Origin of the sequence: Pseudomonas sp. C9, assembly GCF_002000165.1 — a bacterium.
Lineage (GTDB): Bacteria > Pseudomonadota > Gammaproteobacteria > Pseudomonadales > Pseudomonadaceae > Aquipseudomonas.
On sequence record NZ_MPAK01000001.1, the window covers coordinates 1 to 57,671 of the forward strand.

Here is a 57,671-nt window from a genome sequence, read left to right on the forward strand (position 1 = left end):
ACGGTGGTCATCTTCGGTTCGCAGTAGGTGCCAGGACGCACACCGGCTACGCCGCAGGCCTTGCCGACCATTTTCTGCGCCAGGGTGTAACCCTTGGTGCTTTCAGCCGGGGCTTCCGGCAGTTTGAACAGGTCGAACGCTGGCAGACCCAGTTCGGCGCGAGCCTTGTCGGTCAGGCCACGGCCGATGATCAGCGGAATACGGCCGCCAGCACGAACTTCGTCCAACAGCACCGGGGTCTTCATTTCGAAGGTGGTCAGGACTTCGTCGGTRCCGTGYTTGCAGACTTTGCCCGCATGCGGGTACAGGTCGATCACGTCGCCCATGTGCATGTTCGACACGTCGAATTCGATTGGCAGKGCGCCGGCGTCTTCCATGGTGTTGTAGAAGATCGGAGCGATTTTGYTGCCGAAGCAGAARCCRCCRSCACGCTTGTTCGGCACGTAAGGWACGTCGTCGCCGAAGAACCACAGTACGGAGTTGGTCGCCGATTTACGCGAGGAACCGGTACCGACCACGTCACCGACGTAGGCGATCGGGAAGCCTTGACCGCGCATTTCTTCGATCTGCTTCATCGGGCCGGTAACGCCTTGGGCGTCAGGGACGATGCCGTCGCGGGCCATTTTCAGCATGGCCAGGGCGTGCAGCGGGATGTCTGGACGGGACCAGGCATCTGGAGCAGGGGACAGGTCGTCGGTGTTGGTTTCGCCGGTGACCTTGAACACGCGCAGGCTGATCTTGTCGGCCAGGGTCGGGCGGTTCTTGAACCACTCGCCGTCAGCCCAGGACTGCAGCACGCCTTTAGCGTGAACGTTACCGTTCTTGGCGCGCTCAGCGACGTCGTGGAAGGCATCGAACATCAGCAGGGTGTGCTTGAGTTCTTTGGCCGCGACGGGCGCCAGTTCGGCGTCGTCCAGCAGGTTGACCAGGGTCACGATGTTGTAGCCGCCCTGCATGGTGCCGAGCAGTTCAACAGCGCGCTTCTTGTCGATCAGGGGTGAACCACTCGCCGTCAGCCCAGGACTGCAGCACGCCTTTAGCGTGAACGTTACCGTTCTTGGCGCGCTCAGCGACGTCGTGGAAGGCATCGAACATCAGCAGGGTGTGCTTGAGTTCTTTGGCCGCGACGGGCGCCAGTTCGGCGTCGTCCAGCAGGTTGACCAGGGTCACGATGTTGTAGCCGCCCTGCATGGTGCCGAGCAGTTCAACAGCGCGCTTCTTGTCGATCAGGGGAGATTTGGCTTCGCCTTTGGCGAGGGCGGACAGGAAGCCGGCCTTGACATAGGCCGCTTCGTCCACGCCAGGTGGAACGCGATGGGTGATCAGGTCAACGAGGAAAGCTTCTTCGCCAGCCGGAGGATTCTTCAGCAGCTCGATAAGGCCTGCAGTTTGCTCGGCGTTGAGCGCCAAGGGTGGAAGCCCTTGCTCGGCACGTGCTTGTAATTGTTGTACGTAGGTCTCAAGCACTGGGTTTCTCCTGTCATACCGCGTGTTGTTGAGTGAGCGAACAGCGTGCGCCCGCAAAAATAAAGGCAGGTGCAGTTTTTCGGTTGTCGAGGGTGACCACCCGAAACTATCCAATCAACTGCGCCTGCAAAAGGTGTTCTGTCCCGGAATCGGGAAGGCACAGATCTGCATCTGCGCCAATCGGAGGTTTTCGGCAACGGTGGATATTGTCGACACTATCTCGTGATTGAGCCGGAATATAATGATTATCCGCGGGTCAATCAACTACATTGTCGACACATTTGAATCACCTCCCAAGTCGTCACCATAAGGGCAGCGGGCTCAATCGTTCACTTATGACTATTCGCACATCGATTCGACTGATGACAGCCAGCGCTCTGCGCCGCGGTTTCAGGTGGGAGGCTGAGACTTCACGCAGTCGCCTGCGAGGGATACATGCCTTTGGCATTCACGCGACTGCAAATCAGTCAAAAGGAACGAAAAACCGTAAGTCGATATTGATTGGGTTTGTCCCACGCCATTGGACTGCAGGACTTCGAAAAGGCGCTGTCATGAATAGCCAAGAGACTGTCGCAAAATGAAAAGCGCTCCCGGGCCGGGGGCTTTTTAATGGGCGCTGAAAAGTCGATTGAGCCGATTGGGTCGGTGACACGGCAAATGTAACGAGGCGGGCACTCTGCTAGCCGGTGCAACGCGATGATTTTTCCAGTCCTGTTTGTAGGAACTGCCAAGCCATGGAGGGCCGATATCTGGATTAGGGCCGTACAACTTACCGCCGCTTGAACCGATGGATGCGACTGCACCGCCTGCGTCACGAATGCCTGGTACGCCAGGCAGGAGAATAACAATATGAAATTCGTGAAAAGTCTGCTGGCTACGCCACTCATGATGGCGCTGACCATCGATGCACAAGCCTATGTATCCACTCAGGATGCCGCCCGACTGGGCACCAGCCTGACGTTGGTAGGCGCCGAAAAGGCTGGCAATGCCGACGGTTCCATTCCGGCCTACAACGGAGGCCTGACCACCGCCCCGGCCAGCTTCAAAACGGGTGACAGCATGCGCCCGAACCCCTTCGCCGATGAGACACCACTGCTGGTGATCGATGGCAAGAACGTTGATCAGTACAAAAGCATGCTGACGGCTACCACGGTCGCATTGGCCAAGCGCTATCCAAACTTTCGCATCGATGTGTATCCGACCCACCGCACGGCTTCGCTGCCAGAGGCCGTGCTGGAAAACAGCCGCAAGAACGCCACCGGCGCCAAATCCCTCAACGGTGGGATTGCCTTTGAAAACGTATTGCCCGGTGTGCCGTTCCCGATCCCGCAATCGGGCGCCGAGGCGATGTGGAATTTCCTGCTGCGCTACCAGGGCGTCAACATCCATTCCAAGTACGACTCCTGGAGCGTCGACTCGGCAGGTGTGGCAAGCCTGGCGGTCTCCGGCGAGGCATTCGTGTCCTTCCCGATTTACGAGAACATGTCGAAGCCGATCAACAACTCCGACATCTACTACCAGCTGAAACTGGCCTATACCGGACCCGCGCGACGAGCCGGTGAGTCGGTCATGCTCAAGAACGCCACCAACCCGTTGCAACGTCCTGGTCGTGCCTGGCAGTACCTGCCGGCCCAGCGCCGGGTCAAACAGATATCGATCCTGGCCTACGACACACCGAACCCTGGCACCGCCCGCGCGCTCGAGTTGTACGACTGGACGCTGGTGGGCAAGCAAGAAATGATCGTGCCCTACAACACCTACAAACTGACTTATGCCCGGGATGCCAAATCGCTGACCACCCCCAATTACATTTCCCCGGACTTCGTCCGCTGGGAAAAACACCGGGTCTACGTCGTGGAGGGCAACCTCAAGCCCGGTGCAAAGCACATCTACCAAAAACGCCGCTTCTACCTGGATGAAGACACCTGGGCCGCCGTGGCCTCCGATCAGTACAACACCAGTGGCCAGCTCTACCGTGGCTCCTTCGCTTTCCTCAGCCAGAGCTACGACGAGCAAGTCCCGGATGCCACCCCGTTCATGACTTACGACCTGTCGCTTGGCACCTACAACATCAATGGCGTGGTCGGCCCCCATGGCGGTATCCACTACATCGAACCGCTGTCGACGGCGCAGTGGGTGCCGGAGTCCATGGCGGGTGCTGGTATTCGCTAAGCCCCCAGTGATGCAGTACCCGATGTCTTGAGCTAGACGCTGGCGAGGGGTCAAGCTCCCTCGCCACAGGTCATCACCGCTTTTTCGTCGGCATATAAAACGCCAGTCCTTTGCCAAGTCGAAAAAACAGACGGATCTACTGATGTTTCTGGACAGCCGAAGCCGGCGGGACATCCCGTTTTGCCGGTGCGGGTACGCACGAGTTCAATAGCTATATAGCGTGAGCGAGATTCCAATCGCATCTTCGACGTGCTCTGACGAGTAGAATGCCAACGCTACTCAGCACTAATGGGATTTGTGGTGGTCAATAAACCCCGCACGAACGTCAGCGGTCGTACTGCTCGGTGCCGACCAGTTCCGCATCGGTATTTTGACCAAGGACAGTGAAAGCATGCTCATCGCCACATAATCAGCAACCGCCACTACGGGGTTCCGTGAATCGGGACTGGCCGTACGTTTACCCCTCAATCCAATTCGAAGATCTAACGCATGTACCTACGCAAAATTGCAGTTGGGCTGTCGGCCCTTGTTTTGCTTTCCACCGGGGCAGAAGCCCGCAGCCTGCTGGATCTCCTCAAGCCGCCCACCCAGCATCAGGACCCAGTATCCCGCTCGGGTTCGATCAGTCAGAACGCGGCACTGGACCTTTATTCAAACAAACAAAAACAGGCATCGTTCGATGGCTGTGCAGATCTGTTCCCGGCAGCCAAACCAATCAACCTGGCTTCCGTGCCTGCAACAATGAACCCCTTGGCCCTGTGTTCCGACAACTTTGCGGTGCTGTACTCGCAAACCAGCAAGACGCCGCTGGTGGTGGTGGAGCGTCTTAATGCAGCCCAGCTTCAGGATGCAAAAGGGGAGGAGCGCACTAACCAGTTCTATCCAGATCCTCGCATTCCCAAGAGTGGACGGGCAGAGTTGAGTGACTACCGTAGCCAACACCCGGCTGTGGACCGTGGCCATCAATCCCCGGCCGCCGATGCACCGAACCCCAATGCAATGGCTCAATCCTTTGCGCTGTCGAACATGGTGCCGCAAGACCCAACCAACAACCGGAAGATCTGGAGCAAGGTTGAGTCTGATGTCAGGAAGTTTGCCAAGCGAGCCGATGGCAATGTTTTTGTCTTTACCGGCCCGCTCTTTGACCCAGGCCATAGCACCATTGGCGACAACAAGGTCTGGGTACCGACGCGCCTGTTCAAGCTGGTTTACGACGCATCGTCCAAACGGGCCTGGGCCTACATACTCCCCAACGCCGAAACCCGTATTGAGAGGCCGATGGACTATGACGCTTTCGTAAAAAGTACGGGGCTAAAATTACTGGGCAATCTACCCGTCACAGGCTCCGTGGGCCGCACTTGAGGGTTCACATTTAACGGGCGGTGGGGGCGCTTGCTCCCTCGTCACGAGTCACTGCTTTTTTACGCGGGCATACAAACGCCAGTCTTTTGAACTGGAGTGGCGTTCAAAAATTTCGACACGCCTCGCTAGAACCGGGCTTTACTGGAATCAGTTGTGCAGATTGCCGTGTGTTGCTGGCTTCCGAGGTCAAAACTACAGCCGTCGAGGTTGAGGACGAGCCCTTGTCCATATTTCGGTTCCTCCCCATCAGGTTTTTCCCGCTGCTGCTCGCCGGCTGCACCACTACGCACATGCCCCACGACTTCAGCGAGACGATACCCGCCAGCGACTCGGCTTTTGGGCGCTCGATCCTGGCTCAGGCCGCCTCGCATCAGGGACTTTCGGGTTTTCGCTTGCTGCCCAACAGCAGTGAGGCGTTCCGGGCCCGCGCCGAGTTGATCCGCAACGCACAAAAGAGCGTCGATCTGCAGTATTACATCGTGCATAACGGTCTGAGCACCCGGGCCCTGGTGCGTGAAATACTGGCGGCCGCCGATCGTGGCGTGCGTATACGCATATTGCTCGATGACACGGCCAGCGACGGTCAGGAAGAAGTCATCGCTACCCTGGCCGTGCACCCGAACATCTATATCCGTGTCTTCAACCCTTTGCATCTGGGGCGCAGCACTTTTGTGACCCGAACCATGGGCCGTCTGCTTAATCTTTCGCAGCAGCACCGGCGCATGCACAACAAGCTGTGGCTAGCTGACAACAGCGCCGGCATCGTTGGCGGACGCAACCTGGGGGATGAATATTTCGACGCCAAGCCCGATCTCAACTTCACCGACATGGACCTGCTTTGCATCGGTCCGGTCGCCCAGCAGTTGGGGCACAGCTTCGATCAATACTGGAATAGCAGCCTGAGCCATCCCATCAGTGACTTCCAGCTCAACAAGCCAACGCCCGAAGACTTGCTCGAGAGCCGCCAACGCCTGGAACAATCGCTCGACAGCACACGGATCGAAAACAAGGCCCTGTACGAGCACCTCATGACCTACCGGACGCACCCGCAACTCGATCATTGGCGCAAGGAGCTGATCTGGGCCCATGGCAAAGCGATGTGGGACGCCCCGAGCAAGGTGCTGGCCGATGACGAACCGGCCCGCGCGCTAATGATGGCCACGCAACTTCGACCTGATCTGGATAGCATCGACAAGGAGCTGATCTTGATCTCGGCCTATTTCGTTCCCCAGGAGTCGGGCATGCGCTACCTCCTTGGTCGTGCCGAGGCCGGGGCTGATGTACGCCTGTTGACCAACTCACTGGAAGCCACTGATGTGCCAGCCGTGCACGGCGGCTATGCGCCTTACCGCAAAACCCTGCTCGAACACGGCGTGAAGCTCTATGAGTTGCGACGACAGGCGGATGACCCCGGTCGCGGTTCTTCGTTTGGCTTCAGTGGTGGCTCGGACTCCAGCTTGCACACCAAGGCCATGATCCTGGACAAACAGAAGGTGTTTGTCGGGTCCTTCAATTTCGACCCGCGTTCTGTGCTTTGGAACACAGAAGTCGGGGTGCTGGTCGACAGCCCTGAATTGGCCGGCTACGTACGCGAACTGGCGTTTGAAGGCATGTCGCCCGCCGTGAGTTACCAGGCTCGTCTGGAAAACGGCGAAGTCGTCTGGGTCACTGAGGACAACGGCCGCCTGCATACCTTGCATAAGGAGCCTGGCGGCGCGTGGCGCAGTTTCAAAGCGTGGCTCAGCGACAAGATCGGTATTGAGAAAATGCTCTAGTCCGAAGCCGGCCCCGATCAGGCAGTGCGCTGCTGCGCCAACAAACGATTGCCCTGACCTGAACGACGGTTTCACCGGCTATTCCGACAGCGGAACAACCAGAGTCAGCCAGGTATTCCAGCCCTCTGGACGATTCTTCGCGTCAAACTCGTAGTAACCCTTGAGGTTGGCGTACCAGAGATCTTTACCGACTTTGAAGAAGTGTCCGGCCTGAGGACCAATGGCACTGACCCGGGATTTGAAATCGCCCAGTGTCGCGCCGCTGCCGCTGTCCCCCGTGACTTGATGGTAAACGTAGCCGACAAGTCCCAGTTGGGTCTGATCGGTGATGAAGTGCGAGGCACTCAGGTCCAGGTGCGCGTCGATGCCGTTTTGATAGTTGGTGTCGGTGTTTTCCCAGTTGTAGGTCATGCCCGCCACGGCGGAAAACTCGTTCTTTTTGTCGAAGTAGGTGTAGCCACCACCGGCATCCAGCGCCGAGTGTCCCAGGCCAATATTGACCAGGCGATCGGGGTCATAAGCACCCACGGGAATGTTGCCCATGCTATAGGCCATGAAATTGTGAACGCCATGGTTCCATTTCATCGTGCCCAGCACATACACGTCGCTCCCCCCCTTGAGGGTGTCTTGGGTTCCACCGGAAAAGCCGCGCCCGCGCGGCCCGACTTGCGTAACGTCGACACTGGCCTCGTCGCGGCCAACCGCGGCCACCACCGAAATCGCAGCCTGGGCCCCGAGTAACGGTTCGGCAAAGGTATACGTGGGGCTGGCGAACAGCAGATCCGCCTTGGCGTCCAGACCAAAGGTGGTCCGCCCACCTCTTGGTATGGCATTGTTTTTGTCGTCACTGGCACTGACGTGATAGTAGATCAGCGGCAGACTCCAACCCGGTTTGGTGGGTGCCGCGGCCAGCGCGCCGAACTGGCCAGGTAACCAAAAGCTGATACCGCCGTCATCTGCCTGAGCAAGCATGGCCGGCAAAAACACCGCCAATCCCAGTACAGCTTTATTTCTTGCAATCATCGAAACCCTCAATTCTCGGCCTACCCAATAGTCGCGTGCGCGTAACAGCTTAGTAGCTGTTTCAAGAATGAGCAGGATTGTGGTCAGGGATGGCGCTGGAAAGTCGAGGAGGCGGGGGCAATGGCGAAAGCTCTGATGCCACCGCCCCGATTGTGCCTGTCGTGATTACTGGCTGGAGCGAATGGCCCCGCCGTCAATCAACAGATTCTGCCCGGTGAGGTATCCGGCATGGCTGCTGCAAACGAAGGCGCAAAGTGCACCGAATTCCTCGGGTGAGCCGAAGCGTTTCGCCGGAATTTCGCTGCGGCATTCGTCAAGGAATACCTCACTGTCTTGTCCCGACTCTTGGGCGACAGCGACCAGGTTGCCACGCAGTCGATCGGTGTCGAATGAGCCCGGTTGCAGGTTGTTGATCGTCACATTGCGGCTGGCGATGTTGTCCTGTCGGGCAAGCCCGGCGACAAATCCCGTCAGCCCGCTGCGTGCGCCATTGGACAAACCCAGGCTTTCGATAGGTGACTTCACCGCACTCGACGTAATGTTGATGATTCGGCCAAATCCGCGAGCGGCCATACCGTCTACCGTGGCCTTGATCAACTCGATTGGGGTGAGCATGTTGGTATCCAGCGCCTTGACCCAGGCGTCGCGATTCCATTCGCGGAAATCCCCGGGAGGAGGGCCACCCGCGTTGTTGATCAAAATATCGAAATGTTCGTGGGCCCCGAGGGCGGCCGCCCGACCCTCAGGCGTTGAAATGTCTCCGGCTACGGCGATGACCGTCACTTGAGGATTGATCGCTCTGAGCTGACGGGCTGTTTCATTCAGCGTGTCTTCGCCTCGTGCGGTGATCACCACGTTCACACCTTCGCTGACGAGTGCCTGAGCGCAGGCTTTACCCAGGCCTTTGCTGGCAGCGCATACCAGCGCCCAGCGTCCTGCTATTCCAAGATTCATGCGTGTTGTCCTGAAAGAAGGTAGCTCAAAGAAAGGGAGGGCCTATTCATGCATGATCCACGGTTGCAGACAGGTTTGGCGATTGGGCATCGATGCCCATGAAGCGTCGCACTCTCTCTCCTTCGGCATCGCGTCGTATGGTTTCAGGTGCGGCATCCAGTTGGATATTGCCGTTCTCCATGAACACGACCCGGTCAGAGATCGACATCGCAAAGTCCATTTCGTGGGTCACGATCAACATGGTCATGCCTTCTTTGGCCAGGTCGCGGATCACGTTCAACACGTCGTTGACCAGTTCCGGGTCGAGGGCCGAGGTCGGCTCGTCGAACAGCATGATCTGCGGCTCCATCGCCAGGGCCCGGGCGATCGCCACGCGCTGTTGCTGGCCGCCGGAGAGCTGGTGCGGGTACTTGTGGGCGTGGGCCAGCAGGCCGACTTTGTCCAGCAGCGCATAAGCGCGATGTTCACTCAGCTCGCCCGGTTGGCCGTGGTAACGCGGCGCCAGTGTGACGTTATCGAGAATGGTGCGGTGCGGGAACAGGTTGAAGTTCTGGAACACCATGCCGATTTGCCGCACGCCTTTGCGCAGACGAGAACTGTTGGGTTTGTCCGACGCTTCGATGAATGTTTCGCCGAACAACTGAATGTCGCCCGTATCGATGGTTTCCAGGCCGTTGACCGTGCGGATCAGTGACGTTTTGCCGGAACCGGATGGGCCGATGATCGAGACCACCTGGCCGTATTCGACATTCAGGTCGATGCCCAGCAGCACTTTGTGCGTGCCGTAGCTCTTCTGGATGTTCTTGAGTTGCAGGATTGGGGTGGCGTTGTTGCCGGCGGCTTTGCGCGCAATGTCCGGTAGCGCTTCGGCGCTGGCCTTGAACTTGGCGATGGTGGCCGCGTCGAGCGTGTGCGGCTTGCGGAAGTTCAGGTCCAGGTAGCGCTCCAGGCGCTGCAGGAAAAAGCCGAACACGGTGACGATCAGCACGTAGTAGACGCCTACCGCCGCCAGGGTTTCCATGACCAGGAAGTTAGTGGCATAGAGGCGTTGGCCGACCGTGAGAATTTCGGTCAGGGAGATGACCGAGACCAGCGACGTCAGCTTGACCACCGTGATGTATTCATTGATCAAGGTGGGCAGCGAAATACGAAATGCCTGGGGGATCACGATCAAGCGCTGCATACCGAACAGGCCGACACCCAGTGCGCGCCCGGCTTCCCTCTGGCCCTTGGCCACGGAAATCAGACCACCACGATGGATTTCCGCCATGTACGCCGCTTCGGTGACCACCAGGGCCAACAGTCCGGAGTAGAAGGGGTTGGACAGAATCGGGCCGCTGCCGGGAAATAATTGCGGCAAGTTGTAGACGAAGACCACCAGCACCAGCAACGGGATGCTGCGGAAGAACCAGATATAGACCGCTGCGGGAATACGCAGGAAGGGCGATTGGGAGAGCTTGGCCGTGGCCAGGAGAAAGCCCAGCAGCATGCCAATGAACCAGGCCAGGGCACTGAGCTGGACGACCGTGATACAGGCATTCCAGAAGTCTGGCAGGGAGAACAGCGAGAAGAAATACGACCAATCAAATTGCATAGGGCACCTCGATCTGCCGCCTCCATGCAGGGGCGGCAGATGACCAGACTACAGGGACGCGTTCTTAGTGGGCAGTCGGTTCTTCCAAGGCATATTTCTTAAGAATAGCGGCATATTCACCGCTCTTTTTGGTCTCCTCAAAGGCCTTTTGCACGGCCTGGAACGTTTCGTCATTACCTTTCTTGACGAAGATACCCAGGGTTTGCTGATAGATCGGGTGGTCGGTGGTGATCACCACGCGGCCATTGGTCTTTTCCGCGATCAATTTTGCGGCGCCGGCGATTTCAACCTGGGCCTGAATATTCTTGGACAACAGGGCCTGGGTCACTTCGGGGGCCGAAGGGTACTCGCTGACGGTGATGGCGCCTTTGTTGTTCGGCACGCAGTACTCATCGGACAGCTTCCTGAATTCCTTGACCCAGGTAGTGCCTTGTTCCAGACCCAGTTTCAAGCCGCACAGGTCTTCAGGTTTCTTTGCATTGATCTCGCTGCCCTGGGGCACCATGACCGAGGCCCCGGTGTTGGCATAGGCGATGGTCTGGGCCTGAGTCTGGCGCTCCGGTGTGATGTACATGCCGGAAATGACCGCGTCGTACTTGGCGGAGTTCAAGCCCAGGATCAGGCTCGGGAACTTGGTGTCGACGAACTCCACCTTGGCGTTCATGTGTTTGGCCAGGGCTGTAGCCAGTTCGGGGTCGGAACCCACCACGTTTTTGTCCTTGTCGTAGGACTCGAAAGGAGGGTAGGTGATTTCCATGCCGACCTTGAACGTGTCAGTCGCGGCCATGCTCACCGAGGCACCGAACATACCGGCTGCCAATACGGCCATGCTCAACAGGGCTTTGTTATTTTTTTTCATTATTTACTGCTCCGGCGTAGGTAAGGGGTTAGCTGAAAACTTCAATCAGGACGGTTGAACCTGATTTTTCAAATGTCCAAAACTGGCGGGCTTGCGTGCCTTACCTGGCAGTTGAACTTCCCCATTGGCCACCCTCTGGCGCAGATATTGATACGTCTGCAGCGCCTGGCCATACATGTGTTCGCCGATCGTGATTTCTTCGTAGTCGTTACCGGCCTGGGCGAACCCGGGCAGCGGTTTGATCTGGGTGTGGTAGTCGCAGGCATAGAACAGGGGAAAGGAATAGCGCTCCTCCCTCACGCTGCGCACCCGGTGCGCGGTTGCGACGAAGGCGCCTGCTGTCATCACCTCCAACATGTCGCCGATGTTGACCACAAAGGCATCGGCCATCGGTGGTGCATCGATCCATTGGCCAAGATTGTTCATCACCTCAAGGCCTGGTTTGTCGGCCAGGAGAATGGTGAAGCACTCGTAATCAGTATGAGCGCCAAGACCCGGTGCATCATGGGCCGCACCGTCGAAGGGGTAGTGGATCAGCCGCAGCTTGGACGGCGGACGGGTGACCAGACTGTCGAAATAGTTTTCTTCCAGGCCCAGGGTCAGGGCGAAGCCACCGAACAGGCGCCGGCCCAAGGCGAAGATCGCTTCGTAGTAGGCCTGCACCGACGCCTTGAAACCGGGCAACTGCGGCCAGTCGTTAGGTCCAAGCAATGGGGTGTTGGCCAGCACCAGCGGGTCATCGGCGGGGACTTCGAAGCCGACGTCGAAGGCTTCCTTGTGGTCCGGCTTGCCTTTGGAATAGACCTCTTCGCCTTCGGGCACAAAACCTTTGTGGGTTTGCGAGGTGCCGATGTAGTGCCGCATCTTGGTGTCGATGGGCTGGGCGAAAAAGTCCTTGGCAGCCTTGCGTAGATTGGCGATCAGTTGCGGGTCGATACCGTGGTCGGTGATATAGAGGAACCCGACCTCGCTGGCAGCGCGCCCCAATTGTTCGGCCACGGCCAGGCGGTGTTCCAGTTCAACACTGAACAGACCGGCGATGCTGACCACCGGGATGCTGTTGAAGTTGGCTTTGAGGGTGTCAGTACTGGCGCTGTTATTTTTATTGTCAGGCATGACGCATCGGCTCCCTAAGGATGGTTTGAGTGGTGGAAACGCTCGAAGTGTTCGCGCTCGGTCTGGCCCATCCACACGTTCAATGACCACAGGTCGGCGACCGGGACATTGGTGAAGGGCAAATGATGCAGGTAGCCATCGGCGCCGAATTCCGGGGTCAGGGTGCTGACCTGATAACCACGGGCCTGTTGCGAGCGCCAGATGCTTTCCCAGTGCTGCTGATGGAAGGCCAGTTCTTTTGCATATTCGGGAGCCGCCGGGTGCGGAACCTGCGGGCCTTGGTCGTAACCGACCCGGGCCTGGATATGGTGAACGCGCTCGATGAAAGGGCTCAGGTCATCGGCCGGGTCATTCAATAGACGCTCGCAGGTCACGACCCAATGGCTGATGTCACTGGTGAACAACAGATCAGGCAGTTGCCGGATCAACTCCAGGGTCACCCAAGGGTTGAACAGCGAACGCGAGCGATGAGTTTCGAAACTGCAGACCTGGCCATGCTTGCGCGCCAGATCCAGCGCCTGTCCAAAGAACTCCACTTGTTGTGGCAAGGACCAGCGATCGTTGCCCGCCAGTACGTTGACGAAGCGTGGGCCGAGTTCGCCAGCCCAGGCGAGTTTCTGTTCGAGGTCATTGAGGTGTACGGCGGGCGTTGCCGACTGATCCGGCAGCACGTCGTAGGCGGTGAAGACGGTGCTGATATAGCCCAGGCGATTGGCCTTTAGAAAGGCGCCAAACTCAGCCCGCTCACGGGCGTCCAGTGGCAGTCGCGCTTCCATGCCATCAAAGCCTGCTTGCAGCAGCTCTTCAAGCGCCTGAGCCTTGCTGGCGGTGTAACCCCACAGCGTGCGAAAAATTTCCAGCTTCATCGGTGATCCTCAAAAATCCAGGGCCTACTGCAAAAGCACGTCGACGCACCAAGCTGTTGAACAATGCCAAGGCTGGTTCGCTGTGGAGCCGATGTTAGGCACAGGCTGAGCGGCGAAAGAATCTGAAAGTTCAAATCAATACTTCAGAGAATTGATAACAAATAGCCAGCTATCTATATCAATTTCCACGGGGGAATTTCTGGGCAAGCAGGTGTCTACGCTAACGATTAGCGAGGGATGCCATTGTTACGGCATCATTTTGAAGAGTCCCAAGCGACGATGGGCAGGCGAGGAAAAATCCGTGATAAATCAGGCAGATCGAATATTTTCAAACTTGGCGGCGGCGGCGGCGGGTGGTGCCGTGCTGCCCACCCTGAAAAAAGCATCTCGGGCATAGGGCACCTGGTTCAGGACTACGCTAACGCTGTGCGGGTCGTCGATCAAACGACCCACTTGCGTCCGTCCATGGAGCGCCCAATGCCGCCCATCACCACGCGCCTGGTGGCGCTGTTAGCGCTTTGCCTGACACTTGAAGTCCCAGCCCAGACCAACGGCTGTCCAGCCGGCGAGAAACCCGTGTGCCTGGACAGCTGCGTTTGCTTGCCAGACCTGGGACTGATGGCTGATGGCATTTACCAGATGGCGGCACCTGCCCTGGCGTTGTGGCTGACCCAAGCCCGCGCTGAAGCAGATATCGCCGGCACCCAGCCGATTCCACCGCACATCCGGGAGCAACTGCTGCGCTGGTACGACCCCAGTGTCCTTGATACCGCGCGCTACAAAGTCAGCGATAACAGCCAAATGAACGCAGCCACTGCCATGCTGCAAAACCCCGATGTCGGTGCCGTGACGCTGATCGACATCATCCTGTTCCGCGACGCTCAAACCGCAGAACAGGACCTCGCGCTCTGGGCTCACGAACTAAAGCACGTGCAGCAGTATCAGGAATGGGGGGTAGAAGGATTTGCCCAGCGGTATACACAAGACTTCAATGCGGTGGAGGCGCCGGCTTATGCCATACAGGCTGAGGTCAGGCGGGCATTGCGGGAAGGGGCTGATTGAAGGGCATCACCAGCGTTTGCGCTGATACGCGAACGTCAGGGTCGGGGCGAACCATGACCCCGGTCGCATAAATTTGAAATGTACGGCGTTGCTCGCCAGAATCGCGCCCCAAGCCGGCCAACGTTGTCGGACGTTCGTGGTGAAAAGGGGCTGCAGTTGAACGAACAGACATTGTCCAAGCGCCTGGAGCGCGTCGCGGCGCAGGTGCCAGTCGGTGCGCGCCTGGCCGATATCGGCTCGGATCACGGCTACCTGCCGGTGGCATTGATGCGCCGTGGCGCCATCGTAGCGGCGGTCGCCGGCGAGGTGGCATTGACGCCGTTTCGTGCGGCCGAACGCACTGTGCGCGAAAACGGCCTGGATCAGCGGATCACCGTGCGCCTGGCCAATGGCCTGGCGGCGATCGAGCCGGGTGACGGGATCACGGCGATCAGCCTCTGCGGCATGGGTGGCGAGACCATCCGCGACATCCTCGACAGCGGCAAATCACATCTGAGCGGCCAGGAACGCCTGATCCTGCAACCCAACGGCGGCGAGCAGCCACTGCGCCAATGGCTGATGGAAAATGGCTACCGTATCCTCCACGAGGAAGTGCTGCGGGAAAACCGCTTCGACTACGAAATTATCGTCGCGGAGCGGGCAGGGCCGGTGAAGTACACCGCCGAGGAACTGTACTTCGGTCCGTTACAGATGCAGGCACGCAGCCCGGCGTTCCTGCTCAAGTGGCAGCGCATGCTGCGCCTGAAGCAGCGCACGCTGACCCACTTCACCCGGGCGCGGCAGGCTGTGCCCGAGGAGAAGGTGCAGGAAATCGCCCGGCAGACTCGCTGGATCACCGAACTGTTGGCCTGAGCTGGATACATTCCACGACGTGAGCACTCATACGGCGTAGCAAACAGCTATACCAATGAGCGCAAGAAAACAGATCAACTGAATGCAAAAGAAGGTAAACCGAACGGCCACGAACCGGTCGGTTTGCACATGGGAGACGTGAACCAGAGACTGGCACACGCGAGCCACCAGCACGAGTATGGACAAGTCGTTCACTGCAGGGCCGCTGACACCCAGGGCTGAAATCACGAACACGATGGCGCCAAAGACCGGCAGGTTTTCCACGCAGTTGGCGTGTGCTCTTGTCCCGCGCCGATACCAGTCCTCGCCTTCGAGTTGATCGCTGCGAAAAGAGGCAATCGCAACTTTTGAGAACAGGATGGCGACCCAGCGATACACCCCGACGGTTGCCATCAATAGCAGCAAAGTCCAGGTCGCAAATCCAAGCAACATCCACTGGGGGATCGTCATGGCGGCCATCCTCGATCAATTGTTTTCAGCACGTCATTGCCCAGCTGCGCGGCCAGTGGTCGGTCGCGCGCTGTCGATCAATGGCTCATGATGGGGGCCAGTGCGGCCTGGATCCTGGACAGTTGCGCTGGCGTTGTCATGCGCGTCAGCAGCCGGCCAAAGTGGGGATGCTGCACGCCCGAGATGATGTATTGCCAGCGGTAGGCGCCCAGCATGCAGGCGTTGATTTGCGCTGTTTCATCGACGCTGAACGGGCGTGAAACGTTTCGAATGAAGTAGTCGGCATCGGCAACCGATTGCGCCTGCAGGATGCCGTCGACGGCCGCCACCAGCGCAATCAGATCGTTAACAGCTTGATCTCGCTCGGCTGGCGAGAGTTTCGCGTGCTCTGCCTTCCACTCCAGTTCATCGAGTACGACGTGCCGGCTCTCATCCATCCAGTGAAACTTGAAGACATCCTTGAATAGCGGGCACAACTCCTCGCGCGGGGCGATGCTTTGCGAATAGTGCGTTTGCACAAACAGCTCGATATGACAGGTCAACGCCAGCACCGACCAGGTACTGGCCGCCAGTACTGCGCGGGCCACATCGTTTGGATCGGCAACCTGACGATAGCCCGCAGGCAATTGCGCACTCATCATCGTTTCCATGCGCCGGAACAGTTCCTGGTGCTTGATCTCGTCGTTGGAAAAACGCACCAGCGCTTCAAGTGCCAGTTGATCGTCAAAGACATGGGCGCGACCTTGATCGAGCATTTTGGCGCTGATAAACCGTTCGACCAGACCAAAGATATACGCGTAGGTTCGGCCATGAACCTGACTGAGCCGGCGCGCTTCATCCTCGGTGAGAAAGGTCAGCCGGTCGATCCGTGAGAGTCCGTCGGGCAAGAATTTGCGCGAGAAGTCGAAGCTCCGGTCCTGCAGCAAATCACGATCGATCTGCCATTCCGCTTTCTTCGATGATCTGACAAGTTGAGCATAACGGGCGGCGTTGCTCGATTCCGGGTTGAGTAGGGTCGCGACGGTGTTCATTTCGATCTCCTGCTTATGGGCAGCTACGGTTGACGTCGGAACCAATGACCATGGGTGAAGCCTCTGGGGCCAGTCTCGATCGCCGGGTCCGCGTTGGTGCTAATCTAGGCCTCGCCGTTCCGGCGATGAATGACCAGTGCGCCGGATTACTTGCTCCGGACTCCGGAGAGGAGGGTTGGCGAGTGCTGGATGCGCTTTCTGATGTCTTGCGTGTGATTCGGCTGTCTGGAGGGGTGTTCCTCGAGGCGGAGTTCACTGCGCCCTGGTGCATCGGCGGAAAAATCTCGGCCGACGATTGCAAACCGTTCCTGGCGGCACCTCGACATATCATTGCGTCGCACTTTGTCGCCGCGGGGCACATGCAATTGCGGATCGACGGGGAGCCCGCCATCGATGTGCAAGCAGGCGAGCTCATTCTGCTTCCTCGTAACGACACTCATACGTTTGGCAGCGATCTGAGCATTGCGCCGATGTCTGCGGGTGAGGTCATTCAACCGCCAGAAGTCGGCGGCATTGCACGAATCAAGCACGGCGGGGGCGGAGAGGTCACGCAACTATTGTGTGGCTTCCTCGGGTCTGAAACGCCCTTCAGTCCGTTGCTTTCATCGCTGCCATCCTTATTGAAACTAGACGTACGCGCGACGGCTTCGGGCGCCTGGATTGAGAGCTCATTTCGTTTCGCTGTCAGCGAGATCGCAGCGGGGCGCGTCGGCTCGACAGCGGTTATCGCCAAGCTCTCCGAATTGTTATTCGTCGAAGCCGTCAGCCAGCATGTCGCCAGCCTCCCGGCCGAGCGGCGCGGGTGGCTGGCGGGGTTACGAGACCCCCACATCGGGCGGGCACTCGCGTTGCTCCATGCTCGTCCAACCGAGGGCTGGACGGCAGAAGCACTGGCGCTTGAAGTGGGCATGTCGCGCTCGGCATTCGCCGAGCGATTTACGGCATTGGTCGGACAACCGCCCATGCAGTACCTGACGCTCTGGCGTATGCACGTGGCGGCGCAACAGTTGCGCGAAGGCCGCGGGAATGTGGCGCAAATCGGCTTTGCCGTGGGCTACGAATCCGAAGCCGCGTTCAGTCGCGCGTTCAAACGCCAGTTCGGCACATCACCTGGCACCTGGCGCAGACAATCGGGTGCATCGACCGGTTGAATCCACAGCCCCGTCGACGAGCCGCTTCAATAGGGACTGCTATAGTCAGCCAGACCGGCTCAAATCGGCAGTCGCTGGTAAAAACAAACTACTCAGGAGTTTCGTCATGCGAATCGTAGTGGCCTCTGTATGCACACTTCTGTTATCCCTGGCGTTACCTGCGTTGTCCTTTGCCGGTTCAAATTGCGGTGATTCGGGCAGTGCAAGCGACGCGAGAAACTGCGTAAAAAACAACAACGATCAAAAAGGGAAAGGTAATTGCAACAACAATGGCAATTGCGATAAAGCCAAGGACAAGGCCAAAAACAAAGCTGATGATGATCACTCGGTCAGTTGCATGGAAATCAATAACCTTGTGCTGCGCCGCGAGTGTCTTGATAGACGTAGAAATTGATCCACGTTGAAGGAACCTTCCATGTTCAGATTTCGCTCATTGATTGCAACTGTTGCCTGTTGTGCGCTGGTCTCCGGCTCCGCTACGGCATGGGCCGATCCTGGTAACGGGAAAGGCCAGGGAAACGCAAAGGGAAATCCTCAAAACACCCAAGACCATGGCAACCAAAAAGGTCATGGAAACAAAGGCAACAATTCCGGGGGCAGCGATTGGGACAATGGTCCAAGCATTAATCGCAGCAGCATTCTCGGGATTGTTGGCGGTTATCCGGACTACTGGAGCCCTGGGCCCGCGTTGCCACCGGGCATTCAAAAAAACCTGGCGAGAGGCAAACCACTTCCTCCGGGCATCGCCAAAAAACTCGATGGCCGGCTGATCGGCAGACTGCCGCACTATGAGGGGTACGAATGGCAGCAAGCGGGTACGGACTTGATACTGGTCGCGCTGGCAACGGGGCTTATTTATGAAGTCTTGAATGGTGCTTTTGATTAAAGCTTGAGCAGTAAGCGCTGTTGGCATGACCTTGCCAGTATTCGTTTTAGCGCGCCTTCTGGCGCGCACGCCTGTTTGGCCAGTACACCGTGCATCCCGTCTGTCGCAAGACTTGAACTGCCAAGGGGATAACGCGTCATAAAGTGCGCGATATCAACCTTATGGAAGCAATCATGCTTTTAAAAAACAAGAGTCTTGTTGCTGTAATGTCATGCGCCATGATGCTTGCAGCCGCCCCGTTACTCCCTGCTGACCTGTCCATGATGAACTCCGCCTATGCGAAAGACGGTGGTGGTGGTGGTGGTGGTGGTGGTGGTGGTGGTGGTAATGGTGGTGGTCACGGCGGTGGAAATGGTAGTGGAAACGGTGGTGGCCATGGCGGCGGTGTTGGGAGCGGTCACAGCGGTTCAGATCACGCCGGCAACTCCAACAGTAATGGCCACGGCAATGGACTGAGCAGCGATCATGCCGGCAGGTCTGTTCGCGACCATGGCATAAGCGGGAACCACTATGGCAATGATCGCAATGGTGATCGCGCTCATGGTTCAACCACTTCAGGTATCGCCCACTCCAAAGATACTCGCGGTGTTGCTAAAGCCACCGCTGTTTCGAGAGCCACCCCTGGGGATCACAACGCCAAAGGATTGAGTAACGCTGCGACGTCGGGATCGAAACATTCGTTTTGAGTCAGTGGCTGGTGAGCGCTCAAGATACTGTTGACTGAACGATCGACAGGTTCAGCTCACACCTGACTTTGCACGAGCGTCCTGCAGAGAAAACACGCGACACCTTTCGACTTTCTCAAAGGTGTCGTGATTTGAACCAGAGGGCCGGTCCAGACGACCCTCTATCGGCTGTGGATTTCACCGATTGAATCCACACCCCAAAGCCGCCATACAGAAGCCGAAACTGATCTGTTTTTTACGGCGGCCTTCACAATCCACATCACACGTTCGATTGCAGCGAGCCAATAGCGGCAGCCGCGGTGGAATTTCTGCGCGCCCAATCCCAGGGCCGGAAAGTCCCCGTGCTTACAGGGCAAAGTGTTTATGTTTTGGCACGCTTCGAGGGCGTTGATGCGTTTGACGGTATCCCCCCAGGGGGGATAGGATGCCGCCATAATTCATTGAGGCCAGAGGCTCAAGTCATGAGTGAGCACGGACACAACCATTCCCACACCCACCAAAGTCATGAAGCGATTGTCAAACGCCTCAAGCGCGCGGATGGCCATCTACGCGGCATCATCACCATGATCGAAGAGGGCCGTGATTGCGTGGACATCGCTCAGCAACTGCATGCGGTAGAAAAAGCGGTGTGCCAAGCCAAGCGCACGCTCATCCAGGATCATATTGATCACTGTCTGGAAGACACCGTCTCGGCGTTGAACAATGGCGAGCGCGCACCACTGGACGCGTTCAAACAAATCACCAAGTACCTCTAGGCCAGACATGCCCAACTTCGCTGAACTGCTGCAACAGGGTGGGACTCACGCCTGGCTGTACTTCCCGAGCGCAATTTTACTTGGGGCCTTGCATGGCCTGGAACCGGGTCATTCAAAAACCATGATGGCGGCCTTCATCGTGGCCATTCGTGGCTCGGTCAAACAGGCGGTTTTGTTGGGTTTGGCCGCGACGCTGTCGCACACGGCAGTGGTGTGGCTGGTCGCCATCGGGGGCATGTATTTGGGTAAAGGCCTGGATGCTCAAACCACGGAGCCTTACTTCCAGCTGGCGTCCTCGGTATTGATCATCGTGATTGCGCTGTGGATGCTGTGGCGCACCTGGCGCGGTGAACAAATGTTCAAGTTCGAGCAAGGTGACAATCATCACCACGGCGAACATGGCCATGGCCATCATGATGAGACCCACCGCATCGACACTGGCCATGGCCGAATCGAACTGTCGATCTTTGAAGAAGACATGCCACCGCATTGGCGCCTGAAGGCATTGAGCGGTCATGCCTGGAGTGCCTCAGATGTTCGCCTGATGACGACCCGTCCGGACGGCAGCACTCAATCGTTCTCTTTCGTGGAGCGCGAGGGTTTCCTGGAGTCGGCCGCCGATATCCCGGAGCCGCATGAGTTCAGTGCTCGCTTGAGTCTTGGGCATGCGGGCCACTCCCATGATTACGATCTCGAGTATCAGGAACATAGTCACGGGCACGGGCATTCGGAACTGGAAGGTCTGGAGTTGTCGATTGATGGCTATCAGGACGCACACGAACGAGCGCACGCCAATGATATCCGCAAACGCTTCACCCACCGCGAGGTCACCACGGGGCAGATCGTCATGTTCGGTCTGACTGGCGGTCTGATTCCATGTCCTGCGGCGATTACCGTCTTGCTGCTCTGTCTTCAGGTTAAAGAGGTCGCGCTAGGGGGCATGCTGGTTCTGTGCTTCAGCATCGGCCTGGCGATCACTTTGGTGACGGTGGGCGCTGCTGCGGCCATTGGCGCTAAGCAAGCGTCCAATCGCTGGCCATGGCTGGGCGCCGTTGCTCGTCGCGCGCCATACCTGTCCAGCGTGTTGATCATCGGTGTTGGTCTATACGTGGGCTTTCATGGCTGGATCGGCCTGAATGCGTAAATAGGCCATCTCAGGCGATGCTGCCTGCATGGCTCATTAGGCGAGGATGATCTGGCGGGCTCGAAGCCCGCCAGACAGGGTCAAGCCGTTCAAACTCTCTAGCGCAGCAAATGCACTGCCAAACCGGCAAGCGCGCAGGCCATCAACACCTGAATGACACCGCGTTTGAAGCGGAACAAGGCCACCGCCGCCGCAATGGCGATCAGTGCAGACGGCCAGTCCAGGTTGCCGCTGAAGCCCTTCGGCCAAAGCACGTGATAGCCGAAGAAACACGCCAGATTGAGGATTACTCCAACCACCGCCGCGGTAATGGCGGTGAGCGGTGCCGTGAACTTGAGTTCGTTGTGAGTCGACTCAACCAGCGGGCCGCCCGCGAGGATGAACAAGAACGAAGGCAGGAAGGTGAACCATGTCACCAGGGACGCCGCGACAGCGCCAGCCAGAAACACCTGATCAGCTCCGAAGACTTGCGAGACATAGGCGCCGACAAACCCCACGAAAGCCACCACCATGATCAGTGGTCCAGGCGTGGTTTCCCCCAGCGCCAGGCCGTCGATCATCTGAGTCGGGGTTAGCCAGCCATAGTGACCGACCGCACCTTGGTAGACATAAGGGAGCACCGCGTAGGCGCCACCAAAGGTCAGCAAGGCGGCTTTGGTAAAGAACCAGCTCATCTGGGTCAAGGTGCCTCCCCAACCAAAGAGAGCGGTCAAAATCCCCATCGGCAACGCCCATAACGCCGCGCCGATGAGTGCGAGGGAGGCGAGTCTCAACCCGCTGAATCGGGCATGCTCAGGGGGCGGCGTGTCGTCATCGATCAAGGCCGGGCCAAAGGACTTTTTGGTGGCGCTGTGGCCCCCGACCCTGAATTTCTCGGGTGCCAGGCGTCCGCCGACATAACCGACCAATGCCGCGCCCAGTACGATCAACGGGAATGGAACATTGAAGGCGAAGATCGCCGTAAATGAGGCCGCAGCAATCACCCACAGCCAATTGTTCTTCAGCGCCCGAGTGCCGATCCTGTGTGCCGCCTGCACGACAATCGCTGTCACCGCAGGCTTGATTCCATAGAAGAGTCCGGCGACCACGGGTACTTCACCGAAGGCGATGTACATCCACGACAGGGCGATCAGAATGAACAGCGAGGGCAGCACAAACAGTGCACCCGCAATGACGCCGCCCCATGTTCGATGCATCAACCAGCCGATATAAGTCGCTAGCTGCTGAGCTTCCGGCCCCGGGAGCAACATGCAGTAGTTGAGGGCATGCAGAAATCTGCGCTCGGATATCCAGCGCCGTCGTTCTACCAGCTCCTGGTGCATGATCGAAATTTGTCCCGCAGGCCCGCCGAAGCTTATGAACCCCAGCTTCAGCCAGAACCAGAACGCCTCACGCAGACTGATCGCTTGCGGCCTGGACAGCTCCTCGTCAACGGCCAACGCGCGAGCCTTGCTCATAAATGTGTTCCTCTTGTTTTTTGAAAGACTCGCAACGGATCTCGCGCCATTCCGGGCGACCTCGCACATCAGTGTAGAAACGTTGTTCTGGACAACCTGTAGCAAATAACTCGCTGTCCGTCCCATAGTTGGCATTAAAGCGAATAAAACTATTGAAAAAAACTTCTATTAGCTTTAAACGAGAAGCTCACCGGCACATTGCCAGTAATCAGCATGTGAGTTTCGCCAGTTTTTGGCTCAGGGAGCACTGATGAGTTTTCGTCCATTGACCGACTCCCCGCGGCAATCGACCGATTGCGACGCTGTCGCACCTCAACTGAATGAACAACCGGATACTGTCGGCATGACCTGTGCTGACAATGAAGACACGATCGCCCAATTATTGGACTCAGCTCGTCACTGGGCCCACACCACCGCGTGGGGGGTTTACCGCGCCGGTGAACAAATGCATTTAGTCGGGCAGGGCGACCCTCGGGTGCAATGGCCATCAAGCATTGCAAACGAAGCGTTTGAAGCCTTTTGCCTGACCATGGGCTTGCACCGCTGGCCGACCGGTAAAGGCGAAAGTGTGCTGGGCTGGCTACTCGCGCCAGTCGATGATGCCGCGCAGCCGGCGCTCGCCGAGTTTGCCCGGCGCCTGGGGATTCAGGTACAGACCAATACCCTTGCCCGTGCGCAGATTACTCAGCGCGTACTGTATGAAATTACCTACCTGGCCAGTTCGACCCGCGACCGGTCGGTGTTTCTGGTGGGGGTTCACCGGCTGCTGGCCAGCCTGATCGACGCCGAGAACTTCTATCTCGCGCTGTATGACCCGCACAGCGGCAAGATTGACTATCCGTATTACGTCGACATCATCGACGTTGATGCCCTGGAGTCGGAAAACTACGAATACCTGGACCCTTCGCACCTGTCGCTGACCGGCCAGGTGTTGACCTCCGGACAGCCGTTGCTGATCGACGCCGCCGGCATTCTCGCGGCTCAGGCCCAGGGCCGATTCTACTGCGTGGGTGATCGTCCAGAGTTTTGGATGGGCGCACCGTTGAAAAATGCTTCGGATGACGTGTTTGGCATGCTTGCCATGCAGGTCTACGACGTTTCTCGTACCTACAGCGCTGAAGACCGCGCGCTGTTCCTGGTGGTAGCCCGCCACGTGGCCATGGCGCTGGACCGGATCCTCCACCGAGAGGACCTGGAAGCGACGGTGATGCGCCGCACCCTGGAGCTGTCGGCACTCAACGATGCCTTGAGGCAGGAAGTGGCGGACCGCGAGCGTGCCGAACATCTGCAGAGCGCGCTGTTCCAGATTGCTGAACTGTCGAGCCAGCCCGGCGACATGGCTGAGCTGTTTCAAACGTTGCATGGCATCGTCGGTGATCTGCTGTTCGCGCAAAACTTCTACATCGCGCTGTTCGACGACGCGACCACTGAAGTGACCTTTCCCTATTATGTCGATGAGCGGCAGACGACCCGCCCGGCGGCCCGGCGTGGGCGCCGGGGCTTGACCGAGTACGTGATCCGTCAGCGTCGACCTTGCCTGATTGATGCCGGCGAGGCCGAACGATTGGCTGCGCGCGGTGAAATAGAACTCGCCGATGAGTATGTCCGGTCCTATTCCTGGCTAGGCATCCCCTTGTTTGATGGCGATGCAGTGCGCGGCGTGCTGGCGGTGCAAAGCTATACCTCGCAGGTCTGGTACACGCTGCGCGACCAGGAACTGCTGACGTTCGTGTCGCGCCACATTGACACCGCGTTGTCGCGACGCACAGCCGCTGAAGCGATCCATGCCGCCAACCTCAAGCTCGAAGCCCGGGTACAGAACCGCACCCGCGAGCTCGATCACGCCAACGCCAAATTGCAACACGAAAACTCCCACGATGCGCTGACCGGCCTGCCGAATCGCACCTACCTGCAACAGCGCCTCGGTCTGGCCTGGTCGCAGTTCGGCAGCGAAGGCGGGCACCTGGCGGTGATGTTCATCGACCTCGACCGTTTCAAGATGGTCAACGACAGCCTCGGCCACCATTTCGGCGACCTGCTGTTGATGCAGGCCGCCCAGCGGTTACGCGGTTGCCTGCGCGAAACCGACATGCTGGCTCGCCTGGGGGGCGATGAGTTTTCGGTGCTGGCTCCCGCAGCGCCGCTGGAGGTGGTGATCGAAATCGCCGAACGGATCCTGGTGGCGTTTGACCTGCCGTTTTTCATCAATGGCCATGAAGTTTTTTCGTCGTGCAGTATTGGCATTGTCAGTGCCGACGGCCAATTCCATCACGAGCCGGCCGACCTGCTGCGCGACGCCGATGCGGCGATGTACCGGGTCAAAAGCGCCGGGCGCGACAGCTACGCAGTGTTCAACCAGGAAGTGCGCCGTGAAGTCTCGGACCAGGTTGAGCGGGAAGGGGCCTTGCGCAATGCGCTCAAACGTACAGACGAACTGCTGCCGTATTTCCAGCCGATTGTCAGCGTCGAAACCGGCGAACTGTTGGCCCTTGAAGCGCTGATCCGCTGGCATCAGCCGGGCGGCCGGGTGATCGCACCGGGCGAGTTTTTGCCGGATGTCGAGGGGTTGCGCCTGATCGGTCGACTGGACCTGTACATGCTCACCAGCATTGCAGTAATCCTCGCACAGCCCGAGCACGCCAATTGGCCTGCGGTGCACGTCAATTGCTCCAGCTACAGCATGACGCGCCCGGAATTTGCCAGTGAAGTGCTTGCCCTGTTGGCCCGGTGCGGGGTCGCGCCGTCGCGGATCTGCCTGGAGTTGACCGAAGGTGCGCTGGTCGCAGAGCCAGCCATTGCCCGACTGACCATGCAGCAATTGGCCGACAACGGCATGTCGGTGGTGCTCGATGACTTCGGTGCAGGGTTTTCATCCCTGAGCTATGTGCATCAATACCGTTTCAGCGGTTTGAAGATCGACAAGTCGTTCATCCTCGAACTGACCACCAGTGCCCGCAGTCGCGCCATCGTGCGGGCCATTGTGCGCATGGCCGAATCGCTGGACCTGAGTGTGGTGGCCGAAGGTGTCGAGGATAAAGCGACCCTGGACTTGCTGCGCGAAATCGGCGCTGAGCAAGCCCAGGGTTACTACTTTGCCAAGCCGATGGGGTTGGAAGCGTTGTTGGCGAGTTCGCTGCTTGATCAACGCTGAGCGCCTCGCTTACGCCGACGTTTGATCCTCCTTTCTCCCAGCCCCGCCAGTATCTTTGGACTGTCGGGCACTGCGCCGCAGTTCTTGCGGCGTGCGCCCTACGACTCGCACGAAGCTGCGCAGCATGTGATCGGCATCGCCGAAGCCGAAGCACCTGGCGATCTCCTCGAAGGTTTGGTGTCCGTCCTCGACCAGTGGCCGCGCTGACTCGATACGCAGGCGCTCGATCGCTTTCGCCGGAGTCACTCCGATAGCCGCTGCGAATACGCGACCAAACTGGCGCACGCTCATATGGGCGACGTCGGCCAGTCGTTCAACGGATAGATCGTCACGCAGATGATCGCGCGCGTAGCTCAGCACCGTGCGGATGCGATCCGAGCCCGGGTCGAAATCCAGCAGCGAAGAGAACTGGTATTGACCCCCCGGTCGCCGGTAGTAAACCACCAGCATGCGCGCTACGGAATGCGACACCTCTTTGCCCAGGTCTTGTTCGATCATGGCCAGGGCCATGTCGATGCCCGCCGACATGCCGGCGGACGTCCAGACATTCCCGTCTTCGGTCCAGATTCGATCGCCGTCCACGCGCAGCAACGGATAGCGTGCTTGCAATTGCGGCGCATAGTTCCAATGCGTGGTCGCGACGCGACCGTCGAGCAGGCCGCTCTCGGCGAGCAGGAAGGCGCCGGTACAGACACTGGCCGTGCGGCGAGAGCGCGGGGACATGTCCCGTATCGCAGCCGCCATCGGCATCATCCGGTCATCGATTGGGGCAGTTGGCGCGCCGACGATGATGAGCGTGTCGAGGCGCTCGACAACCTGCATGGTTTCAGTCGCCACTTGCAGTCCGCTCGACGCGTGGATCAACCCGCCCTCCAGTGACGCGACCGTGAATCGATAGCTCGAAGGGCGCGCGCGATTGGCGTTGGTGAAGGCTTCGAGCGGGCCGCTCAGATCCAGCAATACGAAGCCTGGGTAGACCAGGAAACACATGTGACGCTGCATGAACGGAACGCCCAAAGTCTGAATGGGGGAAGCCATAGTACGCGCGTGCTGTCTGGAAGGTCACGAAGGAGTAGCGAGCCCATCCACCTCATGCAAGGTGGCTGCGCGTGTCGGCCGAAATCCAGGGATAAATGTCCATTTCGTGCCGTCTTCTCGCCGTACCGTAAATGCACCCCCACCCTTGAGGACGTGCAAATGACCTTCAACAGAACTCCCCCCGGAAAAATGATCGCCTGCGCCACCTTGCTCGCGGCGTTCCTGATTGCACCGGGCATTGGCGCCGCCGCCGAGGACCCGTATGCCGACCCGGTCAAACCCGCGCTCCCAGCCTCCACCTTTGAGTGGGATTCCAGCCGAACCGCGCTAGTCGTGATCGACCCGCAGATCGATTTCATGAGCCCAGAGGGCGCGGGCTGGTCAGTCTTCGGTCAGAGCGTTACCGAGCAAAATCTGGTTCCGCATCTGAGCAAGCTGTTCACGGCGTTCAAAAAGGCCGGAGCGACGGTCGCCATCTCGCCGCACTACTACTATCCCCACGATCATAAATGGGAGTTTGAGGCGCCAGCGGAGACCGTTCAGCACAAGCTGGGGCTCTTCGATCGCAAGGGCGCCTTGACGCTTGATGGCTTCCGTAACTCGGGCGCCGACTTCATGCAGGAGTTCAAACCCTTCATTGAAGACGGTAAGACCATCGTCGCTTCACCGCACAAGTTGTATGGCCCTCAAAGCAACGACCTGATGCTGCAACTGCGCAAGAAACGGATCGACAAAATCGTCCTCGTGGGCATGGCCTCCAACCTGTGCGTCGAATCGCACCTTCGCGAGTTCCTGGAGCGTGGCTTCGAAGTGGTTGTCGTCCGCGACGCCGTCGCCGGTCCGAAGCTGCCTGACGGCGATGGATACGGTAGCGCGCTGGTCAACTTCCGCTACATCGCCAATGACGTGATGACGACCGACGAAGTGGTGAAAAAACTCGAAGGGCAGTGATCCAGGGTATGTGCCATCTCCTGACCAGAGACGGGGGCCTTGTGGCTCCCGTCTCTGCTGACTGACGCGGAGTACCAAATGAGCAATAACAAAAACAATGGGCCTGCTAGCCCGGACCGGCGAGATTTTATCGTTCTTGGCTTGAGTGCCGCCGCACTGGTGGCGTTTTCTTCGGCGCCTTGCCTTGCAATTTCGTCCGTCAACTCTCCTGACATCAACAGTGGAAGCATGATCATGAGCAAAGTGACTACCCAAGATGGCGTTGACATTTTCTACAAGGATTGGGGGCCGAAGAACGCCCAGCCCATCGTGTTTCACCATGGGTGGCCGCTCAGCAGTGATGATTGGGACAGTCAGGCGCTGTTCTTCGTTGGCTTGGGTTATCGCGTCATCGCACATGATCGGCGCGGCCACGGCAGGTCCACTCAAGTGAGCGGCGGCCACGATATGGACCACTACGCTGCAGACGTCGCGGCGTTGGTTCAGAACCTGGATCTACGCAACGCTGTGCATATTGGTCACTCGACCGGAGGCGGGGAGGCGACGCGCTATGTCGCCAGGTATGGCCAGGTGCAGAAACGCGTGACCAAACTGATTTTGATTGGTGCGGTACCGCCTATCATGGTCAAGACCCCGGCCAACCCAGGCGGTCTTCCCATCGGGGTGTTCGATGACATGCGCAAGCAACTGGCAGCCAACAGGTCTCAGTTCTATCTGGATGTCGCCAGTGGCCCGTTCTACGGTTTCAACCGCCCGGATGCCGCTGTTTCGCCGGGCATGATCCAGAACTGGTGGCGCCAAGGCATGGCCGGCGCGGCAAATGCCCATTACGAGTGCATCAAGGCCTTCTCTGAAACCGACTTCACGGATGACCTGCGGGCGATCACCGTGCCAACCTTGGTCATGCACGGTGACGACGACCAGATCGTTCCCATTGCTGACTCGGCGCTGCTGTCGAGCAAACTGCTGAAAAATGGGTCGCTGAAGGTGTATGAGAAGTTCCCCCACGGAATGTGCTCGACGCACGCCGATGTGGTCAATCAAGAGCTGGTGAAGTTCATTCGCGGCTGATCGGGGCAAGCCATGGTCCTGCTGCTCGCAGGGCCATGGCTGACCGCATTGTTCGCCCGATGTCCAACCAAACAACGGGATTTAACGTTTTATCAAGGAAATCTTGGTTCCTTCAATACTGACGCCAGCCATCAAGCCTTGCTGGTCGATGATGAACGCGTACGCGTCATCTTTGAGCGTCGAGCTGGAAAGGTTTTTCGCAACCCCTTCATCAACCACCACTACCGTGGGTCCTACACCGATTTCCCAACCTTTGGTTTCAGCGACATATTTCACCGCTTTGTCGGTCATCAGAAACAGCACGTAGCCATACGACTGGGCGCCAGCCTGTAGCCCCCATGACCCACTGACAGAGTTGTAATAGTTATCTACTTTCGTGCCCTTCATTAACACGCCTTCGCCATAGCTGCCGCCGAAGACAAGGCCTGCCTTGATGATTTTCGGGAAGACCAAAATCGCCTTGGCCTTGTGCGAGAGGGTTTCGGCAGCGGGAGTTGATTTGTAGAGAAGTTGCAACGCTTGCCGAGAGTCGGCATTCAGGTCCTCGGCGGTGGCCGCACCGGCAGTGTTCAGGAGACTCGCCGATGCCAATGAGGCTGCCGCGAGGAAGAGCGATAGGAAGAACCGCGTTGATTGAGTCATTTGCGTACTCCGATAAGGGAGCATTGGACGCGAGCAGCAGTCAGCGCCTGCCTCAGACAGGAACCGAAACCACTGGAGTATCCGGCGCACCCTGAAATATGTGGATTGCAAGCGTCGCTCTTGATTGCAGGGGACAAGGCCACTGATCGGTTGCGATGCCATCAATGGTTGTGACCACTGTGTCAGTGTAGGGTTCGCTGTCAGATTTGCTACTGGCCGATATCGACCTAGGCAACCTCCGATACTCTGCGCATGCTTGGCCGACACCTTGGGAAATTCCCTACAAGAAAGAGGGCTGTTTCCTACGGCGAGTGCTCACTTTTTTAACCAGTATTCAGCGCTGATCAAGACTGGAAGAGTGACCGACCAAACATGAAATACCCGAGGGTGCTGGTACTGGATGACTACGCATTTACGCGCAACATCCATGTGATGATGCTCCGGCGCCTGGGCGTAACAGATATCCTTCAAGCAACGGATGTCCGGCAGGCACTGCTCGAGTTAGAGGCCTCAGGTGGGGTTGACATCGTATTGTGTGACTTGGCTGGCAGAGACCTTAATCATCTGGAGTTTCTCCAACAGGCGGCGAGAACAGGAATGGTCCGGGCCGTAGCGCTCTGCGGCACCTTGCAGCCAACCGTGAGCCGGGCACTTGAGAGAACGGCGCTTTTAGTCGGCCTTGAGCTGCTGGGGATAATGAGCCAACCCATGCAGATGCGCCCCTTGCATCGGATAATCCAGCAATACCGGCAACGCTGGGGGGTATCGAAGGTAGAGCCCGAAATAGCGAAACTAATACCTAGCGCCTACGATATTCGCAGGGGATTGGCGCAAGGTGAGTTTCAGGTCTGGTATCAACCCAAACTCACTTTGCGCGAAGACACCTTTACTGGCGTCGAGGCACTGGTCCGTTGGGATCACCCGACTCGGGGGTTGTTGTTGCCTCGCGACTTTCTGGCTGAAGTGTTGGCGCACAACCTGATTGGTGAAATGTTCGAGCACGTGCTGGAGCAGGGCCTGACTTTTCTAAGCGACATGCGCAAGCAAAACATGAATGTCGAGATCGCTTTCAATCTGCATGCCTCGCAGATGGCCTCGGATGATTTGGCTGATGACATACAATGCGCGCTTAAGCGACATGAACTCTCAGGCTCGTCATTGATTTTCGAGGTGGCGGAAAGCGGTCTGCTTGATCTCGATCCCAAGGCGCGGGACAACCTGTTGCGCTTGCGCATGCTCGGATGTGGCCTGGCCATCGATGATTTTGGTTTGGGGGCTTCTTCACTGCAACTGCTCTGTCACCTGCCTTTCAGCCAGATAAAACTTGATAAGAAGTTTGTAAATGCGCTCCATCATCCTTTCAGTAAAACCATGGTAACCAGCACTCTGGCGCTGGCTCAATCGCTGAATATGAGCCTGGTCATTGAAGGCATCGGCAGCAAATGGGTACGAGACTCATTAGTGCAAATGGGGTGTGAAGAAGGGCAGGGTTTTTTTCTGGGACGGCCGATGTGTGCCAAGGTTCTTCGGACCTGGCTGCGCCAAAGACCCCAGTAACAGATTTGTAACAGAAACTAATGATAGCCTTGCACCTGCCGATCAGAAGGATGTAATGAAACTGTCTGTTGGCTTGGAGGAGGGGTTAACATCATCAATTGCGCCGTGGTTATAGTGGGAGCCAACAAGGACTAACATGTTAAAAGTAATCGTTGTAGATGATCATCCTTTTATACGTTCGTCAGTCAAAATGCTTCTGGCGCATGAAGGTTTTGAAGTCGTCGCGGAAACTGATAATGGCGCCGATGCCGTTCAACTGGTCATTGCTCATGAGCCCGACCTGGTTGTGCTGGACATCACCATTCCGAAGCTTGACGGCCTGGAAGTTATTCGACGTATTCGAGCGTTGGAGGTCCGCACAAAGATTCTGGTATTGACTTCTTTGGCTGCAAAATTTTATTCCATGCGGTGCATGAGTGCCGGTGCGGCGGGCTACATCTCCAAAACCGATGGTCTTGATGAGCTGATCAGGGGTGTCAAAGTCATCATGTCCGGCTATAGCTATTTTCCGGATATACAAGCCCTTTCTGTTCGCCGCAGCGATGGAAGCGCAACCGATGAGGAGTTGATTAGTACGCTCTCGAACAGAGAGCTGGCGATTCTCAAACAACTGGCGAATGGGCTCAGCAATAAAGAAATTGGTGACATCATGCTCTTGAGTAACAAGACCGTCAGCACTTACAAGGCGCGGTTGATCGAGAAGCTTAATGTCACGTCCGTTGTTTATCTGGCAGATTTTGCCAAACGCAACGATCTGCTTTAAATGGTGAAGTCTCTTTCATACTGTCTGTCGCTGGTCGTGCTTGTAATCACGGCCAATTTCACCTCTCCCGTAGAAGCACAACCCAGCACGCTGAGCGTGTTGGGTCGTTCCAGTGTCAACGGTGCTTATCACGTAACACTCGACGGGAGAGATTGGCGTTGGTTGCGCTCAAAGGCCGTATTGGTATTGGGGGCCTCGGCTCCCGACTACGCGGCGTTCGATATGACGATCAATAATGATCAGATGGAAGGGATGACGGTTGACTATGCGCAGTTGATTGCCGAGCTCCTGGGTGTCAAGGTTGAGATTCGCCGGTATGACAGTCGCGGCGAAGTGCTGGACGCGGTCAGAAAAGGAGAAGTGGATTTTGTCGGGACGGCCAATGAGTTCGAGACGCAGTCTCCGAACATTGTGCTCAGCCATTCCTATTCCAACGACAAGCCCACATTGGTCACCCGCAAGGGCGACAGCAGTGATTTGCCGGCAGACCTGAACGGCAAGACCATTGCCATGCTTTACCACTACCTGTCGCCTGATTCCGTCCGCGCTTTTTACCCTAAAGCCACCTTGCAGCTTTATCCCTCCATGCTGGGTGCCATCGGTGCTGTAGCGTTTGGCCAGGCGGATGTTTATCTCGGTGATTCTGTTAGCGCCAATTACCTGATCAATAATAATTTTTTAAATAATGTCGAGTTAGCGGACTTCTCCCGCATGGAAGTTCGCGACTTCAGCTTTGCCATTAATAGCGCAAACCAACCCCTGATTCGTGTCGTCAATGCAGCCGTAGACGCGATTCCAGCGAGTGCGCACATGGAAATCATGAACCGTTGGGGGGCGGGCGGGGAGAGCATGCCAGGCAAGCGGCGTCTGAATTTCAGTAGCAGTGAGCAGCGATGGCTGGATGAGCACCCCAGTGTTCGGGTCAATGTCGTGGGGGGTTATCCGCCTTTGTCATTTTTTAACAAGAATGGCGACTACGCAGGTATTGCCCATGATGTGTTGAGCAAAGTATCGCTGCGCACAGGGTTGAAATTTGATATTCGGGTAATGCCGTCGGTTGCTGCGATGGTGGAAAATGTTGGCAAAAATGATTCCGAAATTATAGCCGCGCTCACTCCGAGTTCGGAGCGCGAGCGTGCCTTGCATTTCACACGACCTTACTTGTCTTCGCCCTATGTGCTGATTGCCAAAGCGAACACCGACATTTCATTTGCGCCCGAAAAACTCGCTGGCAAACGCTTGGCGCTGGCTCGCAGTACGGGCATGCACGAATGGCTGGCGGCCAACTTTCCCAAGATCCTGCTCGTCGATGCTGACAACTCTGAACATGCTATGAGTCTGGTCCTGCATGGTGAAGCGGATGCAATGGTTGGTCCGCTGATCATCAGCAATTACACGGTAAATCATCATTTTGACGGGCAGTTACGAGTCGTCAGCACCATCGGTAACGACTTTGCGCGCATGGCCTTCGCGACAAGCCGCGGGGCATTGGAGCTCCATTCCATTCTCGACAAGGCGTTGCTGAGCATTCCACCCGAGGAAATGGATGAAGTAACGAATCGCTGGCGTAACGATGTGTTGATCGAAGACAGCTATTGGACGCGTAACAGAACGCTCTTCATCCAGGCTATTGGTGGCGTGTTGGTGTTGTTGGCGCTGGCGCTGATATGGATCGCCTATATGAAGGTGGCGTTGCGCAGGCGCGATGAGGCTGAGCGGGCACTCAACGAGCAACTGGAATTTATGCGGGTCTTGATTGATGGAACACCCCATCCGATCTACATCCGGGACCGCAATGGGGTTTTGTTGATTTGTAATTCCAGTTACCTCAATGCCTTTAGGGTCGAGCGCGAGGATGTGGTTGGAAAGACCAAAGTGAAGTTGCTCTGCCCTGAGGACGCAAGGGGTTACGAGGAGGAGTTTCAGCGGATCATCAGCAGGGGCTCGCCGATGGTTCGAGACCGTGAAATAACGATGCTGGATGGCCGTAAACTGGAGATTTATCACTGGATGCTGCCTTATCGCGACAGTAATGGCGAAGTAGGTGGGGTGATTGCCGGATGGATTGACATCAGTGAACGCCAGGCACTTGTCGGGCAATTGCGTGAGGCGAAGGAGATCGCCGATGAGGCCAAGGAACATGCCGATGATGCCAATCGGGCCAAAAGTCTGTTTTTGGCGACGATGAGCCATGAAATCCGCACGCCTATGAATGCAATCATCGGCATGCTTGAGCTGGCGATGAAAAAGGCCGATCAAGGCGTAACGGACCGGTTTGCGATTGAAGTTGCGTCTGGCGCTGCTCGTGGCCTGCTGGATTTGATCGGCGATATTCTGGACATCGCCCGAATCGAGTCCGGGCGTTTGTCGCTGTCGCCAGAGAGGGCCAATTTGCGTGAGCTTCTGGAGTCGGTACTGCGGGTGTTCGAAGGTGTCGCCCGGCAAAAGCGTCTGAGCCTGCTACTGGATCTGGACTTCCAGATGCAGAGTGATGTGCTCATTGACCCTTTACGCTTCAAACAGATTGTTTCCAACCTGCTGAGTAACGCGATCAAGTTCACCCAGGACGGCCAGGTGCGATTGAGCATGCAGGCACGCCCCGCCAAAAATCCGCAGTTCATGGCCGTCGCCCTCGTCATTGAAGACACCGGTATCGGCATTTCGGAGGAGGATCAGCAGAGCTTGTTCAGCCCGTTTACCCAGGCAAGCAATAACACTCAATCCGGGCGCAGTGGTTCCGGGTTGGGGTTGGTGATCAGTCGGACGCTGTGCGAAATGATGGGTGGGCGTTTGCTCATGAGCAGCGTTTTCGGCAAGGGTACAAAGGTTGAAGTACTCATGAGTCTGCCAACGCTGGAACCACTGGCTGAACTGCCCGGGATGATGCCGCATGAAACTGCCGCGCAACATCAGGTGCTGAATGTGTTGGTGGTTGACGACTATCCTGCCAATCGACTTCTGGTGTCTCAGCAACTGAGCCACCTGGGACACCGGGTGAGTGATGCCGTAGACGGCAGGCTGGGTCTGCAAGCCTGGCGCAGTCAATGGTTCGATGTGGTGATCACCGACTGCAACATGCCGGTGATGAATGGCTATCAGTTGACTCAAGCCATTCGCGAAGAGGAACACACCAAAGGCCTCGCACCGTGTTTGATTCTGGGTTTTACCGCAAACGCCCAACAGGAAGAGCGGACCCGTTGCATCAAGGCGGGTATGGACGACTGCCTGTTCAAGCCTATCGGGCTGGAGGAATTGAAGTCGTGCCTGGATGCCGTAGTGCCTGTTGCACGCAGTGAGGTGGAGACCTCGATCCAGCGCAGCAACGAGATTGACCTGACCAGTGTCGAGCAACTGACCAGGGGAGACAAAGCGTCGATCAATAGCCTGATTGATGATCTGTCCACCGCGAACGAAGAAGACATGGCGCGGCTGATCAAGTTGTTTACCCAACACGACCTGAATGCATTGTCTGACCTGGCTCACCGAGTGAAGGGGGGCGCGCGAATCATCAGGGCGCAACGACTGATCGAGTGCTGTGAACGTCTTGAAGACGTTTGCAATGGCCGCGACACCTCTCAATTGGCTCAAGCGGTGGATGAGCTGCAACAAGAGATGGAGCAATTGGCCGAGAAGCTGAGCCTCTACGTGGCTTGAACGCAGAGGCCGAAAGGCCGGTTGTTTTGACCGGGCCGGAAATCAATCACGGCATAAACTGGGTTTATGCCGGATTCGCCAGGAAACACCAAAACACTACAAAGCCGTTAACCTCCTTGTATCGCCCCTAGTGCCCCCTCGTTTTAACCAATAGAAGACTTCCTGCGATGCTCGCTCAGCGAAGCATGAATGGCTAAGTGTGCCTGATAGAAGAAACAGCCGCACTTGCACGTCAACTTAATTAAAACTATCGCGACCTAAGATTAACTCTATCAAGCGCCTCTCATTGATGTTCAGTTACACCATCCTATTGTTGGAGATGTAAGGCGAAAGCCAACTACCTGTAGGAAATTTCCTAACAAAAGCAGGTGGTTCAGTAGTGCGCCGAAATATGTTGGTGAGGTAATAACGCTCGGAAGTTTCCTACATTAAACACCAATGAACTTATCTACAGTCGCCCCATGGCCTCGGGTAGTTCATCTGTGGGCCCAAGCCCCCTCAGCAGGAAATGTAGCGTAATGAACAAAATATTCAGGTTGGTTTGGAATGCGGCACTCAATACTTGGGGTGTTGCTTCGGAACTTGCAACTGCCAAGACCAAATCCAATCGTTTAGGCGCCCCCCGTGACGCAACCACTGCCGCTGCGTCGAGCGTGGAACTGTTTATAGGGAGCGTTGCGGCCAGCGGCCACAAGAAGATCAATTCGGTAACTAAGCTTGCCGCTGCAGCATTGTTGTTTGGCGCCGGCTCCCTAAACGTTGCTTACGCAGGCAATACCTGTTTGATCAATGGCACATGGGTGACGGCGCCCACGGCCTCTGGGGACAATGCTCTCGCATGCGGCGAGAAAGCCAGTGCATCAGAGGTGGATGACCTGGCGCTGGGTAGTGGTGCGAACGCTAATGGCGCTATAGCTCCCGATGGGCACATAGGCGGCGCGATAGCCATCGGCAAGAACTCGAAGGCCCAAATGTACAACGCCATCGCGCTCGGGACCGGGGCGACCGCCTACGGGACGGAAACTATGGCAATTGGTCAAGGCGCAACTTCGGGAGTGAGCGGTAACACCAGTATCGTGAAATCTTTGGCCTTGGGTTTCTCGGCTATTGCGTCTGAAGGTTATACGGTTGCCATTGGTTCAGGCACCAAAGCCACCGGCTACAGTGCTGTCAGTATCGGTAATGCTCCGATTGCTTCAGGTGCGAATGCGGTCGCGATAGGTACTTGGACCACTGCATCGGGCTTCAACAGCACGGGTATCGGTTATCTGGCGGTGGCGAATAATTCGAGGGCCACTGCGATAGGTGAATCAGCAAAAGCTTCCGGGGCCAGCGCCATCGCACTGGGTACTGGTGCTCGTGCCGAGGGCACAGCCAGCATCGGTATCGGCGATCTGAACGTAGTCACCGGCAATAAATCAGGTGCCATCGGGTCCGGAAGCTCTGTCGGTTTTAGCGGCGTATCTGGCAACAGCAGCTACAGCCTCGGCAACGGAAACGTTATCGCGAATAACAACACATTCGTGGTCGGTAACAACATCACCACCACGCAAGACAACAGCGTAGTGCTCGGCAACAACAGCACCGACAGGGCCGTCGTAGCCACGCCCACCGGCATCATCAACGGCACGACCTACAACTACGCGGGCGGGTCACCCACCGGCGTGGTGAGTGTGGGGTCGGTCAACGGCGAGCGCCAGATCATTAACCTGGCGGCTGGCCAGGTCAATTCCACCAGCACCGACGCCATCAATGGCAGCCAGCTGCACGCGACCAATCAGGCCATCGCCGCTGTCGACGCTGATGCGGTCAAGTATGACGACGTCACCCACAACGCTATTACTCTGGGTGGCACTACCTACGACAACAGCACTCACACCGGCGGCACCCGTATCACTAACGTGGCGGATGGCAAGGCGCCAAGTGATGCGGTGAACTTCTCCCAATTGACCCAAACCAATAACAGCATCACCACTCTGGGTAATTCGCTGACCAACCTCTACGAGACCGGCACCAAGTACTTCCATGCCAACTCCACCGGCACCGACTCGGTAGCGTCAGGTCAGGATGCAGTGGCGATCGGCATGGGCGCGGTAGCGAGCCACGACGGCAGCGTTGCATTGGGCGCAGGCTCGGTAGCAGACGGCAGCACCTTGGGGCACAAGGCTTATCTGGTCGCAGGGACTGCAACAGGCGAAGTAAACATCGGCGACCGCCGCATCACTGGCCTCTCCGCCGGTGCAGACGATGCCGATGCGGTTAACGTCGAACAATTGAAAGCCGTCGCTGCGGGCGCCGCTGCCTCTGTGGCCGACGTGGTCAAATATGACGACAGTACCCATAACACCATTACCCTGGGTGGCAATACCTACGACAGCAGCACACACACGGGTGGCACCACGATCACCAACGTGGCGAACGGTGTAGATGACAGCGATGCGGTGAACATGTCGCAGCTCAATCAAACCAATAACCAGGTGAGCAACAACACCACCAACATCACAAGCCTCAAAAATGACGCACTGCTGTGGGATACCAGCCTGGGGGCTTTCAGTGCCAGCCATGGCGGTGTCACCGTTAACAAGATCACCAACGTGGGTGCGGGAGATCTGAGCGCCAACTCCACGGATGCGGTCAACGGTTCGCAGTTGTATGCCTTGGGCCGACAGGTTACCGGCATCGATAATCGGGTAACGACTATCGAAAACAGCTTCAACACCATCAACAACGGTGGGGGCATCAAGTATTTCCGTGCCAACTCCTCGGGTGCTGATTCGGTGGCCAGTGGGGCAGAGTCGATTGCCATGGGGCCGAATGCCGTAGCGTCTGGCGCAGGCTCCGTGGCTTCGGGGAACGGTGCGAATGCGGCGGGCAATGGGGCTGTTGCGGTGGGCGAAGGGGCCAAGGCTTCTGCCAATGGCAGCGTAGCGTTGGGTAACGGGTCCAGCGATGGCGGTCGTGGTACTGAAACCTATACCGGCAAGTACTCCGGTGCCAATAACACCACCGCAGGTACGGCCTCCATCGGCAACGCAGCAACGGGCGAAACCCGCACACTCAGCAACCTCGCGGACGGTAAGGAAGCCACCGATGCGGTTAACCTGCGTCAGCTTGATGGCGCTGTGGCCGAGTCCAAGAAGTACACCGATGACTCGATCAGCTCGATCAACAACTCCGTTGCGAATCAGGACAAACGGGTAACCGACGTCGACAACCGTGTGACCCAGGCAGTGACGAATGTCACTAACCTGCAAAAAGGCACCGACGGCATGTTCCAGGTCAACAACACGAGCAACCTGGCAAAACCGTCAGCGACAGGCGACGACTCGATGGCCGGTGGTGCGGGTGCCAAGGCATCAGGCAAGAACAGTTCGGCCGTCGGCACCAACGCTATTGCCGCGGGTAACAACTCGACGGCAATCGGCAATGGTTCCACCGCCAAGGCGGACAACTCGGTAGCGCTGGGTGCCAACTCGGTGGCTGATCGCGCCAACAGCGTTTCGGTAGGTGCTGCGGGCAACGAGCGACAGATCACCCATGTGGCCGCCGGCACGGCGCCGACGGACGCGGTCAACCTTAGCCAGTTGAACAAGGGATTGGCTGACGCCACCAACAACGCCAATGCCTACACCAATTCGGTCTACAACTCGCTGAACAAAAATATCAAAGAGCTGGATAGCGACTTGAGTGCCGGTATCGCCGGTGCCATGGCCATGGCCGCACTGCCTCAGCCGTATACCGCTGGAGCAAGTATGACCTCCGGTTCCTTGGGCACCTATCGCGGGGAATCGGCGATGGCGTTGGGCGTGTCGCGGATCTCCGATAACGGCCGGTGGGTCACCAAGATGCAAGCCACCACCAACACCCAGCGCGACTTCGGCGCATCGGTGGGTGTGGGTTATCAGTGGTAACCCTTTCACGTTGATCCAGAGCCCGGCGCAGGCCGGGCTCCTCTTCCTATTTATCGTGTCGAGAATCTTATGCAAAAGCCCAATACATCACTGGTGAGCCTGTTTCTGAGCGCGTGCCTGGCCGCGACGCTGGCAGGTTGCGGTACCAATCGAAGCCATGTTGATGATCATGGCAAGTCCAGTGCCCCAGTGTTCCCGGCGCTCAAGGATGCCAGCCGTACCGAAGGCAGTTATGTGAGCGTGGAGAACTTGCGCAAGGTCGTGCCCGGCCTGACCAAGCCGCAGCTTTATGAACTGATTGGTTTGCCGCACTTCTCCGAAGCGATGTTCAACGTTCGCGAGTGGGACTACCTCTTCAAATTCCCACGGCCCGGAACACGCGAGCCAATGGTTTGCCAGTACAAGGTGATGTTCGACGACAATAACGTTGCGCAGTCGTATCTGTTCTTGCCGCCATCCTGTGCCCAGGTGCTGAACATCAATGCCGAGGAGGGCGCTGCTGCTCCTGTCTCCCAATAGCGTTGAATTTAGCGCCACTGCCTGCTGAAACAGTGCTGCAAAAAAGAAGGCCCCTATGGGGCCTTCGTCGTTTCTGGCGTTTGCACGGGGTTCATGGGAGAGATGCAGGGGATAGACGCGACAGCAAATCTGCGCTGCTCATGGGGCTGGCATAAAAATATCCTTGCCCCCTTGAACAACCCAGATCAAGCAGCGTGTCTCGTTGCTCCAGGGTTTCGATCCCCTCGATGACAACTGACATGCCCAATGAGTCGCCCAGTGCGAGCGTGCTGCTGATAACTGCCTGGCAGCGTGGCTCGTGCAAGGTGCGCACGAACTCGCCATCCAGTTTGATTTCGTTGAACGGCAACTGGCACAAACGCTTCAAGGAGGAAAATCCGGCGCCAAAGTCATCAATGGACAGTTGGCAACCCATCATGCGAAGCCGAACCAGTGTTTCAAGGCTGGCCGCTGTAGCGTCCAAAAGCCCGCCCTCGGTCAACTCAAACGTCAGGCCATCGCCTGGCAGGTCGAAGTGATCCAGTATCGATTTGATCCGCTGCGTCAGTTGACCGCCCACCAGTTGAGACGTTTGCAGGTTGAAAGCGAAATTCAGGGCGATGTCTTTTTCGCGCAATTGTTTCTGCAGCGCCAAGGCCTGGTTCAACTGGTCGAACAGCAACTCGTCCATCATCTCGCACCGCTCAAGCGTCGGCAGGAAGACCGCGGGCGATAAAATTCCCTTGATGGGGTGTAGCCACCGGGCGAGTACTTCGACGCCATACATCTCGCCGGTACGCAGATTGATTTTTGGCTGGTAATACGCCTTGATCTGATGGTCACGCAAGGCCTGGGTGACTTCCTGGCAATCAGGCAGGACCAGGTCCGGGGCTCGACTGGAGGGCTTGTATGAGCTGGCCGAGTACTTCTCCAATAACGGTGCCAACACTTCCGGTTGCAGGGGTTTGCCGACATCGCCCAGTAACTGCATACCCAACAAAGAGATAATTTTCTGTACCGAATACCGCAGATCCAAAGACATCGAACTGCTGATGATGATCGCGCCGACCAAATTGGAGTGGCTGGCCTGCTGCAAGAATTCCAGGCCATCCATGCCATTCATTCGCAGATCGCACAGCGTGATATCCACGGCGCCCACCTGTTGTAACAGTGCCAGCGCCTGTGATCCGTCTTCAGCCTGGAAGATCTCGGTGCACCCCAAGTGTTGGAGTACCTTGACTGCAAACGCTCGCTGAAAGGGATGGTCCTCAAGAACCAGTGCGCGGAGCGAAGGTTTATTCATCGCAAATGATCTTCATTATAGAAATATGACCTGATAGTGCCGCACTAGAGGCCAACACTTTGTAGGCATGAAGCCACTGATGTGTAGGAAAAATCCGAGTGATCGCTTGGTGTAACGGCACCACGGGTATGCCCAATTCGTCATCAATCTTGCCTAAAGCGCTCAAGCCGCAACGCTTGGAATGGGCCAGTCTGGACGGTCTGTCCAAGGAGTTGATTATGATCCGACTGTCCCTGATCGAAGCCCGCACGCTGGCCGAATCGATCCTGCTGCACAACGGTTTCAACGCTGCACACGCCCAAGCGGTAGCCGCCACGGTGATTGCTGGCGAGCGCGATGGCTGTGCCTCCCATGGTTTGTACCGAATTCTGGGCTGCGTCAATTCGCTGCGCGCCGGCAAAGTGCGGGCCGATGCCGAGCCGCAGGTGATCGATCAGGCCCCTTCGATCGTGCGTGTCGATGCGGCGGGTGGGTTCTCGCAGCTGGCTTTCCAGGCCGGTATGCCGCTGCTGGAGGAGAAAACCCGGGCAAACGGAATTGCGGCGCTGGCCATTAACCGCTGCGTGCATTTCTCTGCACTATGGGTGGAGATCGAACAACTGACCGCCGCCGGCCTGGTGGCGCTGGCCTGCAATCCGAGCCATGCCTGGGTCGCGCCTGCGGGGGGAAGCCAGCCCGTGTTCGGCACCAATCCCATCGCGTTCGGTTGGCCGCGTGCGGGTAAAGATCCATTCGTGTTCGACTTCGCCACCAGTGCGATTGCCCGTGGCGATATCGAACTGCATCGGCGTGCCGGCAAGCCGATCCCCGAAGGGTGGGGAGTGGACGCCGACGGGCAACCGAGTACCGATGCCAATGTGGTGCTCGATGCCGGCGCGATGTTGACGTTCGGCGGGCACAAGGGCTCGGCGCTGGCCGCGATGGTGGAGCTGATTGCCGGGCCGTTGATTGGTGACTTGACCAGTGCCGAATCGCTGGCCTATGACGCTGGCAGCAAGTCGTCGCCGTACCATGGCGAGCTGATCATCGCACTTGATCCGCGACGTTTTCTCGGCGAGGCCACCGAGCAGCACCTGGCGCGTGCCGAAACGTTGTTCGAAAGCATACAAGGGCAAGGTGCCCGCTTGCCGTCGCAACGGCGATATGAAGCGCGGGCGCGCAGTCTGGTGGAAGGGGTGCAAATCCCGCAGGCCTTGTACAACGACTTGAAGGCATTGCTGGATTAAAAGAAGACGGGCGCCCATGGCGCCCGTTCGGTTTACAACTGTTCGCAGTGGTTATGGCCATCGACCAGGCGATTGATCCCCAGCGGGTTGGCGTTTTGAAGCGCTTCGGGCAACAACGCATCCGGGCAATTCTGGTAGCAAACCGGACGCAGAAAGCGCTCGATGGCCAAGGTGCCGACCGATGTGCCACGGGCGTCGGAAGTGGCCGGATAAGGCCCGCCATGCACCATCGCATCGCACACTTCAACACCGGTCGGGTAGCCATTGAACAGCACGCGGCCGACCTTTTGTTCCAGCAGTGGCAGCAGTTCACCATGGGTTCGCAGGTCGCCAGCCTCGGCAATCAATGTGGCCGTAAGCTGACCGTGCAGGCTGTGCAGCGCTTGGTGCAGTTCTGCCTTGTCGGCCACTTCGACGATGAGGGTGGTCGGGCCGAACACTTCTTCCTGCAACAACGGATCACCATCAAGCAGCAGATTGACGTCAGCCTTGAACAGCTGCGGTTGAGCTTGATTGCCTTGTTGGACCTTGCCGGCCAGATGACTGATACCCGGATGGCGCAGCAGGGCTTGCACACCCGTGCCGTAGCTGGCGAGTGTCCCGCTGTTGAGCATGGTTTGAGCCGGCTGCTCGTTCATCAAGTGACTCAGCCGCGCGGTGAACGCACTGAACGTCGAGGAACGAATGCCAATGACCAGCCCCGGATTGGTACAGAACTGACCACAACCTTGGACTACCGATGCCACCAGCTCGCTGGCGATTTTCTCGCCACGCACTTGTAGCGCTTCGGGCAACACCACTACTGGGTTGATGCTGCTCATTTCGGCAAACACCGGGATCGGCTGCTTCCGGGCGGCAGCCATGTCGCAGAGGGCGCGACCACCCTTGAGTGAACCGGTGAACCCCACGGCTTGAATGGCCGGGTGCTTGACCAGTGCTTCGCCGACGCCGGCACCGTAGATCATGTTGAACACGCCGTTGGGCATGTCGGTTTGCTCGGCGGCGCGCAGGATCGCATCGGCCACCCGCTCGGCGGTCGCCATGTGCCCGCTGTGAGCCTTGAACACCACCGGGCAACCCGCTGCGAGGGCGGCTGCGGTATCGCCGCCGGCGGTGGAAAAGGCCAGCGGGAAATTGCTCGCGCCGAACACCGCCACCGGGCCGACGCCGATCCGGTACTGACGCAGATCGACCCGTGGCAGCGGCTGACGCTCGGGCAAGGCCCGGTCGATGCGCGCGCCATAGAAATCGCCACGGCGCAGAACCTGGGCGAACAGACGCATCTGGCCGCTGGTGCGCCCACGCTCGCCTTGTATGCGCCCGGCAGGCAACGCCGTTTCACGGGTTACCAGCGCAACGAAGTCATCATCCAAGGCATCCAGTTGCGCGGCGATGGCCTCAAGAAACTCGGCGCGCCGACTCGCCGACAGAGCCCGAAATGCCGGGTAAGCGGCAGCGGCCGCTTGGGCTGCGGCATCGACTTCCTCGCCCGTGGCCTGCATGAACGAATAGGGCAGCGCTTCACCGGTGCTGGCGTCATGGCTTCGCAAGGTGACAGTACCGGCGGCGCTGCGCGCACCGCCGATGTAGTTGTGGCCGATGATCTCGGGCATGGAAAACTCCTGTAGGGGAAGGGGGATCAGGCCAGCGAATCGCCTCGGCGAGTGGTGGCCGGTTCGGTGCTGTCCAGGCCAGCAATCCGCGCCGCGGATTCACTGTCCACCTGATGCAGCGACTTGCCACGGGTTTCACGCGTCAGCCCGACGGCAACTATCGAAATCAGCGCGGCGCCGACCAGGTAGAAAGCGATGGGTGTCGAACTGTTGTACTTGTTGAGCAGGGTGAGGGCGATCAGCGGGGCCAGCGAACCGGCGAAGATCGGCGCCACCTGATAGCACAGGGACAGCGCGGTGTAGCGCACGTGGGTCGGGAACATCTCGGCCATCAGCGCCGAGTAGGGCGCATAAGTCATCGATTCAATGGCCAGGCCCAGGGTAATGGCCGCCATGATCAGCCAGTTGTTGCCGGTATCCATCATCGGGAAACCGATAAAACCCCAGAACGCCGTGAGCACCGCGCCAGTCAGGTACACCGGTTTACGCCCGACCAGGTCAGACAGATACCCCATCAGCGGGATCAGGAAGAAGTGCAGCAAGTGCGCGCCGAACATCAGCAACAGGATCTGTGACGTGTCCTTGTGCACCACCAGTTTCAGGTAGGTGATCGAGAAGGTCACGACGGTGTAATAGAGGATGTTCTCGGCAAACCGCGCACCGATACCAACCAACACGGCGCGCCAGTGGTGACGCAACACTTCGACCACACCCAGTTGCTGATGCTTGTTTTGCGCCTGCCGGGCCTGGGCTTCCTTGAAGATCGGTGCGTCATCGACGCTGGTACGAATCCAGTAGCCGATCAGCACCACCACCGCCGAGAACCAGAATGCAACGCGCCAGCCCCACGCGAGGAATTGTTCTTGCGACAGGGTCGACGACAACAGCAACAGGGCGAGGGTGGCCACCAGGTTGCCGGCCGGGACACCGGCCTGCGGCCAACTGGCCCAGAAGCCTCGACGATTGTCCGGACAATGTTCGGACACCAACAGAATCGCACCGCCCCATTCACCGCCAAAAGCGAACCCCTGAATCAACCGCAACAGCACCAGCAACACCGGCGCTGCATAGCCGATCTGATCGAAACCGGGCAGGCAACCCATCAGGAACGTGGTGATGCCGACCACCACCAGACTCAGTTGCAGCAGACGCTTGCGGCCGAATTTGTCACCGTAGTGACCGAACACCAGGCCACCCAACGGACGGGCGAGAAACCCGACGGCGTACAAGGCGAAGGCGGCGAGGATGCCGTCGACCGGGTTGCCGGTCTGGCGAAAGAACAACTGGCCGAAGACCAGTGCCGAGGCGGTGCCGTAGAGAAAGAATTCATACCATTCGGCGACGGTGCCGGCCATGGCGGCGGCCACGACGCGCTTGAGTCCCGAGGGTGTGGTTGCGCTGGACGAGCTTGGGGGATTGGACATGCTGACGTTTCCTGTGGGGGCGCAAAAACAGGCAGCCGGTTCGGGCCCCTAAGGGCCCGCCCGGCAATCACTCAGAGACCGACGTCCGGCAGCTCCGGACGGTTGGCCAGGGCCTTGGCCATGATCTGCTCGACGAACACGCGGTCAGCTTCCGGCAGGGCCAGGCGTGGTGGACGGGTCAGCGCGCTGCCGCGACCGGCGATGGCTTCGCACAGCTTGATGCACTGCACCAGGTCGGCACGGGCGTCGAGGTGCAGGATCGGCATCAACCATTCGTAGATCGGCATGGCTTCGGCGAAGCGACCGGCCTTGGCCAGGCGGAAGATGGTTTCGCCTTCTTTGGGGAACACGTTGGACATCCCCGAGACCCAGCCTTCGGCGCCCACCGCAATGCTTTCCAGCACCACGTCGTCGAGACCGGCGAATAGCACAAAACGATCACCGACTTCATTGCGCACGTCGATGAAACGGCGCGTGTCGCCGGAAGAATCCTTGAAGCACACCACGTTGTCGCAGTCGGCCAGGGATATCAGGATGTCCGGGGTGACGTCGTTTTTGTAGATCGGCGGGTTGTTGTAGACCATCAGCGGTACGTCGGCGTTTTTTGCCACGTAACGGTAATGCTCGGCGGTTTCGAACGGCTTGGAGCCGTAGACCAGTGCCGGCATCAGCATGACGCCGTCGACGCCCACACGGCGTACTGCGTTTGCGACTTTGGCGGCGGCCACACTGGTGAACTCAGCTACTCCGCAGATCACCGGAACGCGACCGCGAGCGGCGTCGACCGCGACTTCGGTCACGGCGATTTTTTCTTCGGCGGTCAGCGAGGTGTTTTCCCCCACGGAACCGCACACCACCAGGCCCGACACGCCGTCACGGATCACGTTGGAAATCACCTGATGGGTTTTTTCCAGGTTGATGGAAAAGTCGTCGTTGAATTGAGTGGTCACCGCGGGGAAGACGCCACTCCAGTTAATGCGTTTGCTCATTGTTGCCTCCGATGGGTTCGTTCGTATTTCGTATACGATATTGCAAGTGGATAAATTCGGCTAGCGCTTTTTTCGGGTTTCAAGGGGTTTTTGCTAGCCGTTGGTCAGTGTTTCGACGGCAGGGATCAGGCGCCAGGCCAGGTGTCAGACAGTCGGTAGCCTTGTGGCCATGGATCGCTCGGATCGAGCAGCAACTGATGAGTCCCGGTGATCCAGGCTCGTCCGGAAATACACGGGTAGATCGCCGGTCGACCGGCCACCTCCGTCAGCGAATCGATGCGGCAGTGGAACTCGGAACCGATGATCGAGCGGCCAATAAAACGATCGCCCACCTGCATCAAACCCTTGGCTTGCAACACCGCCATGCGCGCCGAGCAGCCGGTGCCGGTGGGTGAGCGGTCGATTTTGCCGGGTTGAATCACCACCGCATTGGCGCCGGTGGCGATGCCGGTTTCATGGACGATCGGCGCGGCGATCTGGCAGAAGGAAATGTGCGACCACTCGGGGTTCAGCGGATGCACGAAGCCCAGTTGTTCGTTGGCCGCCCGAGTGATTTTCAGCCCGGCCTCGACCAGGTCTGCCGCCTCGTCGGGACGGATGGAAAAGCCCAGGCGCTTGGCATCGGCGATCACAAAACTGTCGCCACCGTACGCGGTATCGACTTGCAATGAGCCTAGGCCTTCGACTTCGATCCACGCATCAAGACGGTCAGCGAAGGAGGGTACGTTCTTGATTTCCACCCGCTCGACCTTGCCATCGCGGCAATCGGCGACGGCCTCGATCAGCCCGCCCGGGGCTTCGAGTACCAGCCGGGTTTGCGGTTCGGTCATTGGCAGAATGCCGGTGTCGAGCAACACCGTGGCGACGCACAGCGAGTTGGAGCCGGACATCGGTGGGGTGTCTGCCGGTTCCATGATGATCCAGGCCATTTGCGCCCGTGGGTCCTTGGCCGGCACCAGCAGATTGACGTGGCGGAATACTCCCCCGCGTGGTTCGTTGAGCACGAAATTGCGCAGGGTTTCATCCCGGGCGATCCAGCGAGATTGTTCCCACACGGTGGCGCCTGGTGGCGGGGCAACGCCCCCAACGATGACATCACCGACTTCGCCTTCGGCGTGGCAGCTGACGACATGTATGACTTTCGATGAGCGCATGACTTGATCCTTTTGTTGCCTGTTAGGGCCTCATCGCGGGCAAGCCCGCTCCCACAGGTTTGCGGGTGTACACAAAATCGGTGGCAGACACCGATCACTGTGGGAGCGGGCTTGCCCGCGATGGGGCCGTCGGTTATTTCACTGACTTAAGGAAGGCCGCCGTTTCCGCATGCACCGGGTTGCCGATAACTTGCTCGGGCGTGCCGATCTCGTGCACCAGGCCATTGCGGAAAAACGCCACGCGGTCCGACACGTCGCGAGCGAAGCGAATCTCGTGGGTCACCAACACCATGGTCATGCCGTCTTCGGCGAGCATGCGCATGGTGTCCAGCACTTCGCCCACCAGTTGCGGATCGAGGGCCGAGGTGGCTTCGTCGAACAACATGTAATCCGGTGACATGGCCAGGGCGCGGGCGATGGCCATGCGCTGCTGCTGACCGCCGGACAATTTGCCGGGAAAGGCCTTGAGCTTGTCACCCAACCCCACGTGGGTCAGTTGCCGCACCGCCAGCTCCTCGGCTTCAGCCTTGCTTTTGCCGAGGACTTTGCGCGGCGCCAGCATCACGTTCTCCATCACGGTCAGGTGCGGAAAGGCGTTCCATTGCTGGAACACGATGCCGATCTTCTGCCGCAGGCGATTGAGGTCGGTGGCGCTGTGGTGAACCTCGACACCGTCCACGCGGATATTGCCTTTCTGAATCGGCTCCAGGCCGTTGATGCACATCAGCAGGGTCGACTTGCCCGAGCCCGAGCCACCGATGATCGACACCACTTCACCCTTGCTCACGGTCAGGTTCACGCCCTTGACCACCTCCAGGTTGCCGAAGGATTTGTGTACGTTGTCGATCTCAATCATTTTCTTGCCACCTTCTTTCCAGACGAGCGCCAAGGCGGGCAACCACCAGGCTCATGACGTAATAGATGAGGCCCGCGATGCACAGCACCAGCAACGGTTCCTGGATGCGGGTCACGATGGTTTGCGAGGCGCGCAGCAACTCGACGATGCCGATCCACATCACCAGCGCGGTGTCTTTCATCACACCGAGCACGAGGTTCAGCCAACCGGGAAACGCTACGCGCGTGGCGATCGGCAGGACGATCCAGCGCAGGTCCTGGAAGAAGCTCAGGCCCAGCGAGCGACTGGCGCGGCGCACGGTAAACGGCACCGCGAGCACACCACCGCGCACGATCTCGGTGAAGTACGCGGCGGCGTAGACCCCAAGCACGATGCAGCCAACGCTGAAAGCGCTGATGTCCAGACCGACGATGCTCTTGAGCGAGTTGAACAACACAAACTGAATCAACAGCGGCACGCTGCGAAACACGTCCAGCACCCAGGCCAGCGGCAGGCTGGCGCGTGGCAGCAGCGCCCGCGACAAGCCGAACACCAACCCGGCGACAGAGCCGAGGATGATCGACCAGAACGTCAGTTGCAGAGTGACCCAGGCGCCATTGAGCAGAAACTGCAGGTCATTCCAGGAAAAACTGGTGGTAAACATGGTCAGGTCCTCAGTAACGGAACAGCCGCCAGGCCATCAGCCGGGCCGTCGCGACGATCGCCTTGGCAATCAGGTAATACAGCACCGCGGCAATGGCGAAGTATTCGAAGGTGCGGAACGTCTTGACGTTGAAGTCCTGGGTCACCCCGGTGAGGTCATTGTTCAGGCCGACAATCACCCCCAGCGAGGTCATCAACACCGCCCATACCATTTGATTGCTCAACGGGTAGAACACGATCCGCAGCAACTGCGGGACGATGATCATCCGGTAGGTCTGGAAGGCACTCATGCCCAGCGATCGCGCGGCCCGCACTTGTGTGCCGGGCACAGCCTTGAGGCCGCCGCGGAAGTTTTCCGCGAGGTAGCCGGCGTTGTTGAAGGTGATCCCCGCCAGCAGGGCGAACCAGGAGCTGACATGCAACTCCAGTGAGCCAAGGCCGAAGTAGAGGACGTAAACCTGAAACAGCGACGGGGTGTTGCGGGCGATCGACACCCAGCCGTTGCCGAAGCCGCGCAGCACCGGGTTTTTGGCTTCGCGCATCACCGTCAGGGCCAGGGCGATGAGCACTCCGAAGATCATCGACAAGGCGGCGGTTTCGAAAGTGACCACCGCCCCGGCGAGCATGTCCGGCAGGGCGCGCAGGGCCGAGCGCCATTGGAAGGTGTAATCAAACATGCGCAGTGTTCTCCAGGTGAACAGCCGGTTGCAGCCAGGCGGGCAGGCGTCCGCTGGCCGTAGCGCTGCAGGCTGCATCGACGCATTCGGCAAGGTTGGCGAAGTGCACCTTTCGACCGACCAGGCCGGGTGCGTAATGGGCGTATTTGCCCGAATTGGTCATCAAGGTTTTGGCGTCCAGCGGGATCACCGGTTCACCGAGCATGCACCAGCAGGTATCTGTGACGAGGGTTGCGCCGAAGGCTTCGATCACGCTGATGTGCCCAGCCTCGCGCGCCTGTTCCAGCACCGCGCGGCCGCAGGTGATGGCAAGGACCACGTCGGGATGCTTGACCCGGTTGAGACACAGTCGCGCCAGGTGAGCGAACTCGCTGAGGGAGAAATGCGGATTGCCCAGCGAGACCACATCCACCCGGTTCTCACGCGCACTGTTGAGCTTGCGCCAACTGTGCAGCAGGTCCTTCAGGCGAATGGTTTCCACCGGCAGGGTTTGATCCGGCTCCAGAACCTGTGCCGGGTCGAGGGCTTCCGGGGTGACACCGGCGATATGGAACAACGGTGCGGCAGAGGTGGTGGCAAACGCCGCGCCGAAGGCTTTCAGGTCATCCAGGCTTGGCGTGCGCCGTTCCAACCCGTACACCAACGGAATCCGGCTGCCCGCCAGCGCGCCGATGTGATAACCGAGCAGCGGATAGAACGCGTCATCCAGTTCACCCAATGCGGGTAACTCAATGTGCAAACGGGCTTTGCGTTGAGCGTCCAGATGGCAGCCAATCAAGGGCGCGCGGCCGGTCAGGGCGATGCAGATATCCAGGTAGTCCGGGTACTTCAGCGTCCGTGCACCGAGCACACTGTTGGCGTAAACCACGGCGTTGGATTCGGCCCAGACGATCTGTTCACCGGCCTTCGGCGCGCTGTCCAGCAGGTAGGGCGCACAGGTAAAGCTCAGCTGCGCCCCCATTGCCATGTAGGCATCACCCAAAGCGCTGGCCGGTACGCCAAGCGCGGGATCGATGCCCAATTCTCGCCAACGACGCTGGTCGACGGAGATTGAATTGAGGGTCGTCGGCACCCGCACTTTTGCACCCCACTGCACCAACTGTTCGGCAAACCGCAGGCTGGCCGGGCCGGTATAGATGCAGCCGTCGATGTGCGCCTGAGTGACATCCACCAGGCATCGGGCACCTTGCAGTTCGGCCATGCGCAGGACGATTTGCATGGCAATTTGTGCCGCCTTGCCATGCTCGCCATCGAGCAGCGCCCGGTCGAGTACAGTGAGCTCGATCGAGGCGCTTGTTTCGACGGTTTGCGATGAATTTTCGAGTGCCTGCCAGGCATCGCCGGGCAGGTGTTCGAACAGTGTCACCGATGAATTCTCGACACGGGCAAACGCCTTGACGCGCAAGGCGGCGAAGGCCTCCTGACCGATGCACAGCACCGGCAGGGAACGCTCGAAAATGGTCTGTGCCACCAGCACGCCCAGGGTCAGGATCTCATCGGGTTCGGCCAGCACCAGTGCGGCTGGTGCATGACCATTACTGATCAACTCCATCAGGACACTGCTGCCAGTGCACGAGCCGCGACCGCTGGGAATGGCCAGCACACGACCGGCCAAATGCTCGCCGCTGAGCGGGTGATGACGGTCGATGACCTCACCGCTGAACGGGTCAACGCCGCCCCAGAAACTCAGCCCGACATCGGCGAACAGCAGGGCGCCTTGTGCGGCGCCCGCGACCAGACTGCGACCGGAAAGGGAAGTGGCCCCAGGCATGCCGGACATCTTAGTAGTAGACCTTGGGCACGGTCAGGTCGGAAGGCTTGATCTCGGTGCCGACCCATTTGGTGAACAGTTCCTCGTAGCGGCCGCTACGGACTTGCTGGTTGACGAACAGGTTCAGGTAGTTGAGCAAGCCATACTCGTTACGCTTGGCACCCAGGGAGACATAGTCAATGGTGTACGGTGCGTTACCGGCGACCTTCAGGTTCTTGTATTTGCCCGACTTGATGGTGGCGGCGGCCACGGTATTGGTGACGACGGTTGCGTCGATGTGGCCCTGAGCGACGGCCAGCAACGTATCGTTCTGCGACTGATAAGCGCGGAAGGTGCCGCTGCCCCAGTTCTTCACGTCTTTTTCCAGGGCGATGGCTTCATAGGTGCCGCTGGTGTTACCCAGGGGTTTGCCTTTGATATCGGCGAAGCTGTTGATGCCGGTGTTGTCGCGGGTCAGCACCACCATCTGGAAGGCAAAGTACGGCACGGTGAGGCCGACAGTCTTGGCCCGTTCCAGGGTGTCGGAGGTTGACGCAACGATCACGTCGGCGCGCCCGGAGATCAGCGCCGGAATGCGGTCAGGGAAGGGGGTTTCAACCACTTCGGCTTCGACCCCGAGGACTTTCGCCAGGTCGCGGCAGTAGTCCACGTCGAACCCGGCCGGGTTGTTACCTTCATCGCGGAACCCCATCGGCGGGAAGTCCAGGGTCACGGCGCAACGCAGCTTGCCCGAACCGATAATATCGTCGAGCTTGTCAGCCTGGGCGGTGGCGATGAAGGAAGTGCTGAGGACAGCGCTGAGGGCTACTGCAAATGCGGGGTTTTTCATAGAGGCCTCGTTGTGGTTGTAGTGTCGTCAGATATCGTATTGGGGATTTCGTATACGATATTAACAATAGCAATGGACGTGCCTGTTTTCCTCCCGAGACCAGAATTAATTTCCAGCCCTTGAATCAGACGGGTTGCGCGACGATGAGTCGGTAGAGGCGAGAGGGTGCGGATCAGGAAGGTGTTACAGAAGGGAGCACAGTCGCCCCATGACGCGCCTTAAAGGAACACCTTAACGGCGGCTGTCGCGGTATTGGCTCGGCGCCAGGCTGGTCAAGGCGCGGAACTGTCGGCTGAAGGCACTGTGGTCGGTGTAACCGCAGCGCAGGGCGATCTCGGTGATGGGCAGGTCGGTGTGCAACAACAGCCGCGAACCTTCTTCCAGCCGGGCCTTGTGAATCATCTGCCGTGGCGTGAGCTGGAACACGCGTTTGCAGTGGCGCTCCAGTTGCGCCACGGAATACCCGGCAATCGCGGTCAATTCGGCGAGGCTGATAGGGCGGGCGAAATGCTTGCGGATATGCGCGTCCACCGCAGCGAGTTTCGGGAACGCCGGATGGCTGGACTGGGGAAGTTGCAGGTCGCGGGAGATGCCCGCCAGGCCAACGATGCGGCCCTGTTCGTCGTGCAGGGCCAGTTTGTGGGTCAGGCACCACATTGGCTGATTGCCGAAATACAGATGCAGTTCGAGTTGATCGGCCAGTTCGCGGCCGGTGGACAGCACGCGCCGATCCTGTTCGGTGTACAGCGGGCCGTAACGCTCGGGAAAGACCCTGTCGGCGGTGAGCCCAAGCAACTCGTCAGGGTGTTTGAAGCCGCAACGTCGGGCCAGGGTCTGGTTGACGAACGCGTAGCGGGCCTCGCTGTCCTTGATGAAAAACACCACGTCGGACAGGGTGTCGAGCAGCGGCGCAATCGGCTGCAAGCTGCTCAACAGGGTTGGCAGGTCACAGGGTTTGAACGTCGTGAGCGAGGCATACATGGCGCTGGGCGTCTGGTGGCAATGCCGAGGATCATAAAGACTCGGGCCGGCTATCGAAAGCCCTGGCCCGGTATTCAAACGGGCGGGTTGTCGTCCAGGCACAACAAGGTCTCGATCCGTGCCGGGCTGAACGGCGGGCGTGGCACCGAGGGTTGCCAGCCGAACAAGTGCTGCAAGGCGCCGCCACACACTCGACCCTGACAAGCGCCCATGCCGCAGCGGCTGGCCAGTTTGGCTTCGCGCCAGGCCGCGTGCCCGGCGAGCGCCGCGTAGGGTACGTCTTCGCAGCGGCATAGCAGGGTGTCGGGTTGTGCCAGCGACTTGAGTTGCGGGCCGAGCGCGAATGCCTGGTTCAGCGCATTGGCGAATCCCTGCCACCGCGCGCGCCGAGAGAACAATGCTTGAGCCGCCTGACGGTCGTCGACCGCTGCGTATCCCGCAATCGCACCTTCGACCAACGCCAGTTCACTGCCACCGAACCCCGTGCATTCTCCCGCCGCATAGTGGTCAACGCGGCGGGTGGCTTGCCAGGTATCGACCGCGAGGGCGTGGCCATCGAGATCACAGCCCAGGGCCTGGCCAATTTGAGTGTTGGGGATCAGGCCGAAGCCACAGGCCAGGCGATCACATTCCAGTTCGACGATTTTCCCTTGCTGTTGCAGGCGCACGCCTTCCAGCCGCTCGGTACCCAACGCCGCCAAAACGTGGGTGCCGGTGCGGTAATGGCGATCGAACAACGTGAACGACTGCAGCAGTTTGTTGGGCCAGCGCGGCAGTTGTGCGGCGAACCCGGCGACTGCCGCCGTTGAAGCCTGCTCGGCGATGCGCAGCACCCGGGCACCCTTGTGTTTTGCGGTCGCGGCGCTGGCCAACAACAACGGCCCGCTACCGGCGATCACCACGCGTTCACCCTGTACCGGCAGGCCGCCCTTGATCAATGCCTGAAGGCCGCCCGCACCGGTTACGCCGGGCAGTGTCCAGCCGGGGAAGGGCAGCAGCAACTCACGGGCGCCGGTGCACAAAATCAGTTTGTCGTAGGCAATCAGCCAGCCACGATCAGCATCTTCGACCAATAATTGCTTCGGCCCGGCGCAGGCGATCACCCGGGCCCCGGAATGGACGCGGATGTTGTCGTAGCGCTGCAGTTGATCACGCAGATCACGGGCCAGCGTCGGCAAATTGGCCTGAGGCCCGTCGCGCCAGATTTGTCCGCCCGGCGCGGGGTTGTCGTCGAGCATGACGATACGTGCACCGCCAGGCGCGGCGGCGAGGGCGGCGGCCATACCGGCAGGGCCGGCACCGATAATCAGCACGTCGGCGTATTCGCTCATGTGCGCGTCTCCACTTGCATGCCGTCAAGGCACAGTGTCTGGCAGGCCAGACGGCGTCGACCGTCGATGGTCACCCGGCATTCCTGGCAAATACCCATGCCGCACAAGGGCGCGCGGCGTTGACCACTGACCGAAGTCCGACTGCAACCGTCGCTTCCCAATGCCAGCGCGGCCGCGACACTGGTGCCCTCGGCAACGCGCAGGGAACGGCCATCGAGCATCAATTCAGGCATAAACGGGCTCTCCCAGAAAACGCTGCGGCAGATACGGATGCGCAGCGAGCGGCGGTGTTTCGTTGAACAGTTGCGCGACCAGCAAATCGGCCGTGCCGGGGGCCGTGGTGACGCCCAGTCCTTCGTGGCCGACGGCCAGCCACAAGCCCTTGCGCTTTGGGTGCTGACCCACCAGCGGTAAGCCGTCGGGGCTGGCGGCGCGAAAGCCGGTCCAGGCGCGGATGCCATTGAGCTGCGCCAACCCCGGCATGTATTCGATCGCACGCTTGAGCATTTTGGCGAGCATCCAGCCTTCGACCTGCGGGTCAGTGGTGCCGAATTGCCGCGAGGCACCGATGAACAATTGCCCGGTCGGACGCGGTTGAATGTTGCACGCCGTCGAGGGGCCCGAGGCGTTATGGGCACTGGTGACATAGCCGAGCTCCACCAAGGTGTGCGTGACCTTGGCGGGGTAGCGGTCGGTGATCAGCAAGTGGCCTTTCTTCGGTTCGATTGGCAATTCCGGGCATAACTCGTTGGCCTGAACGCCGTTGGCCAGAATCACGGCTTCGGCACTCAGCCAGCGACCGTCATCCAGGCGTACACGGTTGCCATCGACTTCACTGACTCGCGCCCGCAGCTGCTGGATGTTCGTCGTGTCGAGCATCCAGTAGGCCGTCGCCGGGGCATAGAGAATCCCGTCGCCATTGATTAACAAACCGCCTTCCAGGCCCTCGCGCAACTCGGGTTCGCGCTCGCGCAACGCACGGCGGCTAATCAGTTCACAGGCAACGCCTTGAGCTTGAAGGTTCAGGTATTTGCTGTGGGCGACCGTCATTTCTTCGGCGTTGGCCGCCAGCCAGAGGGTGCCGTTGCTGCGGTAGGCGCAGCCGTCGGGCAGATCCGGCCCGTGTTCGCGCCAGCGTTGCAGCGAATATTGACTGAGGGCCAGTTCAGCCGGGTTGTCGTCCAGGACCAGCAGGTGGCCCATGCCCGCCGCCGTCGCACCGGGGACGCCGGCGTCCACCACCAGCACGCGCAAGCCACGGCGGGCCAGCGCCTGGGCGCAGGCGGCGCCGATGATGCCGGCGCCAATCACGATCACATCGGCGATCAGGCCTTCACTCACGGGCGAATGCCCCAAGCGAATGGATCGTCCTGTTCGATGATCAGGCTGGCTTCGGCGCTGATGTAGGCACGACCGCGAATCGTCGGCACGATGCGCTCGCCCTGAAGTTCGTAGGAACCCTCGAACTCGCTGCCGATGACGCTGGCCTGGCGCCAGATCTGTCCCGGCTGCAATTTGTCGTCAGCCGCCAGGCACGCCAGTTTGGCACTGGTGCCGGTGCCGCAGGGTGAGCGGTCGTAGGCTTTGCCGGGGCAGAGGACGAAGTTGCGACTGTCGGCGTGTTCGTCATCGGCGAACAGCTCGACGTGATCGATCAGCCCGCCGTCTTCACCGCGAATGCCCTGGGCTTCCAACGCTTGCTGCACGGCAAAGGTATACGCGGTCAATGCATCGAGGTTGTCACCGGCCACACGCAGGCCATGCTCGGCGATCAGGAAAAACCAGTTGCCACCCCAAGCCACATCGCCGACCACCGTTCCGATGCCTGGCACTTCGAGCGCCAGCGCCTTGCGGTAACGGTAAGCGGGCACGTTGCGTACGCTCACTGAATGGTCTTCGTGCAGCGTTGCCTGCACTGTGCCCACTGGCGTTTCGATGCTGTGCACGCCCGGGCCGATCTTGCCCATATGGGCCAACGAAGCCACCAGGCCAATGGTGCCGTGGCCGCACATACCCAGATAACCGCTGTTGTTGAAGAAGATCACGCCGGCACACGCGGTCGGATCGACGGGCTGGCAGAGCAGGGCGCCGACGAGTACGTCGCTGCCCCGTGGTTCGAGCACACACGCGGCGCGCCACCGATCATGCTGCTCAGCCAGCCGCTGCCGACGTTCGGCCATGCTGCCGGAACCCAGGTCGGGAAAACCTGCCGTCACCAGGCGGGTAGGTTCGCCGCCGGTGTGGGAGTCGATCACGCTGATTCGTTTCATAACAGGGCCACGTCCGTTCAGATGAGTGAACGAAAGAGTGGCCCGTGCGGGGGGGCGCCGGCTTGATGGTTTTATCCAGCGCCGATGACGATATCGGCACAGTGCGGCGAGCGGTTAGTGATGGTGCGGCAGGTGCTCGAACAGCGTCTTGCAGACCCCGGCAATGTGCTCGTCGAGCAGCTTCACCGCCAGGTCCACGTCGCCGGCGCGACAGGCCGCCAAAATCTCCCGGTGTTCATGATCGGCGCGATCCTTGCCGGCCGAGAGGCTCATCTGCATGCGCAGGTAACGCTCCAGTTTGTCGTTGACCGAACGAATCAGGCCGACCAGAAACGGGCGTTGCGCCGGTTCGTAAAGGCAAGAGTGCAGCTCCCAATTGAGCTCGGCCCAGCGTCCCACGTCATCTTCGCCGATGAATTCCTGGCAGATACGTTCGGCACGGGCGAAGGTTTCTTCGGTCATGTTAGGGATGGCCAGGCGCAGCACTTTGTCTTCGAGCAGCATGCGCACTTCGAACATCTGCGCCAGTTCTGCGTCGGACACCCGCGTCACCATCGCCCCGCGATTACGCTGGAACATCACCAGGCCTTCAGCCTCCAGGCGTTTGAGCGCTTCGCGCACCGGGATCTTGCTGACGTTGAACTGCCGCGCGATGTCGTCCTGGCGAATCGGCTCGTCCTCGTCAAAATGCCCGGCAACGATAGCGT

The 57,671-nt window shown here is 58.8% G+C and carries 48 protein-coding genes and 1 pseudogene (1 of these 49 running past the window's edge); 20 read left to right on the forward strand and 29 right to left on the reverse strand.

All coding sequences use genetic code 11. The features are described 5' to 3' along the window. Positions 1-1,016: pseudogene (locus tag BMS17_RS00005) on the reverse strand (aconitate hydratase B); the annotation flags it as partial. Beyond that, entirely contained in the window at positions 970-1,467 is a 498-nt protein-coding gene (locus BMS17_RS00010) for a hypothetical protein (RefSeq protein WP_175648938.1), read from the reverse strand. The pseudogene BMS17_RS00005 and the gene BMS17_RS00010, both read right to left, overlap by 47 nt. Positions 1,468-2,316: 849 nt before the next feature. Between BMS17_RS00010 and BMS17_RS00015 the strand changes: the two genes are divergently transcribed. The 3 genes from BMS17_RS00015 to BMS17_RS00025 all read left to right on the forward strand — a co-directional run bounded on the left by BMS17_RS00015 (position 2,317) and on the right by BMS17_RS00025 (position 6,776). After that, complete coding sequence (locus tag BMS17_RS00015) at positions 2,317-3,639, forward strand: DUF1329 domain-containing protein (protein ID WP_077430134.1); 1,323 nt, start codon at positions 2,317-2,319, stop codon at positions 3,637-3,639. 489 nt (positions 3,640-4,128) lie between these two features. Beyond that, entirely contained in the window at positions 4,129-5,001 is an 873-nt protein-coding gene (locus BMS17_RS00020) for a DNA/RNA non-specific endonuclease (protein ID WP_077430135.1), read from the forward strand. 227 nt (positions 5,002-5,228) lie between these two features. After that, complete coding sequence (locus BMS17_RS00025; RefSeq protein ID WP_046027836.1) at positions 5,229-6,776, forward strand: phospholipase D family protein; 1,548 nt, start codon at positions 5,229-5,231, stop codon at positions 6,774-6,776. Positions 6,777-6,854: 78 nt separating this feature from the next. Here the strand turns inward: BMS17_RS00025 and BMS17_RS00030 are convergent, their stop codons facing one another. From BMS17_RS00030 to BMS17_RS00055, 6 genes are all read right to left on the reverse strand, one after another. Next, complete coding sequence (locus tag BMS17_RS00030; protein WP_046027161.1) at positions 6,855-7,799, reverse strand: transporter; 945 nt, start codon at positions 7,797-7,799, stop codon at positions 6,855-6,857. A 165-nt stretch (positions 7,800-7,964) separates the two neighbouring features. Beyond that, positions 7,965-8,753, reverse strand: a complete 789-nt coding sequence (locus BMS17_RS00035; protein ID WP_077430136.1) for an SDR family oxidoreductase — start codon at positions 8,751-8,753, stop codon at positions 7,965-7,967. 46 nt (positions 8,754-8,799) lie between these two features. Beyond that, positions 8,800-10,347 (reverse strand): amino acid ABC transporter permease/ATP-binding protein, encoded by a 1,548-nt coding sequence (locus BMS17_RS00040; protein ID WP_046027163.1) that lies wholly within the window; start codon positions 10,345-10,347, stop codon positions 8,800-8,802. Positions 10,348-10,411: 64 nt separating this feature from the next. Continuing rightward, the gene (locus BMS17_RS00045; protein ID WP_077430137.1) at positions 10,412-11,206 is read right to left on the reverse strand and encodes an ABC transporter substrate-binding protein; all 795 of its coding nucleotides are present in this window, start codon (positions 11,204-11,206) and stop codon (positions 10,412-10,414) included. Between the two features lie 45 nt (positions 11,207-11,251). Then, positions 11,252-12,322, reverse strand: coding sequence for an isopenicillin N synthase family oxygenase (locus BMS17_RS00050; RefSeq protein WP_077430138.1), 1,071 nt, complete (start codon positions 12,320-12,322; stop codon positions 11,252-11,254). A gap of 14 nt (positions 12,323-12,336) precedes the next feature. Continuing rightward, on the reverse strand, positions 12,337-13,188 hold the full coding sequence (locus BMS17_RS00055) for a sugar phosphate isomerase/epimerase (protein WP_077430139.1): 852 nt from the start codon (positions 13,186-13,188) through the stop codon (positions 12,337-12,339). Positions 13,189-13,665: 477 nt separating this feature from the next. Here BMS17_RS00055 and BMS17_RS00060 point away from each other — a divergent pair, with 477 nt between their 5' ends. Together BMS17_RS00060 and BMS17_RS00065 are read left to right on the forward strand one after the other, a co-directional pair. Then, positions 13,666-14,250 (forward strand): DUF4157 domain-containing protein, encoded by a 585-nt coding sequence (locus BMS17_RS00060; RefSeq protein ID WP_046027167.1) that lies wholly within the window; start codon positions 13,666-13,668, stop codon positions 14,248-14,250. 156 nt (positions 14,251-14,406) lie between these two features. Further along, positions 14,407-15,102 (forward strand): class I SAM-dependent methyltransferase, encoded by a 696-nt coding sequence (locus BMS17_RS00065; RefSeq protein WP_046027168.1) that lies wholly within the window; start codon positions 14,407-14,409, stop codon positions 15,100-15,102. Between the two features lie 27 nt (positions 15,103-15,129). Here the strand turns inward: BMS17_RS00065 and BMS17_RS00070 are convergent, their stop codons facing one another. After that, positions 15,130-15,552: an MAPEG family protein gene (locus BMS17_RS00070; RefSeq protein ID WP_046027838.1), complete on the reverse strand. Its 423-nt coding sequence runs from the start codon at positions 15,550-15,552 to the stop codon at positions 15,130-15,132. 77 nt (positions 15,553-15,629) lie between these two features. After that, positions 15,630-16,583, reverse strand: coding sequence for a diiron oxygenase (locus BMS17_RS00075; protein WP_046027173.1), 954 nt, complete (start codon positions 16,581-16,583; stop codon positions 15,630-15,632). 182 nt (positions 16,584-16,765) lie between these two features. Here BMS17_RS00075 and BMS17_RS00080 point away from each other — a divergent pair, with 182 nt between their 5' ends. The 6 genes from BMS17_RS00080 to BMS17_RS00100 all read left to right on the forward strand — a co-directional run bounded on the left by BMS17_RS00080 (position 16,766) and on the right by BMS17_RS00100 (position 21,205). Continuing rightward, positions 16,766-17,734: an AraC family transcriptional regulator gene (locus tag BMS17_RS00080; protein ID WP_077430141.1), complete on the forward strand. Its 969-nt coding sequence runs from the start codon at positions 16,766-16,768 to the stop codon at positions 17,732-17,734. 106 nt (positions 17,735-17,840) lie between these two features. Further along, complete coding sequence (locus BMS17_RS29505; protein ID WP_139348050.1) at positions 17,841-18,128, forward strand: hypothetical protein; 288 nt, start codon at positions 17,841-17,843, stop codon at positions 18,126-18,128. 21 nt (positions 18,129-18,149) lie between these two features. Further along, positions 18,150-18,620 carry an anti-virulence regulator CigR family protein gene (locus BMS17_RS00085; RefSeq protein ID WP_046027174.1) on the forward strand — a complete coding sequence of 157 codons (471 nt, stop codon included), beginning with the start codon at positions 18,150-18,152 and terminating at the stop codon, positions 18,618-18,620. A gap of 173 nt (positions 18,621-18,793) precedes the next feature. After that, a complete protein-coding gene (locus BMS17_RS30485; protein ID WP_256577233.1) occupies positions 18,794-19,306 on the forward strand; it encodes a hypothetical protein in 513 nt (170 codons plus the stop codon). A 461-nt stretch (positions 19,307-19,767) separates the two neighbouring features. Then, positions 19,768-20,061: a metal-sensing transcriptional repressor gene (locus tag BMS17_RS00095; RefSeq protein WP_046027176.1), complete on the forward strand. Its 294-nt coding sequence runs from the start codon at positions 19,768-19,770 to the stop codon at positions 20,059-20,061. A gap of 7 nt (positions 20,062-20,068) precedes the next feature. Beyond that, the gene (locus tag BMS17_RS00100; protein WP_077430143.1) at positions 20,069-21,205 is read left to right on the forward strand and encodes a nickel/cobalt efflux protein RcnA; all 1,137 of its coding nucleotides are present in this window, start codon (positions 20,069-20,071) and stop codon (positions 21,203-21,205) included. Positions 21,206-21,303: 98 nt separating this feature from the next. Here BMS17_RS00100 and chrA read toward each other — a convergent pair whose 3' ends face one another. Beyond that, positions 21,304-22,662, reverse strand: a complete 1,359-nt coding sequence (chrA, locus tag BMS17_RS00105; RefSeq protein ID WP_077430144.1) for a chromate efflux transporter — start codon at positions 22,660-22,662, stop codon at positions 21,304-21,306. A 250-nt stretch (positions 22,663-22,912) separates the two neighbouring features. On the opposite strand from chrA, the gene BMS17_RS00110 reads away from it, so the two are divergent. Next, the gene (locus BMS17_RS00110) at positions 22,913-25,813 is read left to right on the forward strand and encodes an EAL domain-containing protein (protein WP_077430145.1); all 2,901 of its coding nucleotides are present in this window, start codon (positions 22,913-22,915) and stop codon (positions 25,811-25,813) included. 9 nt (positions 25,814-25,822) lie between these two features. On the opposite strand, the gene BMS17_RS00115 is transcribed toward BMS17_RS00110, so the two are convergent. After that, positions 25,823-26,851, reverse strand: a complete 1,029-nt coding sequence (locus BMS17_RS00115; protein WP_256577114.1) for a GlxA family transcriptional regulator — start codon at positions 26,849-26,851, stop codon at positions 25,823-25,825. A 159-nt stretch (positions 26,852-27,010) separates the two neighbouring features. Between BMS17_RS00115 and BMS17_RS00120 the strand changes: the two genes are divergently transcribed. Together BMS17_RS00120 and BMS17_RS00125 are read left to right on the forward strand one after the other, a co-directional pair. Next, entirely contained in the window at positions 27,011-27,802 is a 792-nt protein-coding gene (locus tag BMS17_RS00120) for a cysteine hydrolase (protein WP_077430146.1), read from the forward strand. Between the two features lie 234 nt (positions 27,803-28,036). After that, positions 28,037-28,873, forward strand: coding sequence for an alpha/beta fold hydrolase (locus BMS17_RS00125; RefSeq protein ID WP_077430147.1), 837 nt, complete (start codon positions 28,037-28,039; stop codon positions 28,871-28,873). A gap of 81 nt (positions 28,874-28,954) precedes the next feature. Here the strand turns inward: BMS17_RS00125 and BMS17_RS00130 are convergent, their stop codons facing one another. Further along, complete coding sequence (locus BMS17_RS00130; RefSeq protein ID WP_046027182.1) at positions 28,955-29,515, reverse strand: YSC84-related protein; 561 nt, start codon at positions 29,513-29,515, stop codon at positions 28,955-28,957. Between the two features lie 387 nt (positions 29,516-29,902). Between BMS17_RS00130 and BMS17_RS00135 the strand changes: the two genes are divergently transcribed. The 5 genes from BMS17_RS00135 to BMS17_RS00155 all read left to right on the forward strand — a co-directional run bounded on the left by BMS17_RS00135 (position 29,903) and on the right by BMS17_RS00155 (position 39,919). After that, positions 29,903-31,072 (forward strand): EAL domain-containing protein, encoded by a 1,170-nt coding sequence (locus BMS17_RS00135; RefSeq protein WP_158283932.1) that lies wholly within the window; start codon positions 29,903-29,905, stop codon positions 31,070-31,072. 136 nt (positions 31,073-31,208) lie between these two features. Continuing rightward, a complete protein-coding gene (locus tag BMS17_RS00140; RefSeq protein WP_046027186.1) occupies positions 31,209-31,835 on the forward strand; it encodes a response regulator transcription factor in 627 nt (208 codons plus the stop codon). After that, positions 31,836-35,489 (forward strand): transporter substrate-binding domain-containing protein, encoded by a 3,654-nt coding sequence (locus tag BMS17_RS00145; protein ID WP_077430148.1) that lies wholly within the window; start codon positions 31,836-31,838, stop codon positions 35,487-35,489. Between the two features lie 518 nt (positions 35,490-36,007). Further along, the gene (locus tag BMS17_RS30840; RefSeq protein WP_077430149.1) at positions 36,008-39,400 is read left to right on the forward strand and encodes a YadA-like family protein; all 3,393 of its coding nucleotides are present in this window, start codon (positions 36,008-36,010) and stop codon (positions 39,398-39,400) included. 69 nt (positions 39,401-39,469) lie between these two features. Continuing rightward, on the forward strand, positions 39,470-39,919 hold the full coding sequence (locus tag BMS17_RS00155) for an outer membrane protein assembly factor BamE (protein WP_077430150.1): 450 nt from the start codon (positions 39,470-39,472) through the stop codon (positions 39,917-39,919). A gap of 91 nt (positions 39,920-40,010) precedes the next feature. Here BMS17_RS00155 and BMS17_RS00160 read toward each other — a convergent pair whose 3' ends face one another. Then, complete coding sequence (locus BMS17_RS00160) at positions 40,011-41,201, reverse strand: EAL domain-containing protein (RefSeq protein ID WP_077430151.1); 1,191 nt, start codon at positions 41,199-41,201, stop codon at positions 40,011-40,013. Positions 41,202-41,419: 218 nt separating this feature from the next. Here BMS17_RS00160 and BMS17_RS00165 point away from each other — a divergent pair, with 218 nt between their 5' ends. Then, on the forward strand, positions 41,420-42,427 hold the full coding sequence (locus BMS17_RS00165; protein WP_046027845.1) for an Ldh family oxidoreductase: 1,008 nt from the start codon (positions 41,420-41,422) through the stop codon (positions 42,425-42,427). A 32-nt stretch (positions 42,428-42,459) separates the two neighbouring features. Here the strand turns inward: BMS17_RS00165 and BMS17_RS00170 are convergent, their stop codons facing one another. The 15 genes from BMS17_RS00170 to BMS17_RS00240 all read right to left on the reverse strand — a co-directional run. Continuing rightward, entirely contained in the window at positions 42,460-44,040 is a 1,581-nt protein-coding gene (locus BMS17_RS00170) for an aldehyde dehydrogenase (NADP(+)) (RefSeq protein ID WP_077430152.1), read from the reverse strand. A gap of 26 nt (positions 44,041-44,066) precedes the next feature. Continuing rightward, positions 44,067-45,464, reverse strand: a complete 1,398-nt coding sequence (abaF, locus tag BMS17_RS00175) for a fosfomycin efflux MFS transporter AbaF (protein WP_046027191.1) — start codon at positions 45,462-45,464, stop codon at positions 44,067-44,069. 71 nt (positions 45,465-45,535) lie between these two features. Continuing rightward, the gene (locus tag BMS17_RS00180; protein ID WP_046027192.1) at positions 45,536-46,453 is read right to left on the reverse strand and encodes a dihydrodipicolinate synthase family protein; all 918 of its coding nucleotides are present in this window, start codon (positions 46,451-46,453) and stop codon (positions 45,536-45,538) included. A 125-nt stretch (positions 46,454-46,578) separates the two neighbouring features. Further along, a complete protein-coding gene (locus BMS17_RS00185) occupies positions 46,579-47,607 on the reverse strand; it encodes a proline racemase family protein (protein WP_077430153.1) in 1,029 nt (342 codons plus the stop codon). A 133-nt stretch (positions 47,608-47,740) separates the two neighbouring features. Beyond that, the gene (locus BMS17_RS00190) at positions 47,741-48,463 is read right to left on the reverse strand and encodes an amino acid ABC transporter ATP-binding protein (protein ID WP_046027194.1); all 723 of its coding nucleotides are present in this window, start codon (positions 48,461-48,463) and stop codon (positions 47,741-47,743) included. Beyond that, positions 48,456-49,106, reverse strand: coding sequence for an amino acid ABC transporter permease (locus BMS17_RS00195; RefSeq protein ID WP_077430154.1), 651 nt, complete (start codon positions 49,104-49,106; stop codon positions 48,456-48,458). The genes BMS17_RS00190 and BMS17_RS00195 overlap by 8 nt, the downstream gene beginning before the upstream one ends. A 10-nt stretch (positions 49,107-49,116) precedes the next feature. Then, positions 49,117-49,782 carry an amino acid ABC transporter permease gene (locus BMS17_RS00200; protein ID WP_046027196.1) on the reverse strand — a complete coding sequence of 222 codons (666 nt, stop codon included), beginning with the start codon at positions 49,780-49,782 and terminating at the stop codon, positions 49,117-49,119. Continuing rightward, positions 49,775-51,553, reverse strand: a complete 1,779-nt coding sequence (locus BMS17_RS00205) for an aconitase X (protein ID WP_046027846.1) — start codon at positions 51,551-51,553, stop codon at positions 49,775-49,777. The genes BMS17_RS00200 and BMS17_RS00205 overlap by 8 nt, the downstream gene beginning before the upstream one ends. A 10-nt stretch (positions 51,554-51,563) precedes the next feature. Continuing rightward, a complete protein-coding gene (locus tag BMS17_RS00210; protein ID WP_046027197.1) occupies positions 51,564-52,382 on the reverse strand; it encodes a transporter substrate-binding domain-containing protein in 819 nt (272 codons plus the stop codon). 231 nt (positions 52,383-52,613) lie between these two features. After that, on the reverse strand, positions 52,614-53,363 hold the full coding sequence (locus BMS17_RS00215; RefSeq protein WP_046027198.1) for an AraC family transcriptional regulator: 750 nt from the start codon (positions 53,361-53,363) through the stop codon (positions 52,614-52,616). 74 nt (positions 53,364-53,437) lie between these two features. Then, positions 53,438-54,694, reverse strand: coding sequence for an FAD/NAD(P)-binding oxidoreductase (locus BMS17_RS00220; protein ID WP_077430155.1), 1,257 nt, complete (start codon positions 54,692-54,694; stop codon positions 53,438-53,440). Next, on the reverse strand, positions 54,691-54,927 hold the full coding sequence (locus tag BMS17_RS00225; protein WP_046027200.1) for a (2Fe-2S)-binding protein: 237 nt from the start codon (positions 54,925-54,927) through the stop codon (positions 54,691-54,693). The genes BMS17_RS00220 and BMS17_RS00225 overlap by 4 nt, the downstream gene beginning before the upstream one ends. Beyond that, positions 54,920-56,035 (reverse strand): FAD-binding oxidoreductase, encoded by a 1,116-nt coding sequence (locus tag BMS17_RS00230; RefSeq protein WP_077430156.1) that lies wholly within the window; start codon positions 56,033-56,035, stop codon positions 54,920-54,922. Before BMS17_RS00230 ends, BMS17_RS00225 begins: the two co-directional genes overlap by 8 nt. Next, positions 56,032-56,964, reverse strand: a complete 933-nt coding sequence (locus tag BMS17_RS00235) for a 4-hydroxyproline epimerase (RefSeq protein ID WP_046027202.1) — start codon at positions 56,962-56,964, stop codon at positions 56,032-56,034. Before BMS17_RS00235 ends, BMS17_RS00230 begins: the two co-directional genes overlap by 4 nt. Before the next feature lie 114 nt (positions 56,965-57,078). Beyond that, positions 57,079-57,671, reverse strand: the 3' portion of a protein-coding gene (locus BMS17_RS00240; RefSeq protein ID WP_046027847.1) for a GntR family transcriptional regulator. 79 nt of this gene lie beyond the right edge of the window; only the last 593 of its 672 coding nucleotides appear in the window; the start codon falls outside the window, past its right edge — the gene reads right to left on this strand; its stop codon occupies positions 57,079-57,081.

Bases quoted from the DNA above. Each gene is read 5' to 3' on its own strand.
- BMS17_RS00170 (WP_077430152.1), bottom strand. From the start codon at position 44,040: ATGCCCGAGATCATCGGCCACAACTACATCGGCGGTGCGCGCAGCGCC.
- BMS17_RS00015 (WP_077430134.1), top strand. From the start codon at position 2,317: ATGAAATTCGTGAAAAGTCTGCTGGCTACGCCACTCATGATGGCGCTG.
- BMS17_RS00180 (WP_046027192.1), bottom strand. From the start codon at position 46,453: ATGAGCAAACGCATTAACTGGAGTGGCGTCTTCCCCGCGGTGACCACT.
- BMS17_RS00115 (WP_256577114.1), bottom strand. From the start codon at position 26,851: ATGGCTTCCCCCATTCAGACTTTGGGCGTTCCGTTCATGCAGCGTCAC.
- BMS17_RS00220 (WP_077430155.1), bottom strand. From the start codon at position 54,694: ATGAGCGAATACGCCGACGTGCTGATTATCGGTGCCGGCCCTGCCGGT.
- abaF (WP_046027191.1), bottom strand. From the start codon at position 45,464: ATGTCCAATCCCCCAAGCTCGTCCAGCGCAACCACACCCTCGGGACTC.
- BMS17_RS00160 (WP_077430151.1), bottom strand. From the start codon at position 41,201: ATGAATAAACCTTCGCTCCGCGCACTGGTTCTTGAGGACCATCCCTTT.
- BMS17_RS00075 (WP_046027173.1), bottom strand. From the start codon at position 16,583: ATGAACACCGTCGCGACCCTACTCAACCCGGAATCGAGCAACGCCGCC.
- BMS17_RS00125 (WP_077430147.1), top strand. From the start codon at position 28,037: ATGAGCAAAGTGACTACCCAAGATGGCGTTGACATTTTCTACAAGGAT.
- BMS17_RS30485 (WP_256577233.1), top strand. From the start codon at position 18,794: ATGCTTTTAAAAAACAAGAGTCTTGTTGCTGTAATGTCATGCGCCATG.
- BMS17_RS00055 (WP_077430139.1), bottom strand. From the start codon at position 13,188: ATGAAGCTGGAAATTTTTCGCACGCTGTGGGGTTACACCGCCAGCAAG.
- BMS17_RS00195 (WP_077430154.1), bottom strand. From the start codon at position 49,106: ATGTTTACCACCAGTTTTTCCTGGAATGACCTGCAGTTTCTGCTCAAT.
- BMS17_RS00155 (WP_077430150.1), top strand. From the start codon at position 39,470: ATGCAAAAGCCCAATACATCACTGGTGAGCCTGTTTCTGAGCGCGTGC.
- BMS17_RS30840 (WP_077430149.1), top strand. From the start codon at position 36,008: ATGAACAAAATATTCAGGTTGGTTTGGAATGCGGCACTCAATACTTGG.
- chrA (WP_077430144.1), bottom strand. From the start codon at position 22,662: ATGAGCAAGGCTCGCGCGTTGGCCGTTGACGAGGAGCTGTCCAGGCCG.
- BMS17_RS00185 (WP_077430153.1), bottom strand. From the start codon at position 47,607: ATGCGCTCATCGAAAGTCATACATGTCGTCAGCTGCCACGCCGAAGGC.
- BMS17_RS00020 (WP_077430135.1), top strand. From the start codon at position 4,129: ATGTACCTACGCAAAATTGCAGTTGGGCTGTCGGCCCTTGTTTTGCTT.
- BMS17_RS00060 (WP_046027167.1), top strand. From the start codon at position 13,666: ATGCCGCCCATCACCACGCGCCTGGTGGCGCTGTTAGCGCTTTGCCTG.
- BMS17_RS00210 (WP_046027197.1), bottom strand. From the start codon at position 52,382: ATGAAAAACCCCGCATTTGCAGTAGCCCTCAGCGCTGTCCTCAGCACT.
- BMS17_RS00235 (WP_046027202.1), bottom strand. From the start codon at position 56,964: ATGAAACGAATCAGCGTGATCGACTCCCACACCGGCGGCGAACCTACC.
- BMS17_RS00215 (WP_046027198.1), bottom strand. From the start codon at position 53,363: ATGTATGCCTCGCTCACGACGTTCAAACCCTGTGACCTGCCAACCCTG.
- BMS17_RS00225 (WP_046027200.1), bottom strand. From the start codon at position 54,927: ATGCCTGAATTGATGCTCGATGGCCGTTCCCTGCGCGTTGCCGAGGGC.
- BMS17_RS00205 (WP_046027846.1), bottom strand. From the start codon at position 51,553: ATGCCTGGGGCCACTTCCCTTTCCGGTCGCAGTCTGGTCGCGGGCGCC.
- BMS17_RS00140 (WP_046027186.1), top strand. From the start codon at position 31,209: ATGTTAAAAGTAATCGTTGTAGATGATCATCCTTTTATACGTTCGTCA.
- BMS17_RS00050 (WP_077430138.1), bottom strand. From the start codon at position 12,322: ATGCCTGACAATAAAAATAACAGCGCCAGTACTGACACCCTCAAAGCC.
- BMS17_RS00035 (WP_077430136.1), bottom strand. From the start codon at position 8,753: ATGAATCTTGGAATAGCAGGACGCTGGGCGCTGGTATGCGCTGCCAGC.
- BMS17_RS00070 (WP_046027838.1), bottom strand. From the start codon at position 15,552: ATGACGATCCCCCAGTGGATGTTGCTTGGATTTGCGACCTGGACTTTG.
- BMS17_RS29505 (WP_139348050.1), top strand. From the start codon at position 17,841: ATGCGAATCGTAGTGGCCTCTGTATGCACACTTCTGTTATCCCTGGCG.
- BMS17_RS00040 (WP_046027163.1), bottom strand. From the start codon at position 10,347: ATGCAATTTGATTGGTCGTATTTCTTCTCGCTGTTCTCCCTGCCAGAC.
- BMS17_RS00095 (WP_046027176.1), top strand. From the start codon at position 19,768: ATGAGTGAGCACGGACACAACCATTCCCACACCCACCAAAGTCATGAA.
- BMS17_RS00190 (WP_046027194.1), bottom strand. From the start codon at position 48,463: ATGATTGAGATCGACAACGTACACAAATCCTTCGGCAACCTGGAGGTG.
- BMS17_RS00030 (WP_046027161.1), bottom strand. From the start codon at position 7,799: ATGATTGCAAGAAATAAAGCTGTACTGGGATTGGCGGTGTTTTTGCCG.
- BMS17_RS00100 (WP_077430143.1), top strand. From the start codon at position 20,069: ATGCCCAACTTCGCTGAACTGCTGCAACAGGGTGGGACTCACGCCTGG.
- BMS17_RS00120 (WP_077430146.1), top strand. From the start codon at position 27,011: ATGACCTTCAACAGAACTCCCCCCGGAAAAATGATCGCCTGCGCCACC.
- BMS17_RS00200 (WP_046027196.1), bottom strand. From the start codon at position 49,782: ATGTTTGATTACACCTTCCAATGGCGCTCGGCCCTGCGCGCCCTGCCG.
- BMS17_RS00085 (WP_046027174.1), top strand. From the start codon at position 18,150: ATGTTCAGATTTCGCTCATTGATTGCAACTGTTGCCTGTTGTGCGCTG.
- BMS17_RS00130 (WP_046027182.1), bottom strand. From the start codon at position 29,515: ATGACTCAATCAACGCGGTTCTTCCTATCGCTCTTCCTCGCGGCAGCC.
- BMS17_RS00145 (WP_077430148.1), top strand. From the start codon at position 31,836: ATGGTGAAGTCTCTTTCATACTGTCTGTCGCTGGTCGTGCTTGTAATC.
- BMS17_RS00165 (WP_046027845.1), top strand. From the start codon at position 41,420: ATGATCCGACTGTCCCTGATCGAAGCCCGCACGCTGGCCGAATCGATC.
- BMS17_RS00045 (WP_077430137.1), bottom strand. From the start codon at position 11,206: ATGAAAAAAAATAACAAAGCCCTGTTGAGCATGGCCGTATTGGCAGCC.
- BMS17_RS00110 (WP_077430145.1), top strand. From the start codon at position 22,913: ATGAGTTTTCGTCCATTGACCGACTCCCCGCGGCAATCGACCGATTGC.